The sequence below is a fragment of the Sporosarcina sp. FSL K6-2383 genome, from assembly GCF_038618305.1.
In the GTDB taxonomy this organism is placed as follows: domain Bacteria; phylum Bacillota; class Bacilli; order Bacillales_A; family Planococcaceae; genus Sporosarcina.
The window spans coordinates 712,843-768,547 of the sequence record NZ_CP152017.1 but is presented as its reverse complement, the minus strand read 5'-3'; the positions used below and the strand labels follow the sequence as shown (position 1 = coordinate 768,547).

At 41.8% G+C, this 55,705-nt stretch carries 66 protein-coding genes, 2 riboswitches and 1 other annotated feature (2 of these 69 running past the window's edge); of the genes, 23 read left to right on the top strand and 43 right to left on the bottom strand.

Annotated elements, in window-relative coordinates; translation table 11 throughout:
- Both MKZ10_RS04090 and MKZ10_RS04085 read right to left on the bottom strand, forming a co-directional pair.
- On the bottom strand, positions 1 to 475 hold the 5' portion of the coding sequence (locus tag MKZ10_RS04090; protein ID WP_342508118.1) for an undecaprenyl-diphosphate phosphatase. Its footprint begins 353 nt before the window's first position; only the first 475 of its 828 coding nucleotides appear in the window; it begins with the start codon at positions 473 to 475; its stop codon lies beyond the left edge, outside the window.
- A 516-nt stretch (positions 476 to 991) separates the two neighbouring features.
- A complete protein-coding gene (locus MKZ10_RS04085; RefSeq protein WP_342508115.1) occupies positions 992 to 2,614 on the bottom strand; it encodes a long-chain fatty acid--CoA ligase in 1,623 nt (540 codons plus the stop codon).
- Between the two features lie 291 nt (positions 2,615 to 2,905).
- Between MKZ10_RS04085 and MKZ10_RS04080 the strand changes: the two genes are divergently transcribed.
- The 5 genes from MKZ10_RS04080 to MKZ10_RS04060 all read left to right on the top strand — a co-directional run bounded on the left by MKZ10_RS04080 (position 2,906) and on the right by MKZ10_RS04060 (position 6,422).
- The gene (locus MKZ10_RS04080; protein WP_342508113.1) at positions 2,906 to 3,256 is read left to right on the top strand and encodes an ABC transporter permease; all 351 of its coding nucleotides are present in this window, start codon (positions 2,906 to 2,908) and stop codon (positions 3,254 to 3,256) included.
- Between the two features lie 16 nt (positions 3,257 to 3,272).
- Complete coding sequence (locus MKZ10_RS04075; protein WP_342508111.1) at positions 3,273 to 3,938, top strand: PspA/IM30 family protein; 666 nt, start codon at positions 3,273 to 3,275, stop codon at positions 3,936 to 3,938.
- Between the two features lie 132 nt (positions 3,939 to 4,070).
- Positions 4,071 to 4,772, top strand: a complete 702-nt coding sequence (gene liaF / locus MKZ10_RS04070; RefSeq protein ID WP_342508109.1) for a cell wall-active antibiotics response protein LiaF — start codon at positions 4,071 to 4,073, stop codon at positions 4,770 to 4,772.
- On the top strand, positions 4,769 to 5,815 hold the full coding sequence (locus MKZ10_RS04065) for a sensor histidine kinase (RefSeq protein WP_342508107.1): 1,047 nt from the start codon (positions 4,769 to 4,771) through the stop codon (positions 5,813 to 5,815). Before liaF ends, MKZ10_RS04065 begins: the two co-directional genes overlap by 4 nt.
- Positions 5,790 to 6,422 carry a response regulator transcription factor gene (locus MKZ10_RS04060; protein WP_342508105.1) on the top strand — a complete coding sequence of 211 codons (633 nt, stop codon included), beginning with the start codon at positions 5,790 to 5,792 and terminating at the stop codon, positions 6,420 to 6,422. The genes MKZ10_RS04065 and MKZ10_RS04060 overlap by 26 nt, the downstream gene beginning before the upstream one ends.
- Before the next feature lie 313 nt (positions 6,423 to 6,735).
- On the opposite strand, the gene MKZ10_RS04055 is transcribed toward MKZ10_RS04060, so the two are convergent.
- Positions 6,736 to 7,062, bottom strand: coding sequence for a hypothetical protein (locus MKZ10_RS04055; RefSeq protein ID WP_342508103.1), 327 nt, complete (start codon positions 7,060 to 7,062; stop codon positions 6,736 to 6,738).
- Positions 7,063 to 7,257: 195 nt separating this feature from the next.
- Between MKZ10_RS04055 and MKZ10_RS04050 the strand changes: the two genes are divergently transcribed.
- Complete coding sequence (locus MKZ10_RS04050; protein WP_342508102.1) at positions 7,258 to 7,863, top strand: CPBP family intramembrane glutamic endopeptidase; 606 nt, start codon at positions 7,258 to 7,260, stop codon at positions 7,861 to 7,863.
- 43 nt (positions 7,864 to 7,906) lie between these two features.
- Here the strand turns inward: MKZ10_RS04050 and MKZ10_RS04045 are convergent, their stop codons facing one another.
- From MKZ10_RS04045 to MKZ10_RS04025, 5 genes are all read right to left on the bottom strand, one after another.
- Positions 7,907 to 10,162 carry an MFS domain-containing histidine kinase gene (locus MKZ10_RS04045; protein WP_342508100.1) on the bottom strand — a complete coding sequence of 752 codons (2,256 nt, stop codon included), beginning with the start codon at positions 10,160 to 10,162 and terminating at the stop codon, positions 7,907 to 7,909.
- Positions 10,162 to 10,338 (bottom strand): hypothetical protein, encoded by a 177-nt coding sequence (locus MKZ10_RS04040; protein ID WP_342508098.1) that lies wholly within the window; start codon positions 10,336 to 10,338, stop codon positions 10,162 to 10,164. Before MKZ10_RS04040 ends, MKZ10_RS04045 begins: the two co-directional genes overlap by 1 nt.
- The gene (locus MKZ10_RS04035) at positions 10,316 to 11,005 is read right to left on the bottom strand and encodes a response regulator transcription factor (protein ID WP_342510000.1); all 690 of its coding nucleotides are present in this window, start codon (positions 11,003 to 11,005) and stop codon (positions 10,316 to 10,318) included. The genes MKZ10_RS04040 and MKZ10_RS04035 overlap by 23 nt, the downstream gene beginning before the upstream one ends.
- Before the next feature lie 151 nt (positions 11,006 to 11,156).
- A complete protein-coding gene (locus tag MKZ10_RS04030; RefSeq protein WP_342508096.1) occupies positions 11,157 to 11,432 on the bottom strand; it encodes a cytotoxin in 276 nt (91 codons plus the stop codon).
- On the bottom strand, positions 11,433 to 11,768 hold the full coding sequence (locus MKZ10_RS04025) for an AbrB/MazE/SpoVT family DNA-binding domain-containing protein (RefSeq protein WP_342508095.1): 336 nt from the start codon (positions 11,766 to 11,768) through the stop codon (positions 11,433 to 11,435).
- 164 nt (positions 11,769 to 11,932) lie between these two features.
- Between MKZ10_RS04025 and MKZ10_RS04020 the strand changes: the two genes are divergently transcribed.
- Both MKZ10_RS04020 and MKZ10_RS04015 read left to right on the top strand, forming a co-directional pair.
- A complete protein-coding gene (locus tag MKZ10_RS04020) occupies positions 11,933 to 12,841 on the top strand; it encodes a hypothetical protein (RefSeq protein ID WP_342508093.1) in 909 nt (302 codons plus the stop codon).
- Complete coding sequence (locus tag MKZ10_RS04015) at positions 12,834 to 13,382, top strand: hypothetical protein (protein WP_342508091.1); 549 nt, start codon at positions 12,834 to 12,836, stop codon at positions 13,380 to 13,382. Before MKZ10_RS04020 ends, MKZ10_RS04015 begins: the two co-directional genes overlap by 8 nt.
- A gap of 30 nt (positions 13,383 to 13,412) precedes the next feature.
- Here MKZ10_RS04015 and MKZ10_RS04010 read toward each other — a convergent pair whose 3' ends face one another.
- The 3 genes from MKZ10_RS04010 to MKZ10_RS04000 form a co-directional block, all read right to left on the bottom strand.
- Entirely contained in the window at positions 13,413 to 14,291 is an 879-nt protein-coding gene (locus MKZ10_RS04010) for an EamA family transporter (protein ID WP_342508089.1), read from the bottom strand.
- Positions 14,292 to 14,358: 67 nt separating this feature from the next.
- Complete coding sequence (locus tag MKZ10_RS04005) at positions 14,359 to 14,682, bottom strand: addiction module toxin RelE (protein WP_342508087.1); 324 nt, start codon at positions 14,680 to 14,682, stop codon at positions 14,359 to 14,361.
- Complete coding sequence (locus MKZ10_RS04000) at positions 14,679 to 15,038, bottom strand: hypothetical protein (RefSeq protein WP_342508085.1); 360 nt, start codon at positions 15,036 to 15,038, stop codon at positions 14,679 to 14,681. The genes MKZ10_RS04005 and MKZ10_RS04000 overlap by 4 nt, the downstream gene beginning before the upstream one ends.
- A gap of 197 nt (positions 15,039 to 15,235) precedes the next feature.
- Positions 15,236 to 15,281: riboswitch (PreQ1 riboswitch) on the top strand.
- Between the two features lie 7 nt (positions 15,282 to 15,288).
- On the opposite strand from MKZ10_RS04000, the gene MKZ10_RS03995 reads away from it, so the two are divergent.
- The 3 genes from MKZ10_RS03995 to MKZ10_RS03985 all read left to right on the top strand — a co-directional run bounded on the left by MKZ10_RS03995 (position 15,289) and on the right by MKZ10_RS03985 (position 17,721).
- A complete protein-coding gene (locus MKZ10_RS03995) occupies positions 15,289 to 15,771 on the top strand; it encodes a QueT transporter family protein (protein WP_342508083.1) in 483 nt (160 codons plus the stop codon).
- A gap of 60 nt (positions 15,772 to 15,831) precedes the next feature.
- Positions 15,832 to 16,062, top strand: coding sequence for an excisionase family DNA-binding protein (locus MKZ10_RS03990; protein WP_342508081.1), 231 nt, complete (start codon positions 15,832 to 15,834; stop codon positions 16,060 to 16,062).
- 162 nt (positions 16,063 to 16,224) lie between these two features.
- Positions 16,225 to 17,721 carry a BCCT family transporter gene (locus MKZ10_RS03985; protein ID WP_342508079.1) on the top strand — a complete coding sequence of 499 codons (1,497 nt, stop codon included), beginning with the start codon at positions 16,225 to 16,227 and terminating at the stop codon, positions 17,719 to 17,721.
- Between the two features lie 156 nt (positions 17,722 to 17,877).
- On the opposite strand, the gene MKZ10_RS03980 is transcribed toward MKZ10_RS03985, so the two are convergent.
- The 3 genes from MKZ10_RS03980 to MKZ10_RS03970 are packed head-to-tail and all read right to left on the bottom strand — an operon-like array spanning position 17,878 to position 21,060.
- Positions 17,878 to 18,864 carry a homoserine dehydrogenase gene (locus tag MKZ10_RS03980; protein WP_342508077.1) on the bottom strand — a complete coding sequence of 329 codons (987 nt, stop codon included), beginning with the start codon at positions 18,862 to 18,864 and terminating at the stop codon, positions 17,878 to 17,880.
- The gene (locus tag MKZ10_RS03975; protein ID WP_342508076.1) at positions 18,822 to 19,733 is read right to left on the bottom strand and encodes an alpha/beta fold hydrolase; all 912 of its coding nucleotides are present in this window, start codon (positions 19,731 to 19,733) and stop codon (positions 18,822 to 18,824) included. The genes MKZ10_RS03980 and MKZ10_RS03975 overlap by 43 nt, the downstream gene beginning before the upstream one ends.
- A 37-nt stretch (positions 19,734 to 19,770) precedes the next feature.
- Positions 19,771 to 21,060 carry an O-acetylhomoserine aminocarboxypropyltransferase/cysteine synthase family protein gene (locus MKZ10_RS03970; RefSeq protein WP_342508074.1) on the bottom strand — a complete coding sequence of 430 codons (1,290 nt, stop codon included), beginning with the start codon at positions 21,058 to 21,060 and terminating at the stop codon, positions 19,771 to 19,773.
- 136 nt (positions 21,061 to 21,196) lie between these two features.
- A riboswitch (SAM riboswitch) is annotated at positions 21,197 to 21,312 on the bottom strand.
- Between the two features lie 233 nt (positions 21,313 to 21,545).
- Here MKZ10_RS03970 and MKZ10_RS03965 point away from each other — a divergent pair.
- The 4 genes from MKZ10_RS03965 (at position 21,546) to pepT (ending at position 24,743) form a co-directional block, all read left to right on the top strand.
- Positions 21,546 to 22,169, top strand: a complete 624-nt coding sequence (locus tag MKZ10_RS03965) for a glycerol-3-phosphate acyltransferase (protein WP_342508072.1) — start codon at positions 21,546 to 21,548, stop codon at positions 22,167 to 22,169.
- Positions 22,170 to 22,408: 239 nt separating this feature from the next.
- Positions 22,409 to 22,630: a DUF2187 family protein gene (locus MKZ10_RS03960; protein WP_342508070.1), complete on the top strand. Its 222-nt coding sequence runs from the start codon at positions 22,409 to 22,411 to the stop codon at positions 22,628 to 22,630.
- Positions 22,631 to 22,816: 186 nt separating this feature from the next.
- Positions 22,817 to 23,479, top strand: coding sequence for a lysoplasmalogenase (locus tag MKZ10_RS03955; RefSeq protein ID WP_342508068.1), 663 nt, complete (start codon positions 22,817 to 22,819; stop codon positions 23,477 to 23,479).
- A 37-nt stretch (positions 23,480 to 23,516) separates the two neighbouring features.
- A complete protein-coding gene (gene pepT / locus MKZ10_RS03950) occupies positions 23,517 to 24,743 on the top strand; it encodes a peptidase T (RefSeq protein WP_342508066.1) in 1,227 nt (408 codons plus the stop codon).
- A gap of 158 nt (positions 24,744 to 24,901) precedes the next feature.
- Here pepT and MKZ10_RS03945 read toward each other — a convergent pair whose 3' ends face one another.
- The 3 genes from MKZ10_RS03945 to MKZ10_RS03935 are packed head-to-tail and all read right to left on the bottom strand — an operon-like array spanning position 24,902 to position 27,544.
- Positions 24,902 to 26,008: an ABC transporter substrate-binding protein gene (locus MKZ10_RS03945; RefSeq protein WP_342508064.1), complete on the bottom strand. Its 1,107-nt coding sequence runs from the start codon at positions 26,006 to 26,008 to the stop codon at positions 24,902 to 24,904.
- A gap of 14 nt (positions 26,009 to 26,022) precedes the next feature.
- A complete protein-coding gene (locus MKZ10_RS03940) occupies positions 26,023 to 26,811 on the bottom strand; it encodes an ABC transporter ATP-binding protein (protein WP_342508062.1) in 789 nt (262 codons plus the stop codon).
- A 4-nt stretch (positions 26,812 to 26,815) separates the two neighbouring features.
- Entirely contained in the window at positions 26,816 to 27,544 is a 729-nt protein-coding gene (locus tag MKZ10_RS03935; protein ID WP_342509998.1) for an ABC transporter permease, read from the bottom strand.
- A gap of 442 nt (positions 27,545 to 27,986) precedes the next feature.
- On the opposite strand from MKZ10_RS03935, the gene MKZ10_RS03930 reads away from it, so the two are divergent.
- Positions 27,987 to 28,697 carry a hypothetical protein gene (locus MKZ10_RS03930; protein ID WP_342508060.1) on the top strand — a complete coding sequence of 237 codons (711 nt, stop codon included), beginning with the start codon at positions 27,987 to 27,989 and terminating at the stop codon, positions 28,695 to 28,697.
- A 34-nt stretch (positions 28,698 to 28,731) separates the two neighbouring features.
- Here the strand turns inward: MKZ10_RS03930 and MKZ10_RS03925 are convergent, their stop codons facing one another.
- The 3 genes from MKZ10_RS03925 to MKZ10_RS03915 all read right to left on the bottom strand — a co-directional run bounded on the left by MKZ10_RS03925 (position 28,732) and on the right by MKZ10_RS03915 (position 31,800).
- On the bottom strand, positions 28,732 to 29,004 hold the full coding sequence (locus tag MKZ10_RS03925; protein WP_342508058.1) for a hypothetical protein: 273 nt from the start codon (positions 29,002 to 29,004) through the stop codon (positions 28,732 to 28,734).
- Positions 29,005 to 29,705: 701 nt separating this feature from the next.
- Positions 29,706 to 30,785 (bottom strand): AI-2E family transporter, encoded by a 1,080-nt coding sequence (locus MKZ10_RS03920; RefSeq protein ID WP_342508056.1) that lies wholly within the window; start codon positions 30,783 to 30,785, stop codon positions 29,706 to 29,708.
- A gap of 169 nt (positions 30,786 to 30,954) precedes the next feature.
- Positions 30,955 to 31,800: a VOC family protein gene (locus MKZ10_RS03915; RefSeq protein WP_342508054.1), complete on the bottom strand. Its 846-nt coding sequence runs from the start codon at positions 31,798 to 31,800 to the stop codon at positions 30,955 to 30,957.
- Positions 31,801 to 31,914: 114 nt separating this feature from the next.
- Between MKZ10_RS03915 and MKZ10_RS03910 the strand changes: the two genes are divergently transcribed.
- Positions 31,915 to 32,247, top strand: coding sequence for a helix-turn-helix domain-containing protein (locus tag MKZ10_RS03910; RefSeq protein WP_342508052.1), 333 nt, complete (start codon positions 31,915 to 31,917; stop codon positions 32,245 to 32,247).
- Between the two features lie 28 nt (positions 32,248 to 32,275).
- Here the strand turns inward: MKZ10_RS03910 and MKZ10_RS03905 are convergent, their stop codons facing one another.
- The 4 genes from MKZ10_RS03905 to MKZ10_RS03890 all read right to left on the bottom strand — a co-directional run bounded on the left by MKZ10_RS03905 (position 32,276) and on the right by MKZ10_RS03890 (position 35,008).
- On the bottom strand, positions 32,276 to 32,794 hold the full coding sequence (locus tag MKZ10_RS03905; protein ID WP_342508050.1) for a topology modulation protein: 519 nt from the start codon (positions 32,792 to 32,794) through the stop codon (positions 32,276 to 32,278).
- A gap of 97 nt (positions 32,795 to 32,891) precedes the next feature.
- Positions 32,892 to 33,308, bottom strand: coding sequence for a hypothetical protein (locus MKZ10_RS03900; protein ID WP_342508048.1), 417 nt, complete (start codon positions 33,306 to 33,308; stop codon positions 32,892 to 32,894).
- 120 nt (positions 33,309 to 33,428) lie between these two features.
- Positions 33,429 to 34,457: a DUF4179 domain-containing protein gene (locus MKZ10_RS03895; RefSeq protein ID WP_342508046.1), complete on the bottom strand. Its 1,029-nt coding sequence runs from the start codon at positions 34,455 to 34,457 to the stop codon at positions 33,429 to 33,431.
- Positions 34,454 to 35,008: a sigma-70 family RNA polymerase sigma factor gene (locus MKZ10_RS03890; protein ID WP_342508044.1), complete on the bottom strand. Its 555-nt coding sequence runs from the start codon at positions 35,006 to 35,008 to the stop codon at positions 34,454 to 34,456. The genes MKZ10_RS03895 and MKZ10_RS03890 overlap by 4 nt, the downstream gene beginning before the upstream one ends.
- Before the next feature lie 156 nt (positions 35,009 to 35,164).
- Positions 35,165 to 35,417: a binding site (T-box leader), on the top strand.
- 65 nt (positions 35,418 to 35,482) lie between these two features.
- On the opposite strand from MKZ10_RS03890, the gene MKZ10_RS03885 reads away from it, so the two are divergent.
- Entirely contained in the window at positions 35,483 to 36,706 is a 1,224-nt protein-coding gene (locus MKZ10_RS03885) for an MFS transporter (RefSeq protein WP_342509996.1), read from the top strand.
- Between the two features lie 51 nt (positions 36,707 to 36,757).
- Here MKZ10_RS03885 and MKZ10_RS03880 read toward each other — a convergent pair whose 3' ends face one another.
- The 5 genes from MKZ10_RS03880 to MKZ10_RS03860 are packed head-to-tail and all read right to left on the bottom strand — an operon-like array spanning position 36,758 to position 41,608.
- The gene (locus MKZ10_RS03880; RefSeq protein WP_342508042.1) at positions 36,758 to 37,504 is read right to left on the bottom strand and encodes an ABC transporter ATP-binding protein; all 747 of its coding nucleotides are present in this window, start codon (positions 37,502 to 37,504) and stop codon (positions 36,758 to 36,760) included.
- Between the two features lie 16 nt (positions 37,505 to 37,520).
- Positions 37,521 to 38,270 carry an ABC transporter ATP-binding protein gene (locus MKZ10_RS03875; RefSeq protein WP_342508041.1) on the bottom strand — a complete coding sequence of 250 codons (750 nt, stop codon included), beginning with the start codon at positions 38,268 to 38,270 and terminating at the stop codon, positions 37,521 to 37,523.
- 4 nt (positions 38,271 to 38,274) lie between these two features.
- Positions 38,275 to 39,075, bottom strand: a complete 801-nt coding sequence (locus MKZ10_RS03870; RefSeq protein ID WP_342508039.1) for an ABC transporter permease — start codon at positions 39,073 to 39,075, stop codon at positions 38,275 to 38,277.
- A complete protein-coding gene (locus MKZ10_RS03865; RefSeq protein WP_342508037.1) occupies positions 39,076 to 40,044 on the bottom strand; it encodes an ABC transporter permease in 969 nt (322 codons plus the stop codon). It abuts the gene before it with no gap.
- The gene (locus MKZ10_RS03860; protein ID WP_342508035.1) at positions 40,034 to 41,608 is read right to left on the bottom strand and encodes an ABC transporter substrate-binding protein; all 1,575 of its coding nucleotides are present in this window, start codon (positions 41,606 to 41,608) and stop codon (positions 40,034 to 40,036) included. The genes MKZ10_RS03865 and MKZ10_RS03860 overlap by 11 nt, the downstream gene beginning before the upstream one ends.
- 175 nt (positions 41,609 to 41,783) lie before the next feature.
- On the opposite strand from MKZ10_RS03860, the gene MKZ10_RS03855 reads away from it, so the two are divergent.
- Positions 41,784 to 41,915, top strand: a complete 132-nt coding sequence (locus tag MKZ10_RS03855; protein WP_322555656.1) for a hypothetical protein — start codon at positions 41,784 to 41,786, stop codon at positions 41,913 to 41,915.
- A 42-nt stretch (positions 41,916 to 41,957) separates the two neighbouring features.
- Here MKZ10_RS03855 and tatC read toward each other — a convergent pair whose 3' ends face one another.
- The 11 genes from tatC to MKZ10_RS03800 form a co-directional block, all read right to left on the bottom strand.
- Complete coding sequence (gene tatC / locus MKZ10_RS03850; RefSeq protein WP_342508032.1) at positions 41,958 to 42,809, bottom strand: twin-arginine translocase subunit TatC; 852 nt, start codon at positions 42,807 to 42,809, stop codon at positions 41,958 to 41,960.
- 8 nt (positions 42,810 to 42,817) lie between these two features.
- Positions 42,818 to 43,018 carry a twin-arginine translocase TatA/TatE family subunit gene (gene tatA / locus MKZ10_RS03845; RefSeq protein WP_342508029.1) on the bottom strand — a complete coding sequence of 67 codons (201 nt, stop codon included), beginning with the start codon at positions 43,016 to 43,018 and terminating at the stop codon, positions 42,818 to 42,820.
- A 22-nt stretch (positions 43,019 to 43,040) separates the two neighbouring features.
- Complete coding sequence (locus tag MKZ10_RS03840) at positions 43,041 to 44,753, bottom strand: GMC family oxidoreductase (protein WP_342508027.1); 1,713 nt, start codon at positions 44,751 to 44,753, stop codon at positions 43,041 to 43,043.
- A gap of 13 nt (positions 44,754 to 44,766) precedes the next feature.
- Positions 44,767 to 45,525 carry a gluconate 2-dehydrogenase subunit 3 family protein gene (locus tag MKZ10_RS03835; RefSeq protein ID WP_342508025.1) on the bottom strand — a complete coding sequence of 253 codons (759 nt, stop codon included), beginning with the start codon at positions 45,523 to 45,525 and terminating at the stop codon, positions 44,767 to 44,769.
- Between the two features lie 166 nt (positions 45,526 to 45,691).
- Positions 45,692 to 46,723 (bottom strand): multifunctional transcriptional regulator/nicotinamide-nucleotide adenylyltransferase/ribosylnicotinamide kinase NadR, encoded by a 1,032-nt coding sequence (gene nadR / locus MKZ10_RS03830; RefSeq protein ID WP_342508023.1) that lies wholly within the window; start codon positions 46,721 to 46,723, stop codon positions 45,692 to 45,694.
- Between the two features lie 232 nt (positions 46,724 to 46,955).
- Complete coding sequence (locus MKZ10_RS03825; protein WP_342508021.1) at positions 46,956 to 47,363, bottom strand: hypothetical protein; 408 nt, start codon at positions 47,361 to 47,363, stop codon at positions 46,956 to 46,958.
- Between the two features lie 143 nt (positions 47,364 to 47,506).
- Positions 47,507 to 48,211 carry a CBS domain-containing protein gene (locus MKZ10_RS03820; protein WP_342508019.1) on the bottom strand — a complete coding sequence of 235 codons (705 nt, stop codon included), beginning with the start codon at positions 48,209 to 48,211 and terminating at the stop codon, positions 47,507 to 47,509.
- A gap of 54 nt (positions 48,212 to 48,265) precedes the next feature.
- Positions 48,266 to 49,048, bottom strand: coding sequence for an ABC transporter permease subunit (locus tag MKZ10_RS03815; RefSeq protein ID WP_342508017.1), 783 nt, complete (start codon positions 49,046 to 49,048; stop codon positions 48,266 to 48,268).
- A complete protein-coding gene (locus MKZ10_RS03810) occupies positions 49,048 to 49,947 on the bottom strand; it encodes an ABC transporter ATP-binding protein (protein WP_342508015.1) in 900 nt (299 codons plus the stop codon). The genes MKZ10_RS03815 and MKZ10_RS03810 overlap by 1 nt, the downstream gene beginning before the upstream one ends.
- The gene (locus MKZ10_RS03805; RefSeq protein WP_342508014.1) at positions 49,944 to 50,144 is read right to left on the bottom strand and encodes a PLDc N-terminal domain-containing protein; all 201 of its coding nucleotides are present in this window, start codon (positions 50,142 to 50,144) and stop codon (positions 49,944 to 49,946) included. The genes MKZ10_RS03810 and MKZ10_RS03805 overlap by 4 nt, the downstream gene beginning before the upstream one ends.
- Before the next feature lie 206 nt (positions 50,145 to 50,350).
- Positions 50,351 to 51,286, bottom strand: a complete 936-nt coding sequence (locus MKZ10_RS03800; protein ID WP_342509994.1) for a carbohydrate kinase — start codon at positions 51,284 to 51,286, stop codon at positions 50,351 to 50,353.
- Between the two features lie 230 nt (positions 51,287 to 51,516).
- Between MKZ10_RS03800 and MKZ10_RS03795 the strand changes: the two genes are divergently transcribed.
- Together MKZ10_RS03795 and MKZ10_RS03790 are read left to right on the top strand one after the other, a co-directional pair.
- A complete protein-coding gene (locus MKZ10_RS03795; RefSeq protein ID WP_342508012.1) occupies positions 51,517 to 52,404 on the top strand; it encodes a DMT family transporter in 888 nt (295 codons plus the stop codon).
- Positions 52,405 to 52,500: 96 nt separating this feature from the next.
- Complete coding sequence (locus MKZ10_RS03790; RefSeq protein WP_342508010.1) at positions 52,501 to 53,064, top strand: GNAT family N-acetyltransferase; 564 nt, start codon at positions 52,501 to 52,503, stop codon at positions 53,062 to 53,064.
- Between the two features lie 78 nt (positions 53,065 to 53,142).
- Here MKZ10_RS03790 and MKZ10_RS03785 read toward each other — a convergent pair whose 3' ends face one another.
- The 3 genes from MKZ10_RS03785 to MKZ10_RS03775 all read right to left on the bottom strand — a co-directional run bounded on the left by MKZ10_RS03785 (position 53,143) and on the right by MKZ10_RS03775 (position 54,989).
- Complete coding sequence (locus MKZ10_RS03785; RefSeq protein WP_342508008.1) at positions 53,143 to 53,811, bottom strand: hypothetical protein; 669 nt, start codon at positions 53,809 to 53,811, stop codon at positions 53,143 to 53,145.
- Positions 53,804 to 54,322: a sigma-70 family RNA polymerase sigma factor gene (locus tag MKZ10_RS03780; protein ID WP_342508006.1), complete on the bottom strand. Its 519-nt coding sequence runs from the start codon at positions 54,320 to 54,322 to the stop codon at positions 53,804 to 53,806. The genes MKZ10_RS03785 and MKZ10_RS03780 overlap by 8 nt, the downstream gene beginning before the upstream one ends.
- Before the next feature lie 124 nt (positions 54,323 to 54,446).
- Entirely contained in the window at positions 54,447 to 54,989 is a 543-nt protein-coding gene (locus tag MKZ10_RS03775) for an NADPH-dependent FMN reductase (RefSeq protein ID WP_342508003.1), read from the bottom strand.
- Between the two features lie 181 nt (positions 54,990 to 55,170).
- On the opposite strand from MKZ10_RS03775, the gene MKZ10_RS03770 reads away from it, so the two are divergent.
- Together MKZ10_RS03770 and MKZ10_RS03765 are read left to right on the top strand one after the other, a co-directional pair.
- A complete protein-coding gene (locus MKZ10_RS03770) occupies positions 55,171 to 55,704 on the top strand; it encodes an RNA polymerase sigma factor (RefSeq protein ID WP_342508001.1) in 534 nt (177 codons plus the stop codon).
- A protein-coding gene (locus MKZ10_RS03765; RefSeq protein WP_342507999.1) for a hypothetical protein crosses the window boundary here: on the top strand, positions 55,704 to 55,705 show a 2-nt sliver of it. Its footprint extends 757 nt past the window's final position; just 2 of its 759 coding nucleotides fall inside the window; only part of the start codon is in view: it crosses the right edge, with 2 bases visible at positions 55,704 to 55,705; the stop codon falls past the right edge of the window. The genes MKZ10_RS03770 and MKZ10_RS03765 overlap by 1 nt, the downstream gene beginning before the upstream one ends.

The following is a 55,705-nucleotide window of genomic DNA, read 5'->3' as shown; positions in this document are numbered from 1 at the left end:
ATGCCTGCTTGTATGTTATTTGGTCCAATGTGTTGACCCATGGTTTTTTCGGTCCGAATTTATCAGCAATAATCATTAAAATTGACCCTGCAACTAGTGCAAAAATCACCGTTTCCACACCTGAAAGTTGTTCATCAATTAAATCCTTCAGTGCAAAGCCAATAATAACCGCAGGTAGCATCCCAATAATGACATGCAATAAATTGAAGCTCGAATTCATTTTTTGTCCGTCAATCTTATAAAGCCCTACCAAACTGAATAGCCGCTTCCAAAAGACGATTACAACGGCTAAAATTGAACCCAATTGAATAACAATCTTAAATGTAAAAGCCGAACGGTCTCCAAGAAAATCTTTTGTCTTTAGCCACATATCATCAACAATAATCAAATGCCCTGTCGAAGATACTGGTGCAAACTCCGTCATTCCTTCTACAAAACCAAGAATCAACGCCTTGATCAATTCAAATAATTCCATAAATTTTTACACTCTCTTTCTGCGAAGCAACTAGTATTCCTCTAACTTTACTAAATACCTAATATAAGTGCAAACCGAACAGCGCAGTGTTCGGTTTGTATAATTTCTGCGTCCTTTGCTGAAATTATACAAATATTTAAAGTGAAGGCGTAAATTTGTATAATTTCTGTGCCCTTTCCAGAAATTATACAAGCATTCAAGCACCACTCACCGACCCACAAAGAATGGACGCTATTGAATAAGTAAATGTTTCCTTGTTTCCGATTACTTTACGCAATCCATTCCATTATTATGACTTTTCATCACATATTAAAAACGTGGATAACTTTTATAAATACCTAGTTACCCACAATCATTCGTGAATAACTTTCAAAAATGTTCATAATTTCTGAATTTTACATCCAAAAGTACTTGTTAATGTCATTAACTCCATCCCCGCAAAAAAAAGATATCCACAATATAAGTTTCATTTAAAAAAGGCTCCAACCACTATGGTTTTGGAGCCTCTTTCACTATTTACACTTCTTGATAATGCTCGTTCAATTTCGTACGCAAGGCGGCTTTCAGGAATTTCCCAACGGATGTTTTCGGAATTTCATCCAAGAAAACGATATCGTCTGGCACCCACCACTTTGCAAATTGCCCTTCCAAATAGCTGAGTAACTGCTGTTTCATTTCCTCGTCCGCGGTTTGCCCTTCATGCAAGACTACGCAGGCAAGTGGACGTTCCAACCATTTTTCATGTGGCACCGCAATAACCGCCGCCTCAAAAATAGCATCATGTGTCATCAATGCATTTTCCAAGTCGACAGACGATATCCACTCACCACCACTCTTGATTAAATCTTTTGTACGATCCGTCAATTTAAGATAGCCGTTTTCCATCATCACTGCGATATCGCCCGTATAGAGCCAGCCATCTCGAAACGCTTCCTCCGTCCGTTCATCCTTATAGTACTCACTCGCAATCCATGGTCCACGAATCGCTAATTCTCCCATCGTTTTTCCGTCCCAAGGCGCATCACCATTTTCATTAATAATACGAACTTCAAGTCCAGGCATTGGCAAGCCTTGCAATGCGCGAATATCAATTTTCTCATCCATCGTCAAGTCTTCCATCCCAGATGTATAGACGGATAGGCTAACGAGCGGTGTCGTTTCGGTCATACCATAGCCTATGATAAATGGAATGCCTAGTTTTTCTTCAAATGCACGAATCAACCCTTTTGGTGATGCCGAACCACCGCAAACAATAGCGCGTAGCGACGAAAGGTCTCTTGGATTTTGTTCTTGCTCCTTTAGCACAGCCAGCCAAATTGTCGGCACGCCGGCAGTGATCGTGACTTTTTCTTGCTCAATCAAATCGAGTAGTAACTTCGGATTCATTCCGGGTCCTGGAAGGACTTGCGTTGTGCCAAAGAAAACAGCGGCGAAAGGCATCCCCCATGCATTGACGTGGAACATCGGTACCACCGGTAAGATGACATCCTGCTCCCGCAGCCCCATTGCATCCGCAAGTCCAAGTGCAAAACTATGCAATACTAAACCGCGATGCGTATAAATAACCCCTTTCGGATTGCCTGTCGTTGCAGATGTATAGCACATGCCAGCAGGCGTATTTTCATCGAGATCCTCGGGAAATACATAATCGTCAGATGCTGCTTCGAGAAGCGCTTCATAAGAATAGACGTTTTCTAGTGTCGTTTCTGGAATTTCCTTGCTATCTCCCATGATGACATAATGTTTCACCGTTTTAAGATAAGGAGCTAGTTTTTCAAGATGCGGAAATAAATTATCATCGACAAGCAGAATTTCATCTTCCGCATGATTGATAACATACGCAATATGCTCTGGCGACAAACGAATATTAATCATATGAAGGATTGCCCCGGTACAGGGAACGCCAAAATAAGCTTCTAAGTGGCGATGATGATTCCAGGCGAATGAACCAACTTTCGTTCCATGCTGCATGCCAAGCTTGGTCAATGCATCGGCAAGCTTCCGTGAACGTTTGGCGAAATCCCGATAAGGAATACGATGAATCGTATCTTCTGCCGTTCGAGAAATAATCAGCTTGTCCGGGAAAAATTGTTCTGCTCGTTTAACAAAGGACGATAATAAAAGCGGTGTTTGCATCATAAAATCCAGCTCCCTTTTCATCGAATAATAATAGCAGCATTGCAACTACCCTAACCATGAACTATACGCATCTCCGTCTCTAGTTATACCCTCCCGCCCACCAAATAAAAAGATAATTCTATATTAACAGAATACATGAAAGCGGTTACAATTTCCATCATGAAGATACATAGTTTTCTGTGCTTAGATAATGGTAAGCCTCAAGTCTTAGTTAAAAATCCGTTCCACGCCCGTTTGGACAAACCGAAAAACGTTATAAGATTAATCTACAAACGAAAGGAGGAACTACAAATGAAAAAATTTGGTCTTGCAGTACTCGGTATTACAGCAGCAATTGTTGTCCTAGCAAATCTTGGATCACTTCTTGCCCTTGCCCTTTCCGCATTAATCGCCTACGCGGGGTTCCACTACTACAGAAAGAGCGAGTCTACATTTAAAAAAATATTCTGGGGATCCGTTCTACTAATCGGTTTATTCTCAGCTATTTCGAATGTACCTGCTTTCATCGGCATCATTGCACTAATTGGTGTGCTGTATGTGTGGCGTAAATGGAAAGGCACAGAAAGTAACAACATCATCACAAACGTCTCAGATGATCCCTTCGTAAACTTCGAACGTCAATGGGACGAAATCACAAAATAATGAGGAGGAATTCACTATGAACACACTTTGGAACAGATTTAAATATTCGGTACAGGCGGATCTTCATACTGTATTCGACAAAAAGGAAAACAAAAACCCGATTGCAATGTTGAATCAATACATTCGCGAGGCAGAAAAACAAACAGAATCAATCGGTAAATTACTTGAACGTCAAAGTAAATTGAAAACGGAGCTTGAGAAGGAATTGCTGGAAGCGGAAAAAATGTCCGACAAACGCCGCAACCAGCTTGAACTTGCACAAGCAGCTGGTGAAGAAGATCTCGTTGCATTCGCGGGCGAAGAAATTTACGCATACGACACACGTGCTGCAGAATTAGCAGAAAGCGTCACAGAAACTGCTTATGAATTAATGTCGTTGGAACGCAAATTCGAGGAAATGAAACATAAAGTGAAAGATATGAAAGTGCGCCAGCTACAATTGATGGGCAAAGAAAATGTTACGCGTGCGCATCATCGCATGGACCAAGTTATCTCCCCTGAAAATGCAGATAGCCGCGTAGCATCCGTTGGTGAGATGAAAAAGTATATCGAGAATCTTGGTAGCAAAATTGAGCGCGAATACGAAACATCATCCATGGAACGCCGTTTGGAATCACTTGTGAAAGTAAATACTGCCCCCATTCTTGAAAAAGAGTCGGCAAAAGAAGCAGAAATTGTGTAAACTATATGGAAGGTAGTCATCGCCACGTCCTGTGGCGACGATTGCATGACCTACATCCTATTGGCCTGAGGAAGGTGCCTACCTTCCTTTTTTCTAATAACTATGTCTGACATCAAGAAGGGAGAATACATCATGAAACGTGTTGATACGAATAGAATCACATTTTGGACACTCGCCATTCTACTGCTCATTTTTGTCGAAGCAGTTTTTTTCCATAATGGCAATATCGTGTTCGTCCTTCTTGGCGCCGGACTTCTTTACTATGGTTCGCGCAAACGATCGAAATGGATGTTTTTGCTCGGATTTTTCTTCATCGCCATGTCACTCTTCACCCTGTGGAGTTTACGTCTGGCCATTTTTGTAGCGATTATTTATATACTCGTTCGTTTATGGAAAGGTGTACCCTCGGAAGAGATTATGCGACCTTTTAAGGAATTCCAAAAAGAGACACCCAATGGCATTTGGAAAAACAAATTATTTTCTATCCAATCCTCTCCTTTTTCATCCTATGAATGGCAGGATATTCACATCCAAGGTGTCTTTGGTGATTTGCACATTGACGTGACAGATACTGTGTTACCGAAAGGGACCTCTTTCATTTCCGTTAGGCAGTGTTTCGGGAAAATTAAAATCGAGCTCCCATATGAAATTCCAGTCCGCATCCATTACACAACATTATTCGGCGATGCCCGTTTATTCGATACTCACCGAAAACGACTCATTAATGAGTCCCTTCATATAAAAGACAGCTATGAAGGAGCTCAGAAAGATAGTGCGGAGCTTATCATTACACTTTCCACATGGGCTGGAGATGTCGAGGTGACGCGAAAATGAAAGCAGTCATTGGACGTGGCCTGTTTCTGTCACTACTCTTTACTACTATTGCGGCAACCTATGCATATTTCCTACTTGATTTACCATTAGATGAAAGTTGGTTCGCCTTTTACGAGTTGCAATTTGCTGATGTACCACTCGGATGGTGGATTTTAAACACGACACTTTTACTTGGTTGGGGAATTGCTATTTGGTCGAACTTTTTAGGACGTTCCAAAGAAAAAGCTATCGAGCAAAGGTTATCTGGCTTGATTGACACAGAGAAAGATGATTATCCAAAAGAAAAATTTACGCCACGCATAGATCGGGCGATGGATACAGTATCGACAGTCATCCATACGCAGCGAAAAAGTTTACAGCGTATTACAGATGAACGTGCAGAAGCACAAGATAAGCTTATTCAAGAGCGCATTGTGCAAGAACGGCAACGGTTAGCACGTGAGCTACATGATTCCGTGTCACAGCAATTATTTGCTGCCTCCATGCTACTGTCGGCGGTTACGGAAAGTAATAACAATACAGAAGCGCAAAAACCATTGCTCCAGGTTGAACGCATGGTGCAGCAAGCACAACTTGAAATGCGAGCATTGCTGCTACATTTACGCCCTGCTGCATTAAATAATAAATCACTAGCCGAGGGGCTTGAGGAATTATTAGTAGAATTACGGGAAAAGGTTCTGTTCGATATTCGATTTCGCTTAGAAGAAGTGACTTTGTCAAAAGGTGCAGAAGATCATTTATTCCGTATTGCGCAGGAAACGTTATCGAACACGCTACGTCACGCGCAAGCAACAGAAGTAGATATATTATTTGTCGAACGTGATGGACTAGCCATTTTCCGCGTACAGGATAACGGGATAGGATTTAAAGAAAGCGATGGCAAAGGCGGTTCATACGGCTTACAAAACGTCAAAGAACGCGCGATTGAAATAGGTGGCACGTGCAAAATCGTTTCTATTCCATCGCAAGGAACGATTGTAGAAGTGAAATTGCCTGCTCGGAAGGGAGAGGAAGTAAATGATCAAGATCTTATTAGTGGATGACCATGAAATGGTGCGAATTGGTGTATCAGCTTACTTGCAAGTGCAACCTGACATGGAAGTGGTTGGCGAGGCAGTGAACGGACGGGAAGCTGTCGGGAAAGCGCTGGAGCTACGACCTGATATCATTTTGATGGACATGGTTATGCCAGAAATGAACGGTGCCGAAGCAACCGCTGCTATTATTAAAGAATGGCCCGAAGCTAAAATCGTCATCGTCACAAGCTTTTTAGATGATGATAAAGTCTATCCCGCACTCGAAGCAGGCGCGATTAGTTATATATTAAAGACTTCTAATGCCAAACGCATTGCAGAGGCAATCCGAGAAACATTGAAAGGGCAAACCGTATTGGAGCCTGAGGTCACAACGAAAATGATGCAAAAAATGCGTGCTGGCAATGAACGCCAGTTGCATGCAGAGCTGACTGAACGCGAACTTGAAGTTTTGTTATTACTCGCACAAGGAAAAACCAATCAGGACATTGCAGATGATCTATTCATCGCGCTGAAAACGGTGAAAACACATGTTAGTAATTTGTTAGCTAAACTTGAAGTGCAAGATCGTACACAAGCCGTCATTTATGCATTTAAGCATGAATTGGTAGAGTAAAATAAAGATGATGCACCAGCTAGAAGTCAGAGATAACCTGATTGCTAGCTGGTGCTTTTTTATTGTGGTATACAGGATTCGATAGTTTGTTGGATGATTTGTCGCTTTCGTTGGAGACTTCGACAATTTGGTTGGACACTTTGCTTGATTCGTTGCACACTTCAACACTCCCCTCCCTCGCTGTCAAATCAAACAAGTCAAAAGCCCCTAACCAAAGTTAGAGACTCCATCACCAGACTCCCCCCTTCAATAATTCCCGCATATAGTTAAATAACAAAAGCAACCGCTCCGCAATGGGACGGTTGCTTATAATTCATGGCTTAGCAGGGACATTATTTGTTTTCTCTCCATTCCACTTATCATGCGACTCTTGGTTAAATTCTCGGTCGTACTCTTCTTTATCCCCGAAAGGGAAGCGTTCACCTGACTTCGGTTTGTTATAACCACTGTCTACCTTGTTTGTCGCAAAAGCAGACGGCTCATTTTCACCTGTCTTCTCCTGCGCATTTTTCCTAAATACGTCGGTTACGTTTGAATCGGATGGGTCTGCGAGTGGTAGCTCATCTGATTTACCTACCCCAGCCACTTTTGGTTCAAAATCTTCCTTGTTCGGATACTTGCCATCTGATTTTGTCATCATATACTCCTCCTTCTCTCTTTATATTCGCTAATTAAAGTCATTTTCCCTCTTACTCTATTCCTTTAAATGGATTAGTTTAAACCTTTTTCAAAAAAATCCGAAACTTTTTTTACCCTATACCGTCCTATTCTAAACTTCGGGGGTGATTTTCTGAATAAGTTCATTGGCTTTGTATTACCGATTATCAGTATCACTATGCTGATTTTGATTGAACAAGTGCTTGAAATTGAATACATATGGAAAACAGCAGCGAAGATAATTTTCTTCTTGGTTATCCCATATATTTTATTCAAAAAAGCTGGATTTCCATTTCTAAAACTACGTCAAACTGATAAAAAGAGTATGAAAATTGCAATTGGCTCTGGCCTAGCGATTATGGCGGTTATCATTGGAGCATTTGTCATTTTGTTACCCTATATCGATATCCCCACACTCCTTACTGACCTTGCAGATGCGGGTATCACACCAGCAGTATTTCCGTTTATCGCTCTTTATATCCTATTGGGGAATTCAATTTTAGAAGAGTTTTTCTTTCGTGGCCTATTGCCGAATCTTTTCGCAAAATCCCGTCTCCGTCTTTTTTTACCGTCCTTCTTTTTCGCCATTTACCATGTCGCCATTTTCCTACCATGGTTTAGCCCTGCACTTCTTGTGCTTGCTGTTACAGGACTGTGGGTAGGTGGAATTATTTTTCAACTGGCTAATGAACGAAGTCGAACCATCTTACCTTCGTGGACCATTCACATGTTTGCAGATATCGGTGTTTTGCTCGTTGGTGTCTATATTATTTATTTCTATTAAAAAAGCTGTACGCATTTCCCGCGTACAGCTTTTCATTTACCCATCAAGCCGTTACGGTGACGGTCACTTTAAACAAATCTCCATCGACTTCAATCGTCATATTCCCATTATGCAAATCGACGATGGATTGTGCGATGGCAAGACCAAGCCCTGAACCATCTGTATGACGCGATGTGTCCGCCCGCTTGAACCGTTCAAATAGTTCGTCGGTATTTTCACCAAGCTCATACTTCGTCACATTTTTCACAACGAACTCAGCACGATCTTCCACCTTACGCAACGTAATGTAAACGCGTGTTCCTGGCAACGTATACTTAATCGCATTGACAATTAAGTTATCCAGTACGCGCCACCAACGTTTGCCATCGACATAAGCTAAAAGCTCCGAATCTGGCATAGTCACCCTGAAATCCAATCCTGTTTTCGAAATTTCTTCTTCATGCTCTGCAAGGGCTTGTTGTAGTAATTGCGCCAAATCCACACGCTGTCGTTGCAATTCCAAGTTGCCACTCGCCATTTTTGATACTTCAAACAAATCCTCGATTAGGGTCTTCAAACGCTGTGATTTTTTGTCCAATACTGCGACATATTTCGTGCGCTCTTCTGCCGTCAGATCTTCATTTTTCAATAAATCCGTGTACGTAATGATTGACGTCAATGGCGTTCGTAAATCATGACTGACATTGGTAATCAATTCTGTTTTCAAACGTTCACTTTTCGCCTGTTCACTCATTGAATTACGGACACCTTCACGCAGATTATTCAAATTCTTGGCATGCTCTGCCAATGGAGATTTCCCCTCGATCTCAATTTCTTTGTGTAATCGACCAGCCGCCATCGCTTCTGTCGCCACCATAATCCGATTCAGGTACGCTGTTCTTCTCACGAAGATATACAAAATTGGCAATCCTACAAACAGTACAAGCGGAATATAAATGACAATCAAGTAAGGTTGAAATAAAACACCGAATAATCCAATTCCCGCAAGAAAAAAACCAATAAGCAGGAGGAACATTTGCATACCAATCTTCCAATTTAAAAACATGCCTTGCCAAGCTAGGATGAACTTCGCACTATAACTATTCTTAATATCCTGCTCCAATGCACCCTCGCCCTTTAAGCGTTCTACAAGTAGGACGAGCTGAAATACTATTGCCCACAAGATGCACGTCAATATGACAACCTGCATTCCTAGAATGACTCCATTTTCTAACCCATAATGTGAAAAGAACCCCAAATAACGGCCTACAACTTCCCCTACTAAGTTCCAGGCAATTCCGGCTGAAAATAATAACAACGCTGCTTTTAGGTCAATCTTTAGCCGATGATAACGTTCTACAAAACGACTTGTCGTGACCCATTCCTTGTTAAAGCGGGTGACCGTCAACAAAGCTACCAAAGCAAGCACACCAAGCGTCCAAATACCATATAGACTCAGCTGTCTTCGATTGTATTGTTCTATATTTCTACCAAGCGAGCCTTTCTTCAATGCACTTTGTGGCACAACAACAGTTCCCTCAAACTTCTTCATTGTTTGCGGCTGACTAGGCTCCAAAGCGGCGCCTTGCGCATGTTCTGTAGGTACCTCTGTATCCCTAAACGCGGATACCCCTTTTTCATAGACCTCAGGTTGATACCTATCATAATGAAAATCATTCGCCTGATCTGGTGCCGCTCGGAAATAACCTTCCTCTGCACTGAAAGTCTCTATATAGCCTGTCGTTACATTGATATCTCCTGAAGTAAACGTTTCTCCTGTCTGACTATCCGTCAATTCATAAACAACAGGAAAATAAAGATTTTCCTTAGCACTCTCAATGCGTCGCTGTAACTCATCTTCTAGCTGCTGCTCTTTACTCGCACGAATTTTCGCCTCTACATGTGCATCCGATTCAAAGTTTTTTCGAATGTCCTCAATCTTAGTATCGCGCTCTTTTATCAATGTCGATTTCAGATTTTCACTTTTCCCTGCTTCTGCATCTGCAATTCGCTGCGTATATTGCTCTTCAATACTGCCAACCTGCTCTGAGAGTGTTCCATAGTAATTACGATGCTCTTCGATCTCAGATTGGGTAACTGTAATTCGTGCTTTCTCTGCTTCTATATCAATCGGGTTCAAAAAAGCTTTCTTAAGATTGTCATAAAAGTTATTCATTTCCCATTGAAAATCATTCGACTCTACATAACTCTTTCCAACATAGCGTAAGTTGCCACCTGTCAATGACAATAAAGCCAATAAAAATATAACTACTAATGAAGTCCACATAACAATTTGCACACTATAATTCTTTTTCACCATCACACACTCCCCTTTATCAGCCGCGCAAGATAAGCTATCGCTCGACTCGACCTTTCCACACCATTGCCCACCAAGTCGATGATGTAGGAAAAGCAGTAGCCAATACTAACAACCGCAATTACCAGTGCAATAATCGACCAAACAATGGTGTAATCACTTTTCGATTTTGTAGCCAATGCCCCACACCACCTTTACGTATCTTGGATTTTTCGGATCTGCTTCGATTTTTTCACGGATTTTACGAATATGGACTGCGACGATATTTTCCGCATTGTACGCTTCCTCATTCCAAACACGTTCGTAGATTTCATTGATAGAAAAGACACGTCCTACATTTTTCATAAGCAGCTCTGTTATTTTAAATTCGATTGGCGTCAGCTTCACCGGATTACCATCAAGGGTAATTTCCTTCGCTTCCTCATCCAATATAAGTCCATCGATTTCAATCGTTTTCTGGCCATCATAAGTCCCCAATTGAACATAACGGCGTAATTGCGACTTGACCCGCGCCATCAGCTCCATTGGGTGAAATGGCTTCGTCACATAATCATCTGCACCGACAGACAAACCATGAATCTTATCCGAATCCTCCGCCTTGGCACTCAGCATAATAATCGGGATATTCCGCACTTCCCGAATTTTGAATGTCGCCGTAATGCCATCCATATTAGGCATCATAATATCGAGTATGAGTAGATGAACTTCATTCGCCTCTAATAACGCAAGCGCCTCTTGTCCATCTGCTGCCTTCAACACGTCATAACCTTCATTTTTCAAATAAATTTCAATGCCATCACGGATATCCTGATCGTCATCCGCCACGAGCACTTTGAACTTCGCCATCATCCGCACCTCGCTTTTCTCTATGATACCAATTGTAACGACCAAATCTTAACATTCATCCATTATAATTATGAAGAAATTCTTAAGATGAGATTTTACTTCATTCGCATAGGCACACAACAAAACAGCCTTCCTTATATGAAAGGAAGGCTTAGGGTTTATTCAAAAGTTCGTCATGATGACCACAGTTGCGTATTAATAATGTATTTTCTAGTTCACTATGGTACTCCCAGGAATTCCGAATATCCATATTGACACTAGCTTCAAAAATAGCTTTCGTTCCTTGTATCGGTTTTGTTCGTAATGAAGGATGAAATGGAGGTGAATCTGCTAATAGTACTAAACTTTCCTTAATAGCTTTTTGTTCATTTGGATGTAGTTTTTTATAGGATTTACGGAAACGACTTGTCATTTCAAGCTCGAACATTTAGTCTTCCTCTTCATCTAACCATGCAATTGCTTGATCAATTGCTAATGGTTTGCTCGTTTTACTATGCTCTATATCATATTGCGCTTCTTGTTCAGCCGCTTGCCATGCTTCTTTCCAAAACCACGCCTGATCCTTTGCTATTTCCATCATCGGAATGAGTACAATTCGGCCGTCTTCCACAGTTAGCTTAAAGTTATCATCTGTATGTAACTGCAACAGTTCAATAACTTCATTGGGTATTGTCACTTGACCTTTTGGGCGCAAACGGACATTTTTAGAGTACGTCTCTTCCATTTGGATTCCCCTTCTTTCATTCATATTCACTAATGGCATCAATCTAACCGCCTTCTTTCTAGTTTATTCAAATAAAGAAAAAATGATAATTAGATTATCCCGAAATCCTACTTTCATCATATTATTTTTCATTTTATTAATCAAGGTAGAGGAACTATTATCCATTTGATATACTGGAACGAATGGAAGAGGGGGAATCGTTCATGAAAGGACATTTTTTCTGGGTTGCTCTTAGCTTAATAGGCATCAGTTGGATGGCTAATTCTCTGTACGCTTACTCCAAACAGCTAGATGAGCCTATCTTTTTGGACCATTATATTGATATGGCGTATCAGGATCACCTATATGTAAGGTTTTTCTACTTGACGAATAAAAATGACACGTCTGTGATTAACTCCATGAATGCTGGTGACCTGAGTGCTTATCCAGAACAGTCGAATGGCTTTTTTAATAACACTCATCAAATCTATAATCACCAAGACTTCGGACGTTACGTGTTACGTAGTGTTGATGTGGAGTTTTACAACCCTTATGGGGATCAATTGGATTATGAAACAACAGAAATGGATGTTGTTTTTTCAGATGGTAGAGTCGTCACCACGCCTATCGGCCATCTTATGACACATCCACTCCATCTAAATACGAGGCCACTTGAACAAACAAGTTCCGGAAGCAACAACCATAACTTTAGCCAAAGCTACTATCGCGCGCTTGAACCATTGACCATCCATTCCGTTGAGCACTCATTCAAGGACGACCTGCAGGATGATTTCTTCATTAAAATGAATAGACCAAAAACTCCGCTAGACTCAAAGGCAGCAGAGGCCGATTTTCTAGATTCAATGGATCAGGAGTGGAATGACTTACCGGGGCTAAACTTAAGGAACGTTGCATTTCCCATTCAATTAAATGAACATGACAGAATCAGTATTCACAGTAAGTTCCCTACAAATTCGACAAAAGTTTTGAATGTAAATATCTATATGAAGGGTACAACGGAGTCAGGCAAGGACTTCACTACAACATCCGGCATCTTTACACAGCCTTATTTAGAAAAACAAGATGTCAAGGCTATTATCAAGGCAAAAACAAAGGGGGATACTGATGAATAAAGCATTGCAGTATCTATTCTGGGGATATCTTTTCATCTTTTTCCGCATTCAAATTGGGATTGATTGGTTTGCTGATCCGCTGGGCTATGTATTCATTGCTTCGGGATGTTTACTGCTACTCAAGCAATACCCACAGGCTAAAAAAGCAAGATTTGTGGCGATAATTGGGGCTATTATTTCGATTCCAGCTATTTTCGTTGACCTTTCAGCACCTTATCTTGGCGCGTGGGAACCCTATGCAATAGCACTATCTTTCCTCAAATTAATTGTCGCTTATTTTTTATTCGCCATTCTAAAAAGCATCGTCGCAGACTCTGGTAATCAGGCGCTCATCCAGCGAACGAAAAGCGTCTATACATTTTATATCGCTATCCAGCTGGCAGTACTATTCCTCATGTCTTTCTCCATGAACATGCCCGAATATCCTTGGATGACGATAGTGGTTGCCTTTACGATAGGCGCCTTGGTTGTGGATATCGCATTTTTACTCCTACTGGGAGCCATTCGACGCGCGGTACCTGTTACGGATATAAGGATTTGATTTGAGCAGTACAAATAGACAGGGAGCTATTCATGCTCTCTGTCTATTATTTTTTCTCCCACCTAATGTCAATACAAGTATGCCACCGAGCAGGAGCGCAACCCCCATCCACGATGTCATATTCAGCTGCTCACCAACGACAAGGACACTTAATACAGCCGCAGTCAATGGTTCTGCAAGTGACAATGTGACTGCCGACGATGACGGAATACGTTTCAATCCCGCGGAAAATAAAATGTATGCAATACTCGTCGTCGCAATTCCTAGATATAACACGACCGAAATTCCACGCCCTGTCAGCAAACCTTCCGTTTCGAATAAAAATAGAAAAGGTAACAGCATCATGGCACTCATCGAAAAGATTACCGCAACAGCGGGTACAGTATCCACCTTGGCAAGTATGTCTTTATTGACAAGCGTATAAAATGCAAACAATAACCCAGCCCCCAATGACATGGCGACCCCAATTGGATTAACCACGATGCCCTCTTTATTTAAAAAGAGCAATGCACAGCCAATAATGGCAAGCGCTGTTGCCATCAGCCATACTCCTGTCGGACGACGTTTTACGAGCAACCATTCAATAATACCCGAAAATACAGGCGCACTACCGATGGTGACAACCGTTCCGATGGCCACGCCTGTTAATCGAACTGAAGAAAAGAATAAATACTGGAAAACCGCCATCGAAATAGCCGCATATACTGTCGATTTCCACGGCCAATTTCGGAAGTTGATCTTACGAAGGATTAGTAAAATGATGAGCAATGAAAATCCACCAACCGCAAGTCTCGACGCCCCTACCGCTAGCGGATGAATCGTTTGTGGCATAAACGTCTGCGCAGTGCCGGTTGTTCCCCAAAGGATTGCTCCGAGCAGTACGACTAAGTATGAAATGCGCTGTGACACTGTAACCCTCCTCCTATAAATCAACTACAAAAAAGCCCTTGCAAAGTTGTTATTTGCACAAGAGCTTTTAAGAAAGTGTGTTTAAACGCTTAACTGCATTTTTATAAACTTCATTCTCTTCGCGCTTTCCTATGGCAATAATTTCAGCGATTTCAGCTTTATCAGCAACAATCCGATAAACAATTCGGATGCCAATTTTCTTAAACTTGATTTTTCTACATCCAATTAGATTGGATTGCTGCTTTTTTGTGAGTTCTTCTCCAAGTTCGTCCGCTCGCAACTCCATTTTCGCAATTGCAATATCCACAAACCTTTTTACTGACCCATCTAACTTCTGATAATCCTCTTTAGCTTCTTGTATGAATACAACATCAAACTTTTTCATCATCATTCAAACAAATCTTCATCCGCTATAGTATTCGGATCAATTTTTCGAAACTCCCCATACTCAGCATCGCCCATAACTTCTTGAAGACTATATCGATTAGTAGGATTTTCATCCGCCTGCTGAACACGAATCGAGAGGTTATATTCTCGTGTCATTTCGCGAAGGTATTCTAGCTCCATATACATCTTTTCATAATCCTCATAACTTTGTACAACCGAATCTATGCGATTATTTTCAGATATAAACTGTGGAATAACTTTTGCGTTTTTACGTACTTCTCCAAAACGTCTAGCAGCAACCGAGGCTGGGACGACTTGATCTACATTGAATTGTGGTTTCTCCATAACATCCACCTTCATTTCTTTCATCTCCTTTATAGTATGCTTGTATTACTTCAAATTATACAAGATATGACATCAAATAGACAGTCATATACTATGTTATATAGTGAGTGATATGTGATGCATCAGTAATGCTGAAAACACTTAATTATACATAAATATCTCTAACCATATACCAAACAAAAACTGTATGCTACACTGTTAGACAGGCTTTTCACCACGTGGTTCATCAACCATCCCACGTAAAAAAACTAGGAGGAATTGAATAATGAAGGTTAAAACGTTGGCAACAAGCGGGATTATTGCTGCTTTGTATGTTGCCGTCACTTTACTAGTGGCACCATTCGGATTCACAAATGTGCAATTCCGTCTATCTGAGATGTTCAATCATCTCGTTGTCTTTAATAAGAAGTTCATCTTCGCTATTGTACTTGGTGTTTTTGTAGCGAATTTATTTTCACCACTTGGATTATATGATCTATTTTTTGGAGTAGCTCAATCGCTCATCGCACTGACGATTACGATTTTCTCTGCAAAATTTATTAGCGGAATTTTAAAGCGTATGTTATTCAATACAGCTGTGTTCACATTTTTAATGTGCATCATTGCATTTGAATTGAACCTCGCTTTGGAATTACCATTTCTATTCACTTGGTTAACTGTTGCAGTAGGTGAATTTGTCGTTATGGCTGTCGGGATTCCGATTATGCTTGCATTGAATAAACGATTGAATTTCGAAAAACTCATCTAATATTTCCCCTCTATTTCACTGTTCACACTTGAAGTAGGGGGGATTTTTAAGGAGGACTCTATGTATATCACAATCGAAGAAGCCGCTGAACACTTAGGGATGCCTATCATACAAATCCAGAAGTATGTGCGGGAAGGCCGCATTCGTTCAGTCCACGACGGTGAACAATTTTTGATTAATAAAGCTCAATTTGGTCTTTATTTTGAACAGCTTGAAGCCTTAAAACAACAAATTGACGACTGGCGTAACGAACCACTACCTCCCGATCGCGATATAAAAGACGAAGACTAAGAACTGGTTTAAGACGCCGACGTCCTTATCCAGTTTTTTCTAATTCGAGTTTATTCTCAAGCCGTTAAGGGTAAACTATTTCCGCCAAATGGTTGCTTTCATAATACTTTACTAGTATAGTTGAAAATTGTTTCTAAATGATGAGCAATTCAAGGGGGAAATATGAAGAAAATTTCAAATGTCTTTTATATCGCAGTCGGGTTGATTATTTTAGTCGTCATCTATGGCGCACTGTCACCTGAGAGCTTCGAAGCTGTTACGGCAAATGCTAAAAACTTCGTAGCATCACGTTTTGGTTGGTACTACATGTTACTCATGTCATTTATGGCTATACTTAGCGTCTACTTTATCTTTAGTCCATATGGCAATATCCGACTTGGCAAAGATACCGATCGACCACAGTTTTCAACAATTACTTGGATAGCCATGCTATTTTCAGCTGGAATGGGCATCGGGGTTGTATTTTACAGTGCTGCCGAGCCATTATCACATTTCGCTATCAGTCCGGCGACGGAAGATCCTAATACGGATGCTGCTTTTAAAGAAGCCCTGCGCCAGTCTTTCTTCCATTGGGGGTTCCACGTATGGGCCATGTATGGAGTTATTGCCTTATCACTCGCCTTCTTCCAGTTCCGTAAAGGGGAACCGGGATTAATTTCAGCAACATTGAAGCCGATATTCGGTAAAAAGATGGAAGGTCCTTGGGGCATTTTCATCGATGTGCTTGCCGTTTTCGCGACATCATTTGGAGTCGCTACGACTCTCGGCTTCGGTGCTGTTCAAATTAATGCAGGCCTTCACTATCTATTTGATATAACCATTAGCATTAAATCACAATTTGTTATCATTGCAGTTGTGACCGTTTTATTCGTCGCATCGGCATGGTCTGGCTTGAGTAAAGGCATCAAATACTTGTCGAATACGAACTTAGTATTGGCCTTCATTCTGCTAGGGCTCATTATCATTTTGGGACCTACGCTACTCATTTTTAATATGTTCACTGAATCACTCGGCGGCTACGTCGCCAACCTGATTCCGATGAGTTTTAGGACAGCACCATTGGATCCAGATAATCGGGAATGGCTCGATACTTGGACGATTTTCTATTGGGCATGGTGGATTTCATGGGCACCATTTGTCAGTATGTTCATCGCCCGCATTTCGAAAGGGCGTACCATCAGAGAATTCATGATCGGTGTGCTCGCTGCCCCTACATTACTCGGGACATTTTGGTTTTCGGCGTTTGGTACGACGGCAATTGATATCCAGAAAAAAGGACTCACTGATTTAACGATTCCTTCAACAGAGTTGACGATTTTTGAAATGTTTAACGTGATGCCGATGTCGCTCTTTATATCAGTTTTAGCGATCTTTTTAATTGCTTCATTCTTCATCACATCAGCCGATTCTGCGACATTTGTTCTCGGTATGCAGTCGACAAACGGTTCGTTGACACCGCCAAATAACGTCAAACTTACTTGGGGTATTATCCAATCTACAATTGCGATAATCCTGTTGTCCGTCAACGGACTGACCGCCCTACAAAACACCATTATCATCGCAGCGCTACCGTTTTCATTCGTCATGCTACTGATGATTGTGTCATTAATCAAGGCGTTAAAGGCTGAATTGAAGTTGATAAAGTCGAAGAAGGATTAACCCTTCACATTTTTTAGAAAACTCAGCGATTGCCGAGCCTGAAAGGCGACAGCAGAGCCGTAGTTGCTCTTATAAGGTCATCAACGAACTTATACTTTCTGACGTTACAAAATAAACGAACCGCCAAGAGATCATCTCCGGCGGTTCGTTTTATGTTCAATTCGATACAGTTACTACCTCACGTTTCCCGATAACCTGCAAGAGATCCCCAACCATTGCGCTGCCTGTCGGATACATCCCTGCACCAGGACCAATGAGTGTTAGCGACCCGAGATGGTCTGTGTCTACTATAATTGCATTATCTACACCATCAACGCCATACAACGGATGGTCCGCGCCAATCAGTACAGGACCTACACTGCCACGTAAGATGCCATCCTCATCTATTGAAATATCAGCAATATGACGATAACGTAATTTCCCCTTCGATGCATCCTGCACACCTTCAGTTGTTGCCCCATCAATGCCAACAATCGGCACGTCTTGCCAATCGGGTTGACGTCCAAATGCTAATGCACTTAAAATCATCAGTTTTCGGAACGCATCCATTCCACTTACATCATCTGTCGGATCAGCTTCCGCATAGCCTAATTGCTGTGCTTCATGCAATGCGGCTTTAAATGGAATTTCTTCCTCTCGCATTTTCGTCAGGATGAAATTCGATGTGCCATTCAAAATTCCTCGAATACGTCGCACACGATCTGCCGGCAACAAGCTCGTAATCGTCCGGATAATCGGTACGCCGCCTGCTGTGGTTGCTTCATAGCGCGCTTGAACACCATGGGCTTCCGCATGTTTGACGAGCGCGGGGCCATGTTTGGCAAACATCGCTTTATTGGCAGTAATGACATGATAGCCTTTGTCAATTGCTTCTATTAAATAGCTAAATGCCGGTTCTTCACCAACAATTGCTTCAAAAATGACGTCGATGTCCGGATTCAACAAAATCTCTTGGACATCAGTTGTAATGACTGTCCCAACTGTTACACGACGTTCTTTCGACTTATCACGCACAAGGATAGACACGATGTCAATCGTATGCCCCGTTTCTTGCCGAATCTCTTCTTTTCTTTCATTTAAAATCCTATAAATCCCTTCGCCTACAGTGCCGAAACCGAGTATAGCGACTTTGATTGACGGCATACCGCCACCTCCATGAATTGCTTAATAATAAGTCCCCATTTGTCGAATTCAGTTAAAAATCCATCCTGCTCGGATTGTGTATTGACGAGAACATAGCTTGAATCTTCAACAAGATGTGCAAACGCCTGAATCTCTTCCGTTGGATAAATCAAATCATTCGTAAATGCGAATGCCACTACTTTTGCAGAGAATTGGCGAGAAGCGTTCGCGATGCCTCCACGTCCACGACCAATATCATGGGTATTCATAGCACCGAGCAGTGTGTAATAACTATTCGGATCAAAGTGTTTTACTAAAGCTGGTCCTGTATACACATCATTGCCGAAACCTATATCACTACCTATCGCCTGCAAGCCAACCCCATACGCACTTAGCGTTGGTGTAGCTGCAATCGGTACGAGTACATCCATATCATCTGCATATAAAATACCCCATTCTAAGACTCGCATACCACCAAGCGAAGCACCAATCACCGCGCGTAGTCGATCTACTCCTAGTACCGTTAGCGCTTTGCGCTCCGCATGTACCATATCCCGAATGGTCACTTCTGGAAATAACTCGTCATAAGGTGCCCCGGTAGATGGATTGATAGATGACGGTCCCGTCGATCCATCACATCCTCCAAGCACATTGAACGAGATGACCGAGAATTGATTGGTATCGATACTTTTCCCTTGACCTACAAGGCCACTCCACCAGCCTGGATTTTTATCCGTTCCAATGGTTTCATGATTTCCCGTCAATGCGTGGCAAATAAGGACAGTTTGTGCCTCTGGTCTACCTATTCTTTCATAGGCTAGCTGAACATTTTCTAGCATAATGCCCGACTCCAATTGTAAGCTTCCAATGTTCACAAATCCTGTCCCCATGCCCGTCACGCTCCTTGTTATTTTATCGGGTATAATTTTATGCTTTGACTGGAACTGCCTTATCAATGGCCTGTGCAAGATCCGCGATAATATCTTCTACCGCTTCCAGTCCAACTGATAGGCGGATCAATTCTTCTTTGACGCCAGCTTCTTCAAGTCCCTCTGCGGATAGCTGCTGATGCGTTGTTGAAGCCGGATGAATAATAAGTGATTTTGCATCTCCAACGTTCGCAACATGCGACCAAATGTTAACATTATCGATCAAGTTACGACCCGCTTCGCGTCCACCTTTAATACCGAAGACGATAATTGAACCAAAACCATTTTTCAAATATTTTTTCGCATTGTTAGCTGAAGGATGATTTTCAAGACCCGTATACGTTACCCACTCCACTGACGGATGTTGCTTCAAATAATCTGCCACTTTAAGCGCATTGGCATTATGTTTTTCCACACGTAAATGTAATGTTTCAAGTCCTTGTAAGAAAGCAAATGCATTATCCGGACTCAAGCATGGTCCGAAATCACGAAGCGCTTGAACGCGTAACTTCGTCGCAAATGCTGCACCCGCTGCATCAATACCATAACGAATACCATGGTACGTTTCATCTGGCTCTGTGAAACCAGGGAATCTTCCTTGTGTCCAATCAAATTTCCCAGAGTCAATCGCGACACCCCCGATAGACGTTCCATGTCCACCAATCCATTTCGTTGCAGAATGAATAACAACGTCTGCCCCAAAATCAATAGGGTTCGAACCATAAGGTGATGGGAATGTATTATCAATAAGTAGTGGAATTCCATTGTCATGTGCGATATTCGCAACTGCTTCAATATCAAGCACATGAAGGCTTGGATTACCAATTGTTTCAGCAAAAATCGCTTTTGTTTTATCTGTAATGGCTGCACGGAAGTTTTCAGGGTCCGTCGCATCCACAAATTTTACGTTAATGCCATAGCGTGGCAGTGATACTGCGAATAAATTATAAGTACCTCCGTACAAATTACTCGCAGCTACGATTTCATCGCCAGCACCTGCTATATTTAAAATCGAAAACGCAATAGCTGCCATTCCTGATGATAATGCAACTGCCGCCGTTCCACCTTCCAATAGAGCTACACGCTTTTCAAAAACGTCGACCGTTGGATTCATAATACGAGAATAAATATTACCCGCTTCCTTCAAAGCGAACAAATTTTGTGCATGTTCTGTGTCACGGAATACGAAAGAGGTTGTTCTATGAATCGGCACCGCGCGTGATCCTGTCACCGGGTCTGGCTCTTGGCCACCATGTAGAAGAAGTGTTTCGGGTTGAAGTTTTGTCATTGTCATTACCTCCAGTAGTTTTTTAGATGGATATTTTTTGAATACGTGCGGAGGCGTCGGGGATATTCTTTTAGGAATAAAAAATAACCCCCTTCGCTTAACGCTAAGAAGAGGGTTACGCTTTCGCTTATTCCTCCTCTTATCTTTCAGACCGTTTACACGAATCTGTAGGAAGTAGCACCTGTGCAAGTTAGTCACTTGCCGGTTGCCGGGCATCGCAGGGCCTAGTCCCTCCGCCGCTCTTGATAAGAGTTTGATTGATTTAGTTTTCCATCTTGTGAAGTAGTATAGGCGAATTCTTAATACAATGTCAAGTGTTTATTGAAAGTTTTTTCAGAAACTTACATTTACTCTAAGATGTTATAATAACGATTATACAAGTTGAAATAATGAATCTTACCAACAACGCTTGGCGCTTTGGGATGCCTCCTGCTGGAGAGCAGACGGAATCAATAGAGTAATTTCACTAGTTTGGGGGAATTGGTATGTGGTTGTGGGTTATAGGAGTGCTACTGTGTGGATATTTAATCGGATGCTTACACGGCTCGGTTGTTGCAACGAAGATTTCAGGAGTTAATTTAAAAGAAACTGGGGTCAAAAATGCAGGTGCTTCGAATGCTACGATTGTGTTAGGGAAAAAGTTTGGTGCTCTTGTAGCAGCGATTGATATTGGAAAAGGTGCGCTGGCTGTACTACTTGTACACTTTTTTTCTGTGAATGCGGAATTGCCGGGAAATGATGTCGCATTACTACTCTTTTTGGTAGGTGCCGCAACAGTCGCTGGACATAACTTTCCGTTTTACATGCAGTTCAACGGCGGCAAAGGAACTGCTACAGTTATCGGCGTTCTACTCGCACTCGATTGGCGTTTCGGTCTCGTTGGTTTTGCGTTGTTAGTAGTCGTAGCACTTACGACTAACTTTCTGGTGTTTGGCGTTTTGATGTTGTACGTGACATTCTTGACCTTGGCATTTTGGTCAGAAGGTTACTGGCCCATCGTCATCGCAATTGTATTATTCATACTTGCGATTTGGAAGCATATCGAAAATTTCCAACGGATGAAAGAAGGTAGTGAGAAGCGAGTTTCAGCAGTGTTTAAAAAGAAATGATTGTCAATGAAAGATTTAAATTATTAGCGTTGACTACAAAATGGAAGGCACTCTGAATCTGACGGAAACAGCATTTCTGCAAATTTCGTCAAAATATGGTATACTAGTTAGTAGACAACTTGTGATCTATCATTTTCGTTGAGTTGTGTTTCGTCTTTTATGCCACGCTTAGGGTTTGACCTAAGCATTTTTTTAATTGATTGAGGGCATGATGAAAATAAACACTAGGGGGAATTCGAATGGCTTTTCCACGCAAGGAAAAAGATGTATCGGATTTTGTCGCAGCGCGCAAAATCGATGAAAAGATTTCGTTTGTCCGTAATGACCATGAAGTTAATGGTACTATTTTTAAAATTCTCGAAAACTCTGTCATTGTGGAGATTTCTTCGAAGGATGCCGAACTCATTGGTGCCGCATCCAATCTGACAGTTGTTGCACACAAGAACTATTCAGTCGTCTGACGATTTTTTTAATTGCCTGCCACTAGGAAGTCTTTCTAGTGGTAGGTAATTTTTTATTTCACGGAAGCTTTGGGCAAACTCGACTACCTAATTTGAAAACTTAGCTACCTTTCAACAGAACTCTATCATTCAAGCAGGATTTTCTTTCCTATTTCTCGAAAGATACTAGTGAAAGGGGTTGCACGAATGATTCAAAAACTATTACTGGCTGCTATTACGATTATGGGGGCTATCTATATCTTCCTCATCCCATCAGATCCAGTCGGCTTCAAGATTTTCATGAAACTGATTCCGATGGCACTTATCATTTTGTTTGCACTAACAACCAGATCATTATTTTCTCGCACATATAAACGTATTGTCATTTTGGGACTTTTTGTTTGCATGATTGCAGACGGCGTCCTCTATTGGTTCATGATTGGACTCATTACGTTTTTCATCGGACATATTTTTTACATTATTGCATTTCGTCATATGGCCCGAAAGCATATGCCCATTTGGGCCGCCATTCCACTTCTTCTGTATGGTATCGGTATGGCCATTTGGCTGGCCGGTTCACAATTCACGACTGGCCAAACCGTGCTCGGCATTGCCATTATCGCCTATATTTGTGTCATTACAACAATGGGATGGATGGCGATTCGTACACGCTTGCCACTTGCCATTGTCGGTGCACTTCTTTTCATTTTTTCAGATTCTGTTCTTGCAATTGACCGATTTGTTTACGCGATTCCATATCGTGATGCACTTGTCATGGTCTCCTATTATGCCGCGCAGGTTTTCATTGCAGCGAGTATCGGTAGTCGGGTTGTAAAGTATTCCGTAAACCGGAACAATCTGATAAGATAGTTGTATCAGATTTTTATCACAGGAGGTATTTTCAGATATGAAAGAGATATTAGTTGAGCGCCTTGTACGGTATGCAAAAATCGACACACAATCGGATGCTGCTAGTTCATCAACTCCATCAACAGCCGGGCAATGGGACCTGCTGCATGAGTTGCAAAAAGAACTCGCAGACATTGGATTGGAAGACATCACGCTAGATGACAACGGCTATTTGTTTGCGACGCTTCCTGCCAATACGGATCGTGACATTCCTGTCATTGGATTTCTTGCACACGTCGATACAGCGACCGATTATACAGGGAAAAATGTCAAACCACAGCGCATCGACCATTATGATGGCACTGACATACGGCTGAATGTTAATACAGTCATGACGGTGAATGACTTCCCTGAATTAAAAAACTACATTGGTCACACGCTCATTACGACAGATGGCACAACGCTTCTTGGTGCCGACAATAAAGCTGGGATTGCTGAAATTGTAACAGCGATGGAATATTTGATTGCCAATCCAGATATTAAGCATGGCAAACTACGTATTGCCTTTACTCCTGACGAAGAAATTGGGCGCGGACCACATAAATTTGACGTCGAAAAATTCGGCGCGAAGTATGCTTACACAATGGACGGTGGACCACTTGGTGAGCTCCAGTATGAGAGCTTCAATGCAGCTGGCGCTACAGTAACATTTCATGGTGTCAGTGTTCACCCGGGATCTGCCAAAAATAAAATGGTGAACTCTATCTTAATCGCCAACCAATTCCAGGCTGCCATGCCGGTAGAAGAAATTCCTGAGAAAACAGATGGCTACGAAGGATTTGTCCATCTTATGAACGTCAATGGTGATACGGAGAAGACAACACTTAGCTATATTATCCGTTACTTCGACCGCGAAACATTTGCAGCTCGCAAACAACTGATGCTAGATACAGTAAACCGATTGAAAAAAGAATATGGGGCACACAGTGTTACTCTCGATATCGACGATCAATATTTCAATATGGGCGAAAAAATTGAGCCTGTTATGGAAATTGTCGATATTATGGCTGATGCGTTCAAAAATCTCGACATTGAACCGAACATCGTGCCTATACGTGGCGGTACAGATGGATCCCAACTATCATACATGGGGATGCCAACGCCGAATATTTTCACTGGCGGGGAAAACTATCACGGTAAATTCGAGTATATCTCTGTCGATAATATGGTGAAAGCGACGCAAGTCATTTTAGAAGCCGTCAAATTGTTTGAAGAACGTGCATAATTATGGACTTGCCGATGAAGTAAAATGGGATTGAGGTCATCATTATTGGCATGGCACTACATAACTTGCGAAATAGAAATTGCCTGTTACCTAATAAAAGGTACAGGCAATTTTTCATCTAGAGTTCAGCACCTAGGAGCTTACGCTTTCGGTGTTTCCTAACGATCATATTCGCCAATCGTTTCGACCGCTTTCTCCGTAATTGATGTATCGATCGCTTTGCTTAAATCGACATCTCCGCGAATAGCACCGTTTGTTTTATACGTATCGTACTGCTTTTTAATATCGTCTATGAACATTTTGCCATCCGGATCAAGTCCAGTGACGTTTACTTTATCCCATAGCGCGGGGTCTTTTAATGCCGTATGTTTCGTCATAATTTCGACCACTTCGTCCTTACCGATGTCTTTAATAAAGGCATCATTATAATCACGAACACCTTTCAAGTAGGCAGACATGAATCGCAATGAAACATCCTGCTCTTCAGACATGAATTGAGGGGAGCCGAGTACCATTGCAATTTGAGATTCAGGCGCATAATCAGTTGCATCACCGAATCGGACATGGAACCCTTGGTCGACACCTTGTGCGATGAGGGGCTCGATATTAAGTGCGGCATCGATTGTTCCGCCATCAATTGCCCCTAGCATACTTCCAAAATCCCCCATGAGTACGAACTCAACATCATCTTCAGTCAAGCCTGCATGCTTAAGCATTTCCTCGTAAATATAGCCGTCAATCGAATTACGTGACGATACCGCAATTTTCTTACCTTTAAAATCACTATACTCTTTTATGACATCGACCATATGATTACCAATGACAAATGTGAAATAGGATTTACCAGGCACGTTATGACCTTTATCAGCAATGATTTTAACGTCAATGCCTTGAGCAATTGCATTAAAGAACGATGCCGTTGAAACGCCACCGGCAATATCCACTTCACCCGCTGCAAGAGCTGGTAGCATATCATCACTGTTGGCGAACTGAGCAAACTCTACCTCAATATTGTAGTCCTCAAAGTATCCCTTTTCCTTGGCAATATAAAAACCAGCACCTGATGCTGCCCCATCCTCTGCAATAACAACTTTTGCTCGTTCGTCGAGTGGCGCCAAATCACCAGATGGATAGTCCTCGGTCACTGTAACCGGCGCTTTTCCTCCTGGCACTGGCTTCGTCGTCTCTTTTGGAGAGCAAGCCCCGACAACTAACGCCACTGCGAATAAAGCCAGCAACCATCCGCTTTTCATCCACTTCCCCATGGAATCTCTCCTTTTCATTCATCTTCCTGCCGAGACCGTTGCACTTCTTTTTGCAGGTGTTGCCATATTTCTACAAACTGCCCTGCCATAACTGGATTCGCCCGAATATCCTCCATTTTTCGCGGACGTGGTAGTTCTACTTTAATTTCCTGAATAATTCTTCCAGGCTGTGAACTCATTAACAAAATACGGTCACTCAGCAATAATGCTTCGTCGATACTGTGGGTAATAAAAAGAACCGTCTTCCCTGTTTCTGACCAGATCGACAGCAATTCCTCCTGCAAAATGAATTTGTTCTGTTCATCAAGCGCAGCAAACGGTTCATCCATCAATAGAATTTCTGGATCATTTGCAAATGCCCGCGCAATGCTCACCCGTTGCTTCATGCCCCCGGACAGTTCTTTTGGATATAGCGAGGAAAACTTTTCAAGCCCCGTTTTCTTCAGATAATACGCAGTCCGTTCCTTTATGACGTCCTTTGGCATATGGCGCATTTTGAGACCAAATGCTACGTTTTCCTCCACGGTGAGCCATGGAATGATTCCTCTTTCCTGAAACACCATCGACTGAAGTGGGCGGTCCTCACCATCTGTCGCAATCGTGAATTCTCCAATACTTGGATGCTCAAGCCCCGCTAAAATACGTAAAAGTGTCGTTTTCCCACAGCCACTCGGACCTACAAGACAGACAAACTCCCCGTCTTCGATTGTTAAATTAATGTTATCGAGCGCTGTGACACTCGCTTGTTTTTTATAAAACGCCTTTGTTAAATTAAGGATGATAATTTTTGTTTTCCTTCCCATCTGTTCACCTCCACGGTAGCATCTTCTTCTGAATTCCTCGGAGCACTAGCGAGAACAGATAACCAAAAAATGAGATGAGGATGAGACCCACATACATTTCTTGGAGTAAGAACGCTTTATACGAAGTCCAGATTAGATAACCGATACCAGACGTAGCCCCCATCATTTCTGCTGCTACAATGGTAAGAAGCGCAATCGCCTGCCCCATCTGAATTCCTTCCAGCATAACCGGCATGGCACCAGGCAAAGCTATTTTCAGGAAAAAGTTCACTCTTCCCGCCCCGTAATTTTTCGCTACATCCAAATAGATGGAATCGATATTAATAACACCGGCAGCCGTATTGATAACGACAGGAAAAAAGACACTTCCCGCAATTGTCACTACTTTCGACAAGTCCCCTATTCCGAAAAGGATGATAATAATCGGCAGCAAAGCAAGTGTAGGGATTGGCATAAGTGCCATCACGATTGGAGAAACAAAATGTCTAATCGGAGAATAAAGCCCCATCAGCAATCCGATGATAACACCCGGTATCACACCGAGTAAAAATCCAACGAAAATTCGGTACAATGACACACCAATATGATTGGCCATTTCACCACTTGCAATCATCCCGAAAAACGTGCTGACAATAGCAGATGGCGGTGGAAAAAAGCGAATATCAAGTATTCCCGTCCTCGACATGAACTCCCACAACAAAAGCAGGAATACCGGCGAGGCGATTGTCAACATTTGTTTTAACCGTTCCTTTGTTTGCCTTTGTTTCCATTCACGTTGTTCAATTTCATATGGATCATATCGCGCAGCTCTGTCATCCCTTTTCAACGTTCACCACCTCTTCATTCAAATAGTATGTGTCTGCCTAAAAAAGTGTGTTGGGCAACCGCGGAGAAACGGCTATCTTCAGCAATTTTGGAGCACAAAAAATCCATGGAGCTTGGAATCTTTATGGATGTCATATGATACTATTTTTCTAGACCAAGTACTCTTTTCACCTATATTTATACATGAATTTCTAGCGAACGGTAGTAAACGTACTCTATACGGTAGTATTCACTCGCTATCCGGTAGTAAAATCAAAAACAGCATTCCCTCCAGCTAAGTTTATCTGTACTTACTGGACTGAGCACTCACTCAACTTGCCGTTTCAATTACATGAACATATACTAAAACCATGACAAACTTAACTGCGGACCAACTCAAACAACTAAATATGTACAGTATCTATACGGAATTGCCTGAGAGAAAACTGTTCACATTCGAAACACTTCTGGATGCTGACCAAATCATAGATGCTTTGAATATTATCCAAGTGGTTAGTGGTAGCCCAAACCAAACCATCGCCGCATCTTACTTCATGCGCCGCCTTGGCATGTTCATTGCCATGCAATTTACTAATCTAGCAACGTACGATGAGGTATGGGACGGAGAGAAAGATCGCCTCGTCTTCGGTGCTAAGGAAGAGTATGGAAAGATAGCCATTAGTTCATTTGCCTTTGCGGAAGATTGGAGATATGTAGAGGACAATGAGCGTCGTGATGTCATCAGGCGCATTTTAGTCGAACAATGTAACGCCGTTATCAAGCAGCTTCGCACTATCGCATCCGTATCCCCCTTGACCTTATGGGAAAATATTTTCGGCTTCCTTCTTTGGCAATATCATGTATTGCTGTCAAACCCGGGTACTGCCGAAGAAGCTTGTGCTGATCTTGATATGTTGAAAGACGATACACTATGGGAAGGCATCGCACCCCGATCACTATTTTCCACCTATTTAAAAGGGCGTGAACCATCTGCGCTGATAAATACTGAAGTACGGACAACATGCTGCTTCTCCAAGGATGTTCCTGGGCTTATGCAATGTGGATTTTGCCCGCTAAAATGAATTTATTTCTCTCGGTAAGATCTATACCAGACCTTCATTTTGCCGCACCACCATAGAAGAATCCCATGAAAATGCCCGCTGGTAAATTGCCAGGATGGCTGATAAAAGTGGATAGTATGAGTCCAAGAATAGTCGTAGCCGTTGAAAACCAACTTTCAGGAAGCTTGAACACCACTCTCAGCAGCAATACCCCTAGAAGAATAGCGGGAATCGCCCAAAATGCATCCCAGATATTCGTATGAATCACCGGAAATTCAGTCCACATGCCATCAATCCTTTTTTCCGATAGCTTAGCCATTTTGTTCATGATTTCATACCTTTTTGAAGTTGAGGATTGAGCATACTTCAAATTCGTGCGAGAGTACTGAAGGTGGACATATGCTACGCATATTACCATCAGATTACGCTTTTCATTAAACTACTATTATTGCTGGATTCGCCCCCTTTTGGTATACTTACGTTAAGAATTGGATATATTAAAAAGACCGCTTGGTGGTGGTACACCAGAACGGTCTTCGATTGTAACAAAATAGTATCGCTTCAAAGGCGATCAGCATAACGGAGTAAACCGCTTCAGGCTTGGGGGCTCAAAGGCGGTTTACTTTTTCTTTGAAAAAGTATATGACAACGCAATGATTGTACGATTAGTATAGAAAAACTAATCATTAAACTCACTGCTTCAAATATCGTCATTAGCATCACCTTCTTTCCCCTCTCACAAAAATTTGCAAGATGTAATGGGAATCGTAGATATGCTAACCGCCTATGAACACACACTATTTTATTACATTTCTATTATATCACTCTTCACGACTACCAAACTCTCATCGTTTGAAATTAGAGGTACCTCAAGTAAAGACTACACATCATATAAACATTTTTAAGGCCGGTCGATTCCATCATGGAAATCACCGGCTTTTTTAAGATTTAACTTCTACAAATTAAGCGTTTTCATTATTGCAACAAAAAACAAGCCCCTGACATTTCTTTGTCAAGGAGCTTGTTTCATTACACATCTTTCGTCGCAGTAAACTTTATTTCCTTACGCCTATCATAAATATTCTTCACAATAACCTTACCAACCGCGTACGCAGGAATAGACAGGAGAATACCTAGGAAGCCGGCAATATTTCCCGCTGCCAAAATAACCGTAATAACCGTCAGTGGATGAATATCGAGCGTTTTCCCCATGACATTCGGTGTGATAAGGTTGCTATCGATTTGCTGTGCAACGAGTGTGATGACACTGACCCAAATAACCATTTGCGGATCTTGAATAAACGCTATAATCAGTGCTGGTGCAAATGCAATCCATGGACCGATGAACGGAATGACGTTCATGAAAAAGGCAAAGATAACAAGTAATAACGCATAATCTAGCTTTATGATTAAATAACCAACAAACATAATGAGTGCTAAGAGAAAGCTTATCAATAGCTGTCCCTGGATATACGTGCGCAGTACCGTATTGATATCATGTAAGGTTTTTTTAATCCATACTTTCCGTTTACCTGAAAAGAAGTTGTAGATGAATGGTGCGAACTTCTCGTGATCTTTCAATAAGTAGATGAAGAAAAACGGTACGAGAATCAGGGTGAAGGCTGTTTGAAATACGGATTGGAAAAACTGTACGACTAATTTTCCAAATACGACGGCAATAGATTGAATCGAATTAACAGCCTTATCAATCATGTCATTTAATTGATCAGGTAAACTATCTCTATTTTGCCAAATGTATTCCACTTGAACTGTAATATCTTTTGTAATGGATGGGGCATCTTTAACAAATTTGTTCACTTCGTTCATAACTGGCGGACCAATAATTGAAATGAATAGCCAAATAACTGCTGCAACACTGATAAGTATCGTTAAAATACTTCCCCACCGCGGCATTTTGCGCTTTTCAAGGAATCGCTGAAATGGCTCCGTTACGTAAAATAGGACAGCTCCCAGTAATAATGGTACAAAAATAGTTTTTGCGATGATGACTAGAGGGGAAAAAACCCCTTTGATTTCCATAAAGTATTTTGCAATTAGCAAAGCTAGTAAAATCCCAACGCCTGCTTGGAACCATAATTTTTTCGTCAAAAAGTTCACTCCATTTCTGTACACTGTTATTTTCAAGTATACGTTGTTTTACGTACGACGTCGAAAGAAGTTTCAAATTATTCATTTATAGTAAGAAATATTTAATCATTAGAAAAAGGGACTCAAACCAAAAACCGGTTTAAAGTCCCTGCTCATTATCTATAAAACCTCACCCAACCCGCAACACAATTCGATTGCCAGAAGGATCTTCTACGATAAACCTATTCTCATCAGCTACTACCTTCATCCCCAATGCTTCCACCTTGCCAATCGCTTCATCTAACACTGCCTCAGTCGGATAAACAAGCGTAAATGATTGAAGCCCAACACTACCTTCTGATGGACGTGGTGCTCCCACGCCATTCCACGTATTCAAACCAATATGGTGATGGTATTTCCCATTCGACATAAACAAAGCTTGCGGATAATTCGTGACCACTTCAAAGCCGAGTGCATTATAAAACGTTTCTGTCTCAGGCAAGTGCGCTACATGTAAATGAACATGCCCCATAACCGTACCCGAAGGAAGTCCATCCCATATCTGATCTCCACTCTCCGCGATAATACTTTCACCATCGAGCGGATCCGTACTCATCGCAACTTGTTCATTGTCCCAACTCCAAACAGCCGGATCACGGTCTGTGTAAATCTCAATACCATTGCCATCTGGATCTGACAAATAGAGCGCCTCGCTCACCAAATGATCCGAAGCTCCGATTCGCACCTGATGTTGGATGAAATGCTTAATAATAGCTCCTAAATCAGCTCGTTTCGGCAATAATAATGCAAAATGATACAAACCAGCCTTATGTGCCTCTTTCGGCGTAACATTTTCTGGTTGTTCGATAATCAGCAATGGAGTTTTGCCATCCGCCGTCAGTACTACCTTATTCGCTGCTTCCTCAAGTACTTTAAAGCCAATCACTTCTTTATAGAACTGGATAGATCTAGTCAAGTCCAAAACATTCAGATGGACTTCTCCTGTATACGTAATCGGTGCTGTATGAAAATTCATGTAAATTCCTCCTATTTTTAAATTGGTAAGTAACTTACTTTATGTAACTAACTTTATATGTTATAATGAAAATTGTCAACACATTAACATTCAGACCAAAGGAGTTGCTATCAGATGAATGAATTTGAACTATGTCCACGTTTTGAAAAAGCCGTCTCCATCCTAAGCCAGCGCTGGACCGCACTCATTTTGTATCAATTAATGACAGGACCGCAACGCTTTTGCACAATGACAGACAAGCTCGGTGTCAGCGGAAAAACATTAACTGAGCGATTAAAAGACCTTGATCAACAAGGTTTTGTCATCCGTAACGTTTACCCGGAAACGCCTGTACGAATTGAATACTCCTTAACCGAAAAAGGCATGTCTCTTACACCAATCATGAAAGAAATCGAGAATTGGTCGAAAACATGGATTGCACCTGAACCTGTTTTGAAAGATAAGTGAAGCCGATTACAATTCAATGCAATCGGCTTCACTTCTTTATGTACGTCTTTAAAAATCCGTCAATCTGTGCAGGGGTTTTTAAATAATGCACTATCTTTCCTTCCTCCACATAACGTCGCATTCGCTCCATCATGCTCTTTTTTCGTGCGCCATATGTCGTGACGATGAATTTTAGAAATGCCCAATCCATCTTTTCTTGACAGCCCTCGCCAATATCCTGCCGCGTTTCTCCATGGAATTGCACTCTGCGCTTCAACACTCGATACAAGCAGACACGAAGCGGAAGTTCCAGATAAATTACAGTATCCGCATACGTCTCACGAATATTCATTGTCCCCCCATAATTCCCTTCCATAATCCATCGATCCCGTTGGACCACTTGTTGCTGTGCTGCTGAAAACTCTTCAGACGGAGCCTCTACCCAATTCGGCTTCCAAAACAACCGATCCAAATGCGTCACTTCAATACCCGTCAATTCACCTAATCGGCGCGCAAACGTTGATTTCCCAGCACCAGCTGACACTCCGATAACCATGATTTTATTCATTCCATCACCCTCAATCCTCATAATTCAAGAACCACGAATTGCTCTTTTATTATATCGTGTTGCAGCAAAATGAAAGCCACATTTTATAAGAAAGAAATTATTTCCGATCCCACACACTATAAAGATAACGGCTTCTTAATACCTCATCCATTCCCCAAAACACAAATGAGGGAATCACTGCAGCGGCTACTAAATATAGATTGCCACCATTATTCAACTGAGAACCATCTACCAAAATAAAAAAGAGAGGAAAACTTAAACCCAAAAACAGATGGGTAAAAAGTGACAAAAGAACTCGTTTCACCCCATTAAATCGATCGTTTATTTTATCCGACAGAATCGATACGGGTACACCATATAAAAGAATAACCGGAGTCACATATATCGCAGCAAAGACCATTAGCTCCAGTGCATCCCGCACTCCACTACCTTCTATTAGCATGAAACTAAAGCCAAGCATTGGAATAGTCAGTACGACCGTCAGCAAAAAAGCAATCCCTTTTCGTTTAAACACTTTATTTTCACTCCCCCACATAAATAGCAAAATGACCCGGGCTTCAAAATCAACGGCTGTTATAATTAACGATTTCCATCTGAACTCTCTCGTTGTGTAACCGATTAGCAACAATGCACTCTATCTCAGCCTAATCGTCAACGAGTCCAGCTGCACCCATTCAGACTCCCCCTGCTGGTCAAACACCAGAACCTGCGGAGTTAAATACAGTTCAGTTGCCTCCTCGTCGAGCTTCGAGTAAATATCCGTCTGGTTAAATTTCACACCTTCCTCCAAGGTCTCCGCGGTATGAGCAATGCTCCGATATGAATTCCCTCTATTATCCATTACTTCGTCGAAACGAACAACTGCCTGCGTGACATCCGCATCTATCACATGTACCTCATACGTAAATTTAAGAGACACAGCTGTTTTCTCAAGATGACGCGCCTTTACTTCCACGACCTCATTTTTCAACTTATCGTTCAGTTTCATTTTTTGAGCATGAACACGATCTAAGCTAAACCGAAATTGCCAATCTCCCTGCACGCTCGTATCACTCTTATGGTCTACCAATTCCTTAACAGCCCAATCCACCTTAATACTATCCTCGTTCCCTTGTTCAAAAAGCAATGAGGAAAGAATCCCCCCATATTCATCCTCACCAATTTTCTCCAGCACCAACGTTGTACTAAACCCTACCTGCTGCCCATTAATGAAGAATGGCTCCGCTGTAACCCAATCGCTTAGCTTTTCTGTAGTCTTTACCTTAAAGGATACTGTCAATAAATCTCCATCATATACAGCTTCATTCAACGTGATGACCACGCCATTACTTTCCGCCGATAGATTCAAGGCTTGTGCATTTTCATGGTAGCCTTCAAAAACATTTCTTTCTTCGTCACCAAACAAGGTGAATAAATTGCCAAGCAACGGAACTTGACTCGCCACTGTCGGGAAAGCCGTACCTACAATGCCAACCGAGAGTCCAACCACCAAGCAAGCCGCGACCGCTATAACGCGTAATCCACTTAATCTTTTATTCTTTCGAGGCAAGGAAGCGAGCAATTTTTTTTGTGCTTTTTTTATCTCTAACTCTCCAACGGGCTGCCCAACCTCATCTACTTCATTTACATGAATATGATTAAAAAACTGATATAGTTTTTTCATTGTCCACCGCCCCCTTTTATGTACGTCCATTTCGTTTTTAGTTGTTGCTTCCCACGATACAACCGATTATCAACGGCTTGCGTTGACAGCCCAAGCTGCTCTGCAATTTCCCCGTTCTTCATGTACAAATAATATTTCATGATGAAAATAGTTCGATCGACTTCATTTAAACCCGATAAATAATACAAAAACTGTTCTTCCCGCTCTACTTTTGTATACCCGCTATCCTCTATCTGGATAAAAATTTCGTCCATCTGAATTTCCAGCGATTTACTAGCCTTCCGAAAAGCATCCGTCGCCTTATATTTCGCAATAACCGCAATCCATTTCCTAAAATCATCTGCTTCGCCTTCAAATTGATCACTATACTGCCAGACCGCCAAAAAAACATCATTTATACATTCTTCTATTAAACCCGGATTACGTTGCGATTGCAGTGATTTTTCAACAATCATTTTAACGACAGGTAAATAATGCTCCACCACATATTCCAAAGCATCTTCCTTACGTTTTTTCAATCTTTTAATGAAATTTCGTCGATTCGCTTTCATCCATCCTTCACCTCTTGCACTCTCTTACTCTATATATCGAAGATAACTTATAGAAACTCTCGAGTATTTACTATAACAAAAAATATGTTTTATTCTTATACGAATAGAAATTACCCTATTTACAATTCCCCCAACAAATGCTATCATCTTTAAAAATCAAATGCGTTGACGAGAAGAGTAAATAACGTTCATTCTTTGCAGAGAGCTCCGGTTGCTGAAAAGGAGTAGGAATGTGTTATTGAAACAAGTCTCTGAGCAGCACTTCGGAACCAGTAATGGGGATAAAGTGACGGGAGCTCCCGTTATCGAGCTAGGGTATACGCATCTATTGCCGTACCTGATAAGATTACGGTGGCAACATCGTAATAAACTGGGGTGGCACCACGACAGATACAATCTCGTCCCTAAGACTAAACGGTCTTGGGGGTGGGATTTTTTTGTTGTCCTAAAAAATAAGGGGGTCATTATATGGGGATTAAAGGCGTAGTAAAATCTTGGAAGTATCCTTCAATACTATTATTTGGAATTGGTGTTTCCAATGTAGGCGCCTGGATTTATTTAATCGCACTCAATTTAATTATTCTAGAAATGACAGGCTCTCCGCTGGCAGTAGCTGCACTGTATATTTTGAAGCCTTTGGCGACGTTATGTACGAACTTTTGGTCAGGTAGCATGATTGATCGGTTAAATAAACGTAATCTCATGGTCACTCTCGACCTATTTCGTGCGCTATTTATTGCGACGCTGCCTTTTCTGTCTTCTCTTTGGTCCATCTATGCAGTCGTTTTTTTGATTAATATCGCAAGCTCTATGTTTGAACCGACATCAATGACCTATATTACAAAGCTCATTCCAGTTGAAGATCGCAAACGATTTAATGCACTGCGTAGTTTAATCGATTCCGGGGGCTTTCTCATTGGTCCAGCTATTGCTGGTTTGTTATTTATCATTGGTACACCTATTTTCGCCATTTATATCAACGCGATTGCTTTATTCTTATCCGGGGTGGTCACTATGCTGATGCCCAATCTTGAAAAACATAGTCAAGCTCATTTCGATGAAAAACTATCTTTTGAAGTAGTAAAGAAAGATTGGATAGTTGTGTTGAATTTCAGTCGTCGCTACGCTTATATTATGTTCGTTTATTTCCTTTTTGGTTGTGTGATGGTCATGACTTCGGCGATCGACTCGCTTGAAGTGGCGTTCGCTAAGGAAGTACTCTCTTTATCGGATAGTAAATACGGTTTTTTAGTCGGCATAGCTGGAGCTGGCATTGTCATTGGCTCAATTGTCAATACGATGATTGCTCATAAATCGTCAACCTCTTTGCTCATTGGGTTAGGGTCCCTATTTGTTTCTGGTGGCTATATCGTTTATGCTTTTTCCAACTCCTTTCTTATAGCAGCTATCGGTTTTTTCATTCTTTCATTCTCTTTAGCCTTTGCTAATACCGGCTTCCACACCTTTTACCAAAATAATATCCCTGTCGATATGATGGGGAGAATTGGCAGTATTTATGGATTAATCGAAGCCGTTTTGGTTATCATTGCAACGATTATCATTGGCTTAGCTGCACAGCTTATCGCTATTCAATACGTCGTTATTATAGGAACTATTGTCATGTTATTGATATCCATTATGTTGTTTAGCTTCACCATCCAACCTTCAAAAGAAAAACTCTATTCAACTGCCAAATAATGATAAGCACTAATCCTATCTTCATCTGATCAATAAAAAGCCGAAGTCCTGTTAAAAGGTCTCCGGCTTTCCTAGCTGTGAAGCAAATAATTTTTGGGAATAGACATGTGAAAATGTAAACGCATCCTGCACTTTTACGCTATGATCGACAATTTGTCCATCCTTCATGACATAGACGCGATCACACATATACGTTACAGCCTTCAAATCGTGAGCGATGAATAAAATTGCCATACCCATTTCACGATTCAGCTCAATGAGTAAATCAATAATCTCTCTTTGAATCAATCGATCCAGATTAGAGATAATTTCGTCACAGATGATTAACTGTGGTTCAACAAGAATCGATCTAAGCAAGTTCACACGTTGGCGTTCACCACCACTTAATTCGGAAGGGCGTCTTGTCAAATGAGCTTCTGTCAGCTTCACTTTTTCAAGCATTTGGCGAATATATATTTCTCGGTCCACTCGTCGATTACGTAGCGGCTCTAGTAAAATCTCTCGCACTGTCCATGATGGATTAAGAGCAGCCGAGGCATTTTGAAAAATGAGCTGGCACGCCTCATAAAATGCTTTTCGTGAAGATTTTGTCACGGGCAATTCGTTGAAGTAAACCGCCCCTTCATCAAATGGCTCCAACTGCATAATGACACGCGCCAGCGTACTTTTCCCACTCCCACTTTCCCCGACAAGCCCGACGATTTCACCTTTAGCAACTGTGAGTTCGACCTCGCGCAAGGCTTGTTTGACCTTCCCTTCAATTTTATACCTTTTTGATATAGTGTCTACTCGTAACAAGGCAATCCCTCATTCCCTAAAACCGACTCTCCAATAACCGCTTCGTATAGCTATGCTCCGGTTGTTCAAATACTTCTACTACAGCCCCAGTCTCCACAACTTGCCCTTGCCACATGACAACCATTTCATGTGCCGCCTCTGCCACAATATCCAAATCATGTGTAATCAACAAAATCGTCGTGCCCAACTCTTCATTCAAACGCTGTAATAATTTGATGAATTCCTTTTGCAACACCATATCCAGTGCAGAAGTTGGCTCATCAGCAATTAACAAATCAGGCTTCACATACAATGCACACGCAATCATGCAACGCTGCAACATTCCGCCAGATAATTCAAATGGATATTGCTCAAATATATCCGATGATAGCCCAAGATCCACCAAAATCGCAGCCATCTCCAACCGAAACTGCGCAACAGCGACTCCTGTTCGTTCACCTGAAAATGCATACAACTGACGCCCCATTTTCACAGAAGGATTAAAGCTATTAGCGGCATCTTGAAAAATCGTAAAGATAGCCGATTTTCGTACACTCACTATTTCTTTATCCGAAAGGGTAAGTAAGTTCCTTCCATTATATAAAGCTTGTCCTGTTGCTTTAGCTCCCACTGGTAATAGTCCAAGCAATGCAGCGACCGTCATACTTTTCCCACTGCCACTTTCGCCAATAATCGACGTGATTTTTCCACGCGGAACAAAAAACGAACTATTATCCACAATTCGCTTGCCATTGACTTCAATCGACAAGCTACTTACCTCAAGCATCTCATCACCTCCGCTGTGGATTTTTCAATCCTTCCCCTATAAAATTAATAGCAAGAATCGTGATAAAGATCATAATCCCAGGAAACAGACCAATCCACCAAGCGCCTATTAAAATATCATTTTGCGCATAGTACAGCATATTACCCCAAGATGGAATAGCTGGCGGAATGCCTATACCTAGAAAACTAAGCGAAACTTCGATGAATATAGCTCCCGCAAAGTTAAACAACGTCACAACAAAAATAGCTGGGACACTATTGCGTAGCAAATGACCAGTCATAATCTTCCACATCGGTGTGCCAAACATATTGGCCATTTGCACAAATTCAGCTTCCTTTAAACGCAGAAATTCAGAACGCACAATACGTGCTGTCACCAACCAACCTGTCAATCCAATAATGAGTGCCATCCCCCACATGCCACCTTGCATAACGGCTTGAAACGCCAAAATAATAATCAGCGAAGGAATTGTAATAAGTGCCTCCAATAAGCGCATCATAACTGTATCGACAATTCCACCTATATAACCACTAATTCCACCATACAGCACACCAAGAACAAGCGACAACAGCACAGAAACACTCGCCACCGTCAGCGTCACCTTTCCACCTTCCAATAACCGTGAAAAAACATCGCGACCGAGATGATCCGTCCCCAATAGATGACCTTCACCAGGAGCACCATAGACATTATCCATGTCCATATCATTTGGCCCGTACGGTGCGATAACACTAGCCAATACCGTCATCATGACAATAAACCCTAAAACCGTACACCAAAAAAACAACGCTTTCTGCGACTTCATCTACCGCACGCCACCTTTCCGCAACTTCGGATTCAATGCGTACATGAGTAAATCAATGATGAACAAACTGATTACAACAATTAAACCTGTCCATAAAATGCCGCCCATCAGTAGCAGAAAATCCTTCGTCATCGCTGCTTTGACCGTCAATTGTCCAAGCCCCGACCATGCAAACAGTGATTCCACGATAATCGAACCACCAAAAAACGAAGGAATCGTCATACCGATATAATTCAAATAAGGCATAGAGGCATTGCGAAAAATCCCTTGACGAATTTCCTTTTCTGCCACGCCATTTGCCCGTGCGACCATGACATAATACTGGCGACTTTCAGCTTTAATGCTCTCCTGAAGAAACCGTGCATAAATGCCCACATGCGTCAATATTAATACAGCTGCTGGCATAATCAGATGACGGAGCTTATCCAGTAAACCACCATCACCACTCACATCCCCCGTCCCAGATGACGGAAGAATACCGAGTTTCACAGCAAAAAAGGAGATGAATAATATACCAAGCCAAAAAGCCGGGATAGAAGACGTCGCAATACTAACAGTCGATAGCCCTTTATCCCACAACGAGCCTTCCTTCATGCCTGCTAGCATACCGAGCCAGATGGAACCGATAACAATAAAAAACATCGTCACACCAAATAGCAACAATGTATTTGGCAAGCGCTCCAGAAGTATAGTGGTAACAGGTCTTCCTTCTTTAGAGGAATACCCTAAATTCCCTGTTAGCGTTTCTGCCAGCCAAGCTCCATATTGCACAATCACTGGACGATCCAGTGCAAATGCCTGAGTGATACGTTCCTTTTCAGCTGCCGTCAACGTTTGTGCATTCCCGCCGTAAAAAGCCATCGCCGGATCACCTGGAGCTGCATGCATGATGAAAAAAGAGAGGAAGCTCACGATGAGGAGGACAATCGCCCCCATCACCATTCGCTTCCCAATCCATTTAGCGGTCATTCCACTTCCACTCCTCAACATTCCACAGGAAACCAGAGCCATGATGGCCAAGTGTTCGCTCTTTCACGCCGTCCAAGTTTTTATTAATCCCATAAATGGCATCGACATAGGCGATGAAATCATATGGTGGATCTTCCGCAAGCTCAGCTTGAAACGCCATATAGGCCGCTTTCCGCTCATTATCATCTGTCGATAAACGACCTTTTTCTAGCAGTTCATCCACTGCTGCATTTGAATAACTACCGTAGTTGTAGCCAGCACTTGTCTTACTTGACTCGTCCGTATGGAACAGAATATACGTATGATGATCCGCATCATATGGGCTTCCCCATGCGATGATGAACGCATCCGTTTCATCAATTGAAATTGCACTCCAATCAAGTGCAGCCACTTTGACGTCTGCCCCAATTGCCTTGAAACCTTCTGCTACATAATTCGCTATATTGACACGAACCGTATCCGTTGCTGGAACTGTTATCGTAAACGTTAGCGATTCGCCATCTTTTACACGAATACCGGCCTGTCCTTCTATCCAACCGGCTTCTTCCAACAATTCTTTTGCTTGTTCAACATCGTAGGCATACTTTTCGACAGCTTCATTATTGAACGCATGTTTTTGAAGTGGTGAATAGGCTTCCGTGCCGTAGCCTTTCAAGATACCTTTAACAATTTGCGAACGGTCTGTCGCATAACTAAATGCACGTCTCACGTTAACATCTTGCCATAGCACCTTGTCCATATTATAAAGAATACCGCGGTAATCCGCCGTATCAATCGCGTGAATATCAATGTTTTCTTGTTCTTTCAAACTTACTGCTTGCACGGGATCAAGCAAAGCGATATCGACTTCACCTGATTTTAATTGCAATGCACGAACATTACTGTCTGGAATGAATTTAAAAATTACTTTTTCAATAGAAGGTTTCGTTCCATGAAAATCTGTATAAGCTTTCAAGGTTAAGCTCGTCCCACGATCCCATTTATCAAACATATAAGGTCCTGCACCGATTGGGTAGCTGTTAAATTCTGCGGTTCGCATATCCACACCTTCAAATACATGCTTAGGCAAAATTGGAGCCGTCAACTTATCGAGGAGTGGCGTAAAGGGTTGCTTAAGCTTTACTTCTAGCTCGTAGTTACCCGTTTTCGTCACCGAATCCACTTCAGTGAAATCCGATTTCAAAAATGATGCATTTGCATCATCTAAAATACTGTCAATTGTAAAGACCACGTCATCTGCTGTCAGCGGTTCTCCATCATGAAACTTAACATCCTCTTTTAATGTAAATATGTACGTCAGCTGATCATCCGACATAACAACCGAGTCAGCAATATCATTCACCGGATTATTATTTTTATCGAAGCGCATAAGCCCACGGAATAGTAGTGCATCAAGGTTTGTTTCCTCTAAAATCGGATTCAACCCTTCAAATTCAGCCTCAGATCCATAAACGAGACGATTTTCTTTCGTTTTTGCATCCTGTTTCTCTTTACCAGCACAACCTGCAATAACGAGTAAAATAGCTATAAAAATAATGAATACATTTGCTTTTCTTTTAAACATAATGTCCTCCCAGCAGTTTATAAACCTGTACTACTTAATTATAAAGAGAGGCACCTTCAATGTCTAACCCGACGCTAGGTGGAACAATCTTCTTGGTCGCTGTTTGTGTAACATTCCGCAACTCGGGCATAGTAAGATGATTCAACAATACAACGACAAGGAGATGATAATTCCTATGAACAAAATAGCGATGGCGGCACTTGGACTTGGCGCAGCCTATTTAATGAGAAACAAAGGAGCTCGGGACAAGTTGATGAAGCAGTTTGAATCACTCGCTCCAAAAAGTAGCATGCAAAAAAATTCTTAAAGCACTAAAAATCGGCAGCCCACTAACCGGGTGCCGATTTCTTTATAATGATTCATTCGCAACCGTACTCCGTCGCTCGGCATACATCACGATATAAATACTCGCCTCATACAGTAATGCCATCGGAATGAGGACAAGGAGCTGACTGACAAAATCAGGCGGTGTAATCACAGCCGAAACAACAGCAAGCACAAGATACGACCACTTTCGTACTTTTCTCATTGAACCCGCAGTGAGCAAGCCAATTGTCGCTAAAAATAGCGCAACAATGGGCAACTCAAATAACAGACCAATCGGCATCGTTGTCATCAGCAAAAAGCCGATATATTCCTGTGCCGATACCATCACATTGAAATTGACCGCCCCAAGTGTAACGAGAAATTGATAACTAAGCGGATTGACGACAAAATAACCAAATGCCACACCGACAAGAAATAACACAAACATGACAGGCGAATACAAACTAAGAAAACGACTTTCTCTGTCATTCAATCCCGGCTCTACAAACTGCCAAAGAAAATGACTGAGGAACGGCAGTGTTAACCCAAAAGCTAACGCCGTTGAAATCGACATGTAAAATTTCACAACTTCTAGTGGTCCAAGAATAACTAGCTCATGTCCCCTTGTCACATAAGGAAACCAGAAATTGATTGTCGAAAAGATGATGATGATAAAGAATAGGAAAACAGCTGCACTTTTAACAAGCTGCTTCCTTAAATCAGTCAAATGATCGACAAGAGTTGGGTTACTTTCCGAATCAAGCTCAGGTTCTTCATGAACGATTTCGACAATACTTTTCTCGACTTCAACTACTGCTTCATCTTCTAGCTCCACAACATAGACTTTATCCAATGGACTTAAAATTTTTCGATTATGGTCTCCATAAGGATCCATGCCACCACCTACTTATCGATACGCTTTTTTTCCAAGTCCTTCGGGGCTGTTTCTTCATCCTCCAAAATATCCCGTGCCGACCTTTTAAATTCTGCCAATGTCTTCCCAACCGCCGCACCCACTTCTGGCAGCTTTCTCGGTCCAAACAAAATGAGGACAATCACGAGGATGATGATTAAACCAGGTACACCGATACTCGCTAAACTCATTACGCATGCCTCCTTTCCTACTTTACACGAGTGAACCGCCATTTTTACTGTAGTTGATAATGCCTTCCGCAGCCCGGTAAGCAAGTGCACCCACCGTTCCTGTTGGATTGTAGCCACTGTTATGTGCGAAGTTTCCAGCACCTACAACAAAGAGATTATCAGCATTCCAATGCTGTAAATAATTATTGACGACACTATTATCGGGACTCGCGCCCATAATTGTCCCCCCCGTATTATGGGTTGTTTGATAAGGAACAATGTCGTAGTTTGTAATGGGACTTCCCGCCATCACCGTCTTTGCACCCATTTCCTTCATAATATCACTTGTCTTTGCCGTTAAATACTTGTGTAAATTTCGATCTTGATCGGTGAAATTGTACGTTAACTGAAGTAGCGGCACGCCATACGCATCTTTATAATCCGGGTCAAGTGACATAAAGTTTTCCTTGTGAGGCATCGAAGCACCTTCAGTTGAGACATTCAGCGTTCTTGTATAGTTATAAATCGAGGCTTTCTTAAATTCAGCTCCCCAAGTAGGCGTGTCGGGCGGTATCGGATTCGTTTGGATTGGACGAGTACCAGTCTGAGTCATTGAAATGCTCCCCCCGTGAATAAAGTCCAAATCACTATGATCGAAGTTATCCCCATTGAGATCGTCAATCGTCATCCCAAGAGATCCTGCTCCCATAAAAACATTCATTTGTTCATCGAAGAAACCTGTCGTTCCCGGGAGGACCTGGTAAGCATAATTTTTTCCAAGAGTCCCTTTTTGCGTTTCTGGATTATACTGTTCCCCAATGCCTGATACCATTAAAAGCTTCGCATTATTCATGACATAGCTCGTCAGCGCAACCACTTCTGCTGGTTGTATATATTCTTCTCCCGTTTGGGTATCAATATACTTTACACCTGTCACTTTATTTCCCTGCTTCATAACTTCCACAACATTCGCATGGAAACGGACATCAAAATTCCCCGTTTTTCTTGCTGTAGGAACAACCGTTATTTCCGGTGATGTCTTCGCACCATACTCACAGCCAAACCGTTCACAAAATCCACAGTATTGGCAGGCTGAAATGGATTCTCCATCGGGGTTTGTATACGCCTCCGACAAATTTGCTGATGGTAACATAAAAGGAGTGTAGCCAAGTTGACTAGTCGCCGTTTCAAACTTCTTTAAAATAGGTGTTTTTTTCATTGCTGGTGTTGGATAGGGAGACGAGCGTTTTCCACCGAATGGATTTTTATCCTCCCCCGATAAACCAGCTGTCTTTTCGAATTTATCGAAATAAGGCTCCAGCTCATCGTACGTAATGCCCCAATCTTGAAGCTGGTAGTCGGCTGACAGCTTGTTCTTGCCATATTTCTTGTCTGTCATCGATTTTATTTCAAAATCATACGGTAAAAAACGCCACGTTTGACCATTCCAATGCGTGCCTGCACCACCAAGCCCTTCTCCAAGCAGAAAGGACCCCATTTGTCGCATCGGCAATGCCCGCATCTTTCGATGATTCCTAAACGTAATGGTTTCCTTTGATAAATCCTGCATTAAATCGTAGCGCATGGCATATCGATATTCATCATGCACCATTAAAAAATCGGCTGTGTTACGGTCTTTACCACGTTCTAATCCGACGACCTTCAGTCCCGCTTTTGCACATTCAGCAGCAATAATACCGCCTGTCCAACCGACGCCAACCGTCACGACGTCTACTTTATCCAATGTTGTAGCCATTTGTCATCCCCCCTTAATGTTCCATACTGCTTAATGATTTAGGTTCATATTTCACAAATTTCTCATTTTCAATTTCTGCGATATACGTCATTTGGTTACCTGGAAACTCCTTCATGCGCCAAGCATCCATATTCACATTGCCATTATAAATAGGATCCGCATAGGCACCTTCCAATGTTGCCTGCCTAAGAAGCTTGAAGAAGAATTCCGAAGATACCCCTTTCATATCGACTTCATTTTTTTGGAATGCTGTAATGATTTCATCCATTTGTTGTCCCTCAAGGTCGACGAAGTTTTTCTCAAACCGTATCTTCGCCTCCTCATCCATCCGGACCATCCCTTGCCTAAAAATCTCTCCACGCGTCAGCCTACTTTGATAACCTTGCGTCGATTCACCTGCAAAAAAGGGGCCTTGCATATACTCTTTCACATTGCTCCCGTAGTTTCCCGCTAGTTGATTGTCGATAAAATACGGAACGCCCAATCCAATAGCACCTGGTCCAAGATCATCTTCCGGGAATATCCGTTCAACTGCCTGGGCCAGTACATTGAATTCAGCCATATTCGTAAAGAACATTAAGCCACGATTATTAACAGCAGCTGGCTCGCCACCTACCCCGTTATGTCCACCTGTTCCCGCAACTTGACCTTCCTTCTGGACGTTATAACCGACAAGTCCACCAATGAGCCCTCCTCCTACGAGAGCCCCGGTCGCAATGCCAGTCGTCTTCAGAAAATCCCGCCTCGACAACCCCTTCTTATCTACTGCCATGTTCATCCTCCTCCGTATAACTGCGTATATAAGTGATTCTTAGCATAAAGCATGCCAATCCTATCCAGTTTTCATACAATGGAGAGCTATTTTTTTGGTTTTCAATCTGAAAAAATGTCATTTTAACAATAAAAAAAGCTTCCCATTTACGGAAAGCTTCTCATATTCACCTCATGATCCCTTTCACCAAAGCTTTGCACGTTTCAAAACGTTCTTCATAGTTACCACTTACAACGACATAGTTAACACCCGCTTCATCAAACATTCGCTTGAGCTTGCGGTTGTTATCCTCTCGAATGGACTGATCGCCATGCACGCGCATACCGTCGTTTACCCATGCCACATCTGGCTCCAAATAAATATGTAAGTCGTAGTCTTGTAACTTTGCTACTTCAGTTAAAATATCCAGTCTCTTCCCAACATACAGCTCCGAATAATACTGTGTAACTAGGGCTTCTGTGTCAATAAAGAGCACTTTATTGGCCGTCCGTGCTTGCATTCGTTCATGGTACTTGTGCTCAAATGCAATTTCATGGTAATCACTTTCCAATGTAATCGACATCGAATCTTTGAATCTGTCATAATAGGTACGACCATATTCTTCAACATAGGACGTATTGTACACCCGCGCCAGATTGCGAACAAGTGTTGACTTCCCACTACTTTCTGTGCCAATGACAACGACCTTTTTCACAAAATAAGGACGAACTTCTTGCGGTACCATACGCCAATGAACGTAAGGTCCTTCTTCACGAATTTCTTTGGCAGAAATATCGAATAACTCTCGATCATGATCGAGAACAACATGCTCTGCATCTGGATACAACTCATTAAAGTACTCATTATAACTATGTTCGGAGCTGAATACAGTATCGATTTCCTTCCCCACCGCTCTTTGAATGGCTTGCGCTCCCGCCATCCAATCTTCGAACTGATCTGTCTGCTTTTCTTCTACACTATGTACATACACATGATCTAGATCCGCAGTAATTTCACTCCACCAACGCAGTCTTTGGACAGGTGAAATCGGCGACATACCCGTTCCTTCAAATAGTGGCTTTTCATATTCCACGTCATATGACACAATAACATGTAATTCATCGACAATTGTAGATGCCATCACCATTGCATTCACATGTCCCAAGTGGACCGGCAAGAACTTGCCCCCATACATTCCTATTTTGCGCTTCGATTTCATTTTCCATCCCCCTGAGCTCTAAACATCTGAAGCCATCATACGCTGTCCAACAAAAGGAGCGCAAGCGCATTCTTCTCAATCTATCCCAAAGATTTCACTATTCAATACGGCTGAAGGTGTTTTGAATGAAACACATACCATGCATATGCAACAAGGCTATTCAATTTTACAACTATTACGTCAATGATAAAAGGACGATTCTATCTCCCATCGACAGATAGAATGGCCCTTTTCATCGGTAAGAAGCTTCAAATCCTAGTATTGGAACTCGATCTTCTTCTATTTTTATTTCCTCTAAAGGAACTTCAATTATGTATTCGAATCTCCCATACGGGCGGACATCAATTTTATCTTGAACAAACGGATTGACTGTCACAAGTATAACCTTACCCGTTTCTACATCCCATCCGGCAAGTGCAAAACGATAACCTAAAATCATTGCGTACGGAATGATCTCATATGCATCCTCCAACTCCTCAATTGAAACTGGCTTGATGAAAGCATACTCATCACCCTTCAACTCTCTAAATCCCCACTTCGTGTCAGACGGATTTTCTGAACGCAAATAGTAGGAGCGCTGGTAAGAAATAAGTTCAAACTCCTTATTCCGCCATAAAGCAAATCGACCTTTTCTTATCATTCCATCCCCTCCTAAATTTAGAAAGCGTATCTACACCATTATACATAATATTCGGACATTTTTGCGTGTCTTTACCTATAATTAATATTTTTGAAACAAAGTAGTGCCCTCGTCACGAAAATGTAACGAGGGCACTACTTTGTTCAATTAATTCTCATCAGATCGAGCGGGGTTATTATACCAAGTAACTTCTCCTCGGACCTACCATTCTCTGTAATCAGAAGTGCCTCAAGACGTTTTCCTCCAACAACAGCCCTCTTGAAATATTCTTCCGCCTCATAAACAGATAATGTTCTTTCAACGAAACGATACGTATTTTTTTGTTTCTCATGATAATGAATGTCGAGGAGCGTCGGAATTTCCCGGGAAATGATTTCATCCGCCCCTTTATCCGCAAGCCAATACGTAATCCCTGCCGCTGTAATTAGCCCCACGAACTTCCGATTTTCATAGATAGGAATTTGGTTAAATCTTTTATCATGAATCAGTTTCAAGCCTGTTGCAAGCGTATCGGAAGCCCGTAGTGTATGCACTTTTCTTTGGAACAGATCACCGACTATTACAGGCTTCGATAATTCCCGTTCAATATACTCAATGAGTTCAACTACATTATCATGCGGCTCAGCAATTGCATAATCGACATCCGTTCGACGATGGACAATCGCATTGCGTAAATCAGCACACTCTCGTAAATCTACTTCAAACTTACGGATTACCGCATTTATATTTTTCGTTTTATCAATTAATCGCGAGAAAGGCATATAACTGCTTAAACCACTAATCTTCTCCATCGACTTCTCAATACGATTAAATGCGATAATGAAACGATCTGAGTTGCGTTCATTCATCAAAATCCCTCCGTTCGGTAGAGTCCTTTTACGGATTATACCACGGGAGCATGATTACACCGTTGTTTTTGCCGCGTTGCGCTTTGACATGAAAATGCCGAATAGGATCAGTAAAATGATGGCTACGACTGTTACACCTGCACTCATCCATAAATCTGACATATCAGGATCTGTTTGAAACCAATATGTTGCATAAGCCGCTAATTTCCATGGTGATACTGCCCAATATGCCCCAATCAGTGAATCAATCATTTGATAAATAAGGGTGATCATAATCGCCAAACCTGCCGCACCACCTGTTGGCAGCCATGCACTAAGCGACAAAACAACCGTGACAACAAAGATAAGCCACAAGCTATACGTTGCAATAAAAGCAAATAGCGATCCTACATCAACAGAATTAAAAAGAATTTCAATGTAATACCATGCCGCCATGAATCCTAGACATACACTACCAAGAACAAGTGCATTAACGACTAGCCATTTACTTAAAAAATAAGCTGGAAATGACAGTGGACGAACGTATAACAGTGTTGCGGTACCATTTTTCCGCTCACCTGAAATCGCCCCCATGAAAGCTAGTACGATAATAAGAATACCAATGAACTGATACTGCCCAAGTAAAGAAGCAAAAATATCCTCACCTTGAAATTCTGGCCATAGGAAATCCATTCCCTCAGGCATATTGCCAACACTCTTCATAATTTCTGGCAAAAAGTGATTCGTGATTGGTTCCAATATACCAAAAATAATAAAGACGAGTGGAATCCATAAAACTTTGAAGTTCCGAACATGTTCACGCCATTCTTTCCGTAACAATATGCCGAACGCAGCCATTAGACCACCGCCACTTTCATAAATATTTCTTCAAGGCTTGCCGTCTGCCGCTCAACTTTTCTCACTGTAAATGCGCCACCACTTAACAGCAACAGCATTTCTGACATATCCACGCCCTCTGCTCCAATATCAATAGAGACAGTTAGCCCTTTTACAATCACTTGCCACTTCGCAATCGCCGTAAAGCGTTGCAATTCCTCCAACTTTTCAAACTCAATGATAAGTCGTGGTTCCGCATAGCGTGAACGCACTTCATCAAGCGAGCCATGTTCAACTAATTTCCCTTGTCGCAAAAACAACAGCTGATCGGTCATTTCTTCTGCATCATTTAAAATATGTGTCGAATATAAAATCGTTGTTTGTTGCTGTAACTCCTTCAGTAAGTCCATCACTTGGCGACGTCCCACCGGATCCAGTGCTGACACGGGTTCATCAAGCAATAATAATTTAGGTTTATGAACAATAGCCTGTGCTAGCCCTAGCCGCTGCTTCATCCCACCCGAAAAAGTACCTGTTTTCTTGTTCATCGCCTCACCAAGACCGACAAACTCTAAGGTCTTTTTCGCTTCCACTGTCGCTTGTTTCGTGGCTACTCCACTTAACTGTGCTGCCATCTCTGTAAATTCTAGCGCAGATAACCACGGGAAAAACTTTGGATATTGTGGTAAAAATCCAATGATCGACCGAATATCTTGTTTCGCACCGCCTCGGAACTGAATCGTTCCTCCTGTCGGTGATACAAGACCTGCGAGCATAGACAGCGTCGTAGTTTTCCCAGCCCCATTGGGCCCTATCAATGCGGTGGAGGTATGTTCTTCTAACTCAAAAGAAACAGTATCTGCCGCCGTATACTCTCCATATCTCTTCGTCAACTGATCTACTTGAAGCAAAAACGTCATGCCTGCCGCCTCCCAAAGATAAAGTACAAAATGGGTCCTATTAAATTACCTAGGACAATGATAAAAATCCACATGATAAATGGTCCATTCGTCCGCTGATGACGAATAACATCAATGAGTGCAACAACCATCAAAATAAATTGAAGCACAATTAGCGGTAGAATGAGATTCCACGGAATACTTGCTAAGTCAGACATACACTTCACACCCCTTCTCTAATTTGCTATATATTAAGTATAACAAACTTGTTCTATTCTTCATAGAACAAGTTAAAAGATAATCGGAATGGTAGTAAATATGACTATACGGTAGTATTTGCCTCCTATCCGCTCACTCCCCGTCCGCTAATACCGAGTTTTCACAAAAAAATCCTCCCTATATAAAAAGGAGGATTCTATCATTGTTATTCAATTTCTTCTAGTCTTGGCATAGCTGATAAGGCGCCTGGCTTTGTCGTGCAAAGTGCACCGAGTTTATTGCCAAATGAGATGTAGTTAATCCACTCATCGTGATTTGCAGGCTTGCCATTTAAATGGATTTGACGCAAAACACCTGCAATGAAGGCGTCTCCTGCACCCGTCGTATCGACAGGTACAACGGGTTCAACACAGACATGTGTATGAACGCCATCTATGACCGCATATGTCCCCATTTCCCCAGCTGTAATTAGGATAACCGGCACCTGATAGGTTGCCAGTTTAGCAATTCCAACTTCAAGCGTCGTTGTCTCCGTTAAGAAAAATAGTTCTTCATCGGTTAGTTTTAAGACATCAACGTCGACCATAAATGACATAATCGTCTCACGGCACAACGCTTCACTTTCCCAACGGAGTGGACGAATATTCGCATCAAGCGATAGCAATAGGTTTGTTGCTTTGGCCAATCGAACGGCTTCCCGTGTCGTCTTTAATGCCATTGGTTGAAACATCGTCCCCGAACAAATATGTAATACGGAAGCCTCTTGAAATGCTCGCTCAGTTAGATCAGAAGGTTCTATTTGGATAGTAGGCTTCTCATCGATATAGCTGTGGAAAACACGGTCATTGTTCTCCGTCAAATGGATATAAACCCCGCTCACCCGCTTGTCGTTCTTCTGCTTTGCAAACGACAAATCAACGCCTTCTTTGCGTAATTCATCCCGCACAAATTTCGACGTCTCGTCATCCCCCGTCACCGTAATAAATGCAGAAGCAGCCCCAAGTCTTGAAATACCTGCTGCAACATTTACTGTAGCCCCACCGAGAAATGTGATGAACGTCGAATTCGACTGATCTTCTGCTATATAATCGACGAACGCATCGCCGTAAATCAACACATGCTTTTTCTTCACATCAATCATCATTGTACCTCCTATCAATCACGCCTCAGCATGATCGCTTTCCTAAGTTACCCTATAAAATCCGCGGCATCCACCGGAGACTTTATCTAGATAAAGTCATTTTCCCTATCGTATCATGGAACCTAATTTACAGAAAGGGTCAATTCAAGACAGAGAGGTCAGACTTCAGACATGCTTAATTTCACCAAACCGTGCTATACTATCGAATGGACTAGAATGGAGGATTTTTTATGAAACAATGGATGTACCCGTTACTCATCGTCTTTGCGGCGAGTTGTTACGGAATTCTTTCAACAATTATTAAACTGGCAATTCTAGATGGCTTCAGTGCTGCGGAAGCGGTAACGAGCCAATACTTCGTCGGTTTTTTCATAGCTCTTATTATTTTTATAATCGTTAGACATAAGGTTCCGAAATTCGGAGGTGGCTATACGCTACTTCTTGCGGGTTTATTTACAGCAACAACTGGGACTGTTTATGGGCAAGCGATTGAATATATGCCTGCATCACTTGCCGTTGTCATGTTATTCCAATTCACTTGGATTGGTATGTTATTCGATTGTATCGCGAGACGACGCCTTCCAAAACGGGTTGAAGTCATTTCATTATTATTCCTTTTTGCCGGAACGATTTTGGCTGCTGGTGTAATTGATGCAGATCTTAGCGGTATTCCATGGCAAGGTTGGGCATGGGGAATGGCTTCAGCTGTCAGCTTCGCGTCATTCGTCATGATTAACCAAAGACAAGTTGAAGGTATGGATACTGAAACGCGTCTGCTGTTCACATCGTTCTTTGCAGCAATTGCCATCTTCTTTTTCCAAACGCCAGAAATCGTGTGGAATGGGACATTGTTCGCAGGAGGCTTATGGGTTTACGGTTTAATCCTCGGCTTGTTCGGGATTGTTATTCCAATTTATCTATTCTCTATTGCCGTGCCGAAAGTAGGTACAGCGATGACGTCGATTTTAAGTGCGATGGAATTACCCGTCGCCGTCACTGTTTCTGTCATTTTGCTGAGCGAAACGCTTACAACTCTCCAAGTTGTCGGCATTCTTATCATCTTAATCGGCATGACTTTGCCAACCTTGGCGCAGCGGCGTTTGAAATATAACAGGTAGCCTAACAGTCCATCGCAATTCGCGGTGGGCTGTTTACTTTTCTCAAATGCAGACACTTTGTTACAATAATGATGACAGACAAAGGAGTTTTTAAATTTGAAAATCACTATACGACAAGCCCAACCGACCGATGCCAAGAATGCTGCACCCCTCATTATCGATGCGATTGGTGATATCGCCAAACGTATGACAGGTGAAACCGAATGGAATTTGGTAGAGCAAGGACTATGCGAATTATTCAAGCGGAATGACAATCGGCATTCCTACCTCTATACATATATTGCAGAACTAAACGGTACTGTGGCAGGAATCATGGTTTTGTACCCAGGTAAAGATGCTCCTGCACTCGATCGAAATTTAAGTGATTGGCTTGCTAAAAAGGGTGCTACGAATACTGAAGTCGATGCAGAATCATTGGCGGATGAATTGTATATCGACACGGTTTGCATCGATCCTGAGTTTCGTGGTAAAGGAATCGGCTCTCAACTATTCACCTATGCAGAAGAAGTTGCACAGCAAAAGGACATCAAAAAACTTTCCTTGAACGTCGAAGTTGAAAAAGAATCTGCCATCCGTCTTTATAAACGCCTCGGCTATGAAATCGTATCTCCTTGGACGATCGTTGGTGAACCGTTTCATCATATGGTGAAAATAGTTTAATTTGAAACAACGGAGAAACATACCGCATCCATACTCATGAGGGTGGCTGTAGTATGTTTCTTTAATTTGCAACACCTCCTACTTAAACTGATCGATTCTTTCAAATATTTCCGAATAAGTACCAGCTATCGTTTGCGCATTTTTAATATCATTGTACAAACCAAACCCAAATTGCATTCGATCCAAGGCTCTATAACCTGATGCAAAATCAGTATTCCGGGCATATTCGGGTGATTCTCGATAACGCATACTTGAGACAGTAAACGGAGTTATTCCTTGTGTTGATTCGATAAAAAAGAAAGGGACACTTGCCTCCAAGTAAACACGAGCATACTGACTTTCAGATGCCTCTATTAATTTTTCTTTCATAATAAAAACGGCATCTGCACTGCCTAATTTACCATCTATCAAGTCTTGAAAAGTCAATGGTTCAAAGTGTATTAATTCTTTTTCCCTAACCTTTGGTGGATTGCCGATCACACCAATTGTTAAAGCCTCTCCTTTATACTGCTCAAAGTCCGGGATTTGTTGTCCAGCTTGTTGATTATCCTTAGGTAGAAACGACAAAGCTAATAGACTAGAAACACTAATAGTTGCGGTCAAAACAATCCAGTAAACAAGGTTAAACCGCTGTACAGGCATCTTTGCTTTTCGTCGTATTCTTTCAGTTTCCCCAGTCGTAAATTCTATATTTTCACCCAAGAAACTCTTCACTTCTTTTGAAACTTTCTTATCGAATTTATTCAAGGGTAATACTCCTTTCAAGTTTACTTTTAAGTACTTCTTTCCCTCGTAGTAGTCTTGATTTCACAGTATTTATACCGACATTCAAAACCTCACCAATCTCTTTCATAGTCATATCCTGATAGTAGTAGAGAATGAGAACCTCTTTATACTTTCCAGGTAGATTTGCTAGCTGCTCCACGATTTCATTGGTATGTTCCCATTGTATGACATATGCTTCTGACGATTGATTTGTTTTTGACGGATAAATGGCCGGCTTATAGATCATATTCTTTATGCTCCAGCGCTTTTTATGGTCTTTACATTTATTAATCGTAATTCGAATGAGCCAAGTTTTATAGGTCGACTCCTGCCGAAACGTGGATAAGCCTTGATAGCAAGCGATAAAGACTTCTTGTACAATATCCTCACATTCAGCATGGTCATTGACATACAAATAAGCAATTCTTTTCAACTCATTTCCATAGTCTTGCATGAGCTGATTTAAAAGAGCATCACTATCTTGAATGAACACAGCCTTGCCCTCCCCTCAAAAGATTAGACGACTGTTAACATGGCTTTGATTCATTTAACATAAAAAACCGCCTCACTGATTTCTACACTCGAAATCAATGAGGCGGTTTTCACCGTAGATTACATTACTGCTCTTTCGCGAAAGCGACAAATCTATCAATCACTTGATCTAAAAATTGAAGTGTCGTTTCGTCTGTTAGTGCACCATCTGTAAATTTCTGTCCCGCCGCTCCGATAAAGATTTCATTGCCCGCAGGTGGCATAATTTTCGCATTAACGCCCATGCTCATCAACACTTGGCGTAAATGCAATTGAGCCCTTACAGTACCAAGCACCCCTTGTGAGGCTCCCATCGGCAGAACAGGTTTTCCAACAAGCGGACGGTCTACTCTTGACGTCCAATCCAATGCATTTTGTAGAACTCCCGGTACAGACCAGTTAAATTCGGGTGTACTGATAATGACTGCGTCTGCCTCCGCAATCTGTTGTTTAAATTGATTTACTACTTCCGAAGGTTTTTTTTCATCATCCTGATTATAATGTGGAAGACTACCAATATCCGCAATTTCTATCCCAAATAGATGACCATATCTCTTTTCAATTGTTTTCACCAACTGCATGTTGAATGAATCTTTCCGTAAACTTCCGACTAACGCTATAATTTTCATATGTATCTCTCCCCTATAATTTTTTATTCATAACCTGTATTCTACACAACTTCATCCATCAGCATACTATTTAATGCTCAGGTGATAAAAATTTCCCCTCATCGAAAACTTTTTCAAGCTTATGCGGGTAAGTATAGTAAGAGCAGCGAAATACGGTTGTTCTGAAAGGAGTGAAGCTAAAGTGAAGACCAACGACTGGATCTGTAACATTCAGGCTGGGGATAAAGAGTCCTTCCGCCATTTTTATGAGGCCTATGCAGACTATGCGATTCGGACAGCTTATACCATCACACGCAACCGCGAAATGGCGAAAGATGCTGTGCAGGAAACATTCATCCGTGTGTATCGACAAATAAGTAGCTATAATCCAGCGCTACCATTTGATCCGTGGTTTTATCGAATTTTAACGAATGAATGCCTTCGGTTATTAAAGAAAGAGGCACCACTTTCCAAGTTTGAGCATCCTGATTTAGAAAATGACCCATCCCTAGCTGAACAATCCTTCGATCATCTATCCGTTTTATACGATACGATTCAATCGCTGGATGACGCACATCGGATTCCACTCATTTTAAAATATATCAAGGGTTTTAGCGAAAAAGAGATTGCAGACATTCTCGAGCTAAATCATAACACCGTGAAATCGCGGTTATTCAAAGGGAGAAAAAGACTTAAAGAACAGCTGGATTTAACGGAAATGGAGGCTGATTCATAAT

Bases quoted from the DNA above. Each gene is read 5' to 3' on its own strand.
- tatC (WP_342508032.1), bottom strand. From the start codon at position 42,809: ATGGATCCTTATGGAGACCATAATCGAAAAATTTTAAGTCCATTGGAT.
- MKZ10_RS03955 (WP_342508068.1), top strand. From the start codon at position 22,817: ATGATTCAAAAACTATTACTGGCTGCTATTACGATTATGGGGGCTATC.
- MKZ10_RS04055 (WP_342508103.1), bottom strand. From the start codon at position 7,062: ATGATGACAAAATCAGATGGCAAGTATCCGAACAAGGAAGATTTTGAA.
- MKZ10_RS03895 (WP_342508046.1), bottom strand. From the start codon at position 34,457: ATGAAAAAACTATATCAGTTTTTTAATCATATTCATGTAAATGAAGTA.
- MKZ10_RS04025 (WP_342508095.1), bottom strand. From the start codon at position 11,768: ATGCCATTAGTGAATATGAATGAAAGAAGGGGAATCCAAATGGAAGAG.
- MKZ10_RS03945 (WP_342508064.1), bottom strand. From the start codon at position 26,008: ATGGGGAAGTGGATGAAAAGCGGATGGTTGCTGGCTTTATTCGCAGTG.
- MKZ10_RS03940 (WP_342508062.1), bottom strand. From the start codon at position 26,811: ATGGGAAGGAAAACAAAAATTATCATCCTTAATTTAACAAAGGCGTTT.
- MKZ10_RS03990 (WP_342508081.1), top strand. From the start codon at position 15,832: ATGTATATCACAATCGAAGAAGCCGCTGAACACTTAGGGATGCCTATC.
- MKZ10_RS04045 (WP_342508100.1), bottom strand. From the start codon at position 10,162: ATGGTGAAAAAGAATTATAGTGTGCAAATTGTTATGTGGACTTCATTA.
- MKZ10_RS03915 (WP_342508054.1), bottom strand. From the start codon at position 31,800: ATGAATTTTCATACAGCACCGATTACGTATACAGGAGAAGTCCATCTG.
- MKZ10_RS03810 (WP_342508015.1), bottom strand. From the start codon at position 49,947: ATGACGTTTTTGCTTCAAGTAGATCAGTTGACGAAGAGATATGGAGAG.
- MKZ10_RS04000 (WP_342508085.1), bottom strand. From the start codon at position 15,038: ATGAAGGTGGATGTTATGGAGAAACCACAATTCAATGTAGATCAAGTC.
- MKZ10_RS04030 (WP_342508096.1), bottom strand. From the start codon at position 11,432: ATGTTCGAGCTTGAAATGACAAGTCGTTTCCGTAAATCCTATAAAAAA.
- MKZ10_RS03840 (WP_342508027.1), bottom strand. From the start codon at position 44,753: ATGGCTACAACATTGGATAAAGTAGACGTCGTGACGGTTGGCGTCGGT.
- MKZ10_RS03795 (WP_342508012.1), top strand. From the start codon at position 51,517: ATGAAACAATGGATGTACCCGTTACTCATCGTCTTTGCGGCGAGTTGT.
- MKZ10_RS04005 (WP_342508087.1), bottom strand. From the start codon at position 14,682: ATGATGATGAAAAAGTTTGATGTTGTATTCATACAAGAAGCTAAAGAG.
- MKZ10_RS03960 (WP_342508070.1), top strand. From the start codon at position 22,409: ATGGCTTTTCCACGCAAGGAAAAAGATGTATCGGATTTTGTCGCAGCG.
- MKZ10_RS03815 (WP_342508017.1), bottom strand. From the start codon at position 49,048: ATGGCTGCGTTCGGCATATTGTTACGGAAAGAATGGCGTGAACATGTT.
- MKZ10_RS03980 (WP_342508077.1), bottom strand. From the start codon at position 18,864: ATGCCGTCAATCAAAGTCGCTATACTCGGTTTCGGCACTGTAGGCGAA.
- MKZ10_RS03825 (WP_342508021.1), bottom strand. From the start codon at position 47,363: ATGATAAGAAAAGGTCGATTTGCTTTATGGCGGAATAAGGAGTTTGAA.
- MKZ10_RS03835 (WP_342508025.1), bottom strand. From the start codon at position 45,525: ATGGCAGTAGATAAGAAGGGGTTGTCGAGGCGGGATTTTCTGAAGACG.
- MKZ10_RS03965 (WP_342508072.1), top strand. From the start codon at position 21,546: ATGTGGTTGTGGGTTATAGGAGTGCTACTGTGTGGATATTTAATCGGA.
- MKZ10_RS04080 (WP_342508113.1), top strand. From the start codon at position 2,906: ATGAAAAAATTTGGTCTTGCAGTACTCGGTATTACAGCAGCAATTGTT.
- MKZ10_RS03855 (WP_322555656.1), top strand. From the start codon at position 41,784: ATGAACAAAATAGCGATGGCGGCACTTGGACTTGGCGCAGCCTATTTA.
- MKZ10_RS03865 (WP_342508037.1), bottom strand. From the start codon at position 40,044: ATGACCGCTAAATGGATTGGGAAGCGAATGGTGATGGGGGCGATTGTC.
- MKZ10_RS04050 (WP_342508102.1), top strand. From the start codon at position 7,258: ATGCTGATTTTGATTGAACAAGTGCTTGAAATTGAATACATATGGAAA.
- MKZ10_RS03925 (WP_342508058.1), bottom strand. From the start codon at position 29,004: ATGAACAAAATGGCTAAGCTATCGGAAAAAAGGATTGATGGCATGTGG.
- tatA (WP_342508029.1), bottom strand. From the start codon at position 43,018: ATGAGTTTAGCGAGTATCGGTGTACCTGGTTTAATCATCATCCTCGTG.
- MKZ10_RS03800 (WP_342509994.1), bottom strand. From the start codon at position 51,286: ATGATTGATGTGAAGAAAAAGCATGTGTTGATTTACGGCGATGCGTTC.
- MKZ10_RS03930 (WP_342508060.1), top strand. From the start codon at position 27,987: ATGACAAACTTAACTGCGGACCAACTCAAACAACTAAATATGTACAGT.
- MKZ10_RS03995 (WP_342508083.1), top strand. From the start codon at position 15,289: ATGAAGGTTAAAACGTTGGCAACAAGCGGGATTATTGCTGCTTTGTAT.
- MKZ10_RS03975 (WP_342508076.1), bottom strand. From the start codon at position 19,733: ATGGGGACAGGATTTGTGAACATTGGAAGCTTACAATTGGAGTCGGGC.
- MKZ10_RS03805 (WP_342508014.1), bottom strand. From the start codon at position 50,144: ATGTCTGACTTAGCAAGTATTCCGTGGAATCTCATTCTACCGCTAATT.
- MKZ10_RS03905 (WP_342508050.1), bottom strand. From the start codon at position 32,794: ATGAATAAAATCATGGTTATCGGAGTGTCAGCTGGTGCTGGGAAATCA.
- MKZ10_RS03890 (WP_342508044.1), bottom strand. From the start codon at position 35,008: ATGAAAGCGAATCGACGAAATTTCATTAAAAGATTGAAAAAACGTAAG.
- MKZ10_RS03935 (WP_342509998.1), bottom strand. From the start codon at position 27,544: ATGTTGACAATCGCCTCGCCGGTATTCCTGCTTTTGTTGTGGGAGTTC.
- MKZ10_RS04065 (WP_342508107.1), top strand. From the start codon at position 4,769: ATGAAAGCAGTCATTGGACGTGGCCTGTTTCTGTCACTACTCTTTACT.
- liaF (WP_342508109.1), top strand. From the start codon at position 4,071: ATGAAACGTGTTGATACGAATAGAATCACATTTTGGACACTCGCCATT.
- MKZ10_RS03875 (WP_342508041.1), bottom strand. From the start codon at position 38,270: ATGCTTGAGGTAAGTAGCTTGTCGATTGAAGTCAATGGCAAGCGAATT.
- MKZ10_RS04035 (WP_342510000.1), bottom strand. From the start codon at position 11,005: ATGGCGAAGTTCAAAGTGCTCGTGGCGGATGACGATCAGGATATCCGT.
- MKZ10_RS04085 (WP_342508115.1), bottom strand. From the start codon at position 2,614: ATGATGCAAACACCGCTTTTATTATCGTCCTTTGTTAAACGAGCAGAA.
- MKZ10_RS04015 (WP_342508091.1), top strand. From the start codon at position 12,834: ATGAATAAAGCATTGCAGTATCTATTCTGGGGATATCTTTTCATCTTT.
- nadR (WP_342508023.1), bottom strand. From the start codon at position 46,723: ATGAAATCGAAGCGCAAAATAGGAATGTATGGGGGCAAGTTCTTGCCG.
- MKZ10_RS04020 (WP_342508093.1), top strand. From the start codon at position 11,933: ATGAAAGGACATTTTTTCTGGGTTGCTCTTAGCTTAATAGGCATCAGT.
- MKZ10_RS03775 (WP_342508003.1), bottom strand. From the start codon at position 54,989: ATGAAAATTATAGCGTTAGTCGGAAGTTTACGGAAAGATTCATTCAAC.
- MKZ10_RS03985 (WP_342508079.1), top strand. From the start codon at position 16,225: ATGAAGAAAATTTCAAATGTCTTTTATATCGCAGTCGGGTTGATTATT.
- MKZ10_RS03870 (WP_342508039.1), bottom strand. From the start codon at position 39,075: ATGAAGTCGCAGAAAGCGTTGTTTTTTTGGTGTACGGTTTTAGGGTTT.
- MKZ10_RS04075 (WP_342508111.1), top strand. From the start codon at position 3,273: ATGAACACACTTTGGAACAGATTTAAATATTCGGTACAGGCGGATCTT.
- MKZ10_RS04060 (WP_342508105.1), top strand. From the start codon at position 5,790: ATGATCAAGATCTTATTAGTGGATGACCATGAAATGGTGCGAATTGGT.
- pepT (WP_342508066.1), top strand. From the start codon at position 23,517: ATGAAAGAGATATTAGTTGAGCGCCTTGTACGGTATGCAAAAATCGAC.
- MKZ10_RS03970 (WP_342508074.1), bottom strand. From the start codon at position 21,060: ATGACAAAACTTCAACCCGAAACACTTCTTCTACATGGTGGCCAAGAG.
- MKZ10_RS03860 (WP_342508035.1), bottom strand. From the start codon at position 41,608: ATGTTTAAAAGAAAAGCAAATGTATTCATTATTTTTATAGCTATTTTA.
- MKZ10_RS03910 (WP_342508052.1), top strand. From the start codon at position 31,915: ATGAATGAATTTGAACTATGTCCACGTTTTGAAAAAGCCGTCTCCATC.
- MKZ10_RS03820 (WP_342508019.1), bottom strand. From the start codon at position 48,211: ATGAATGAACGCAACTCAGATCGTTTCATTATCGCATTTAATCGTATT.